The organism is Pseudomonas sp. URMO17WK12:I11, assembly GCF_007677725.1.
In the GTDB taxonomy this organism is placed as follows: domain Bacteria; phylum Pseudomonadota; class Gammaproteobacteria; order Pseudomonadales; family Pseudomonadaceae; genus Aquipseudomonas.
The window spans coordinates 57,672-115,342 of record NZ_VEDF01000013.1; the positions used below are offsets into that span (position 1 = coordinate 57,672).

The 57,671-nt window shown below is 62.4% G+C and carries 48 protein-coding genes and 1 pseudogene (2 of these 49 cut by a window edge); 24 read left to right on the forward strand and 25 right to left on the reverse strand.

The features are described from left to right. Together FS665_RS20465 and FS665_RS20470 are read right to left on the reverse strand one after the other, a co-directional pair. Positions 1–1,455, reverse strand: the 5' portion of a protein-coding gene (locus FS665_RS20465) for a sensor histidine kinase (RefSeq protein WP_145192725.1). 96 nt of this gene lie to the left of the window's left edge; 1,455 of the gene's 1,551 nt are visible here — the first part of the coding sequence; it begins with the start codon at positions 1,453–1,455; its stop codon lies beyond the left edge, outside the window. Between the two features lie 84 nt (positions 1,456–1,539). After that, positions 1,540–2,190, reverse strand: coding sequence for a dTMP kinase (locus FS665_RS20470; RefSeq protein ID WP_145192727.1), 651 nt, complete (start codon positions 2,188–2,190; stop codon positions 1,540–1,542). Positions 2,191–2,407: 217 nt separating this feature from the next. On the opposite strand from FS665_RS20470, the gene FS665_RS20475 reads away from it, so the two are divergent. After that, complete coding sequence (locus FS665_RS20475) at positions 2,408–4,942, forward strand: HWE histidine kinase domain-containing protein (RefSeq protein ID WP_145192729.1); 2,535 nt, start codon at positions 2,408–2,410, stop codon at positions 4,940–4,942. Positions 4,943–4,963: 21 nt separating this feature from the next. Here FS665_RS20475 and FS665_RS20480 read toward each other — a convergent pair whose 3' ends face one another. Next, a complete protein-coding gene (locus tag FS665_RS20480) occupies positions 4,964–6,457 on the reverse strand; it encodes an aldehyde dehydrogenase (protein WP_145192731.1) in 1,494 nt (497 codons plus the stop codon). 266 nt (positions 6,458–6,723) lie between these two features. Between FS665_RS20480 and FS665_RS20485 the strand changes: the two genes are divergently transcribed. Beyond that, the gene (locus FS665_RS20485; RefSeq protein WP_145192733.1) at positions 6,724–8,097 is read left to right on the forward strand and encodes an APC family permease; all 1,374 of its coding nucleotides are present in this window, start codon (positions 6,724–6,726) and stop codon (positions 8,095–8,097) included. Between the two features lie 72 nt (positions 8,098–8,169). Next, positions 8,170–9,357 carry an MFS transporter gene (locus FS665_RS20490; protein WP_178108382.1) on the forward strand — a complete coding sequence of 396 codons (1,188 nt, stop codon included), beginning with the start codon at positions 8,170–8,172 and terminating at the stop codon, positions 9,355–9,357. Between the two features lie 14 nt (positions 9,358–9,371). Here FS665_RS20490 and FS665_RS20495 read toward each other — a convergent pair whose 3' ends face one another. The 9 genes from FS665_RS20495 to FS665_RS20535 form a co-directional block, all read right to left on the reverse strand. Beyond that, a complete protein-coding gene (locus FS665_RS20495; RefSeq protein WP_145192735.1) occupies positions 9,372–9,674 on the reverse strand; it encodes a hypothetical protein in 303 nt (100 codons plus the stop codon). 108 nt (positions 9,675–9,782) lie between these two features. Beyond that, entirely contained in the window at positions 9,783–10,742 is a 960-nt protein-coding gene (locus FS665_RS20500; protein WP_145192737.1) for a D-glycerate dehydrogenase, read from the reverse strand. A gap of 9 nt (positions 10,743–10,751) precedes the next feature. Further along, positions 10,752–12,044: an MFS transporter gene (locus FS665_RS20505; RefSeq protein WP_145192739.1), complete on the reverse strand. Its 1,293-nt coding sequence runs from the start codon at positions 12,042–12,044 to the stop codon at positions 10,752–10,754. 63 nt (positions 12,045–12,107) lie between these two features. Then, complete coding sequence (locus FS665_RS20510) at positions 12,108–13,058, reverse strand: sugar kinase (protein WP_145192741.1); 951 nt, start codon at positions 13,056–13,058, stop codon at positions 12,108–12,110. Then, on the reverse strand, positions 13,051–13,842 hold the full coding sequence (locus tag FS665_RS20515; protein ID WP_145192743.1) for a sugar phosphate isomerase/epimerase: 792 nt from the start codon (positions 13,840–13,842) through the stop codon (positions 13,051–13,053). The genes FS665_RS20510 and FS665_RS20515 overlap by 8 nt, the downstream gene beginning before the upstream one ends. Positions 13,843–13,909: 67 nt before the next feature. Beyond that, on the reverse strand, positions 13,910–14,932 hold the full coding sequence (locus FS665_RS20520; RefSeq protein ID WP_145192745.1) for a LacI family DNA-binding transcriptional regulator: 1,023 nt from the start codon (positions 14,930–14,932) through the stop codon (positions 13,910–13,912). Between the two features lie 229 nt (positions 14,933–15,161). After that, the gene (locus FS665_RS20525) at positions 15,162–16,397 is read right to left on the reverse strand and encodes a cytochrome c (protein ID WP_145192747.1); all 1,236 of its coding nucleotides are present in this window, start codon (positions 16,395–16,397) and stop codon (positions 15,162–15,164) included. A gap of 12 nt (positions 16,398–16,409) precedes the next feature. Further along, positions 16,410–18,194, reverse strand: a complete 1,785-nt coding sequence (locus tag FS665_RS20530) for a GMC family oxidoreductase (RefSeq protein WP_145192749.1) — start codon at positions 18,192–18,194, stop codon at positions 16,410–16,412. Between the two features lie 2 nt (positions 18,195–18,196). After that, complete coding sequence (locus FS665_RS20535) at positions 18,197–18,943, reverse strand: gluconate 2-dehydrogenase subunit 3 family protein (RefSeq protein WP_145192751.1); 747 nt, start codon at positions 18,941–18,943, stop codon at positions 18,197–18,199. A 175-nt stretch (positions 18,944–19,118) separates the two neighbouring features. On the opposite strand from FS665_RS20535, the gene FS665_RS20540 reads away from it, so the two are divergent. Beyond that, positions 19,119–19,970 carry a LysR family transcriptional regulator gene (locus FS665_RS20540; protein WP_145192753.1) on the forward strand — a complete coding sequence of 284 codons (852 nt, stop codon included), beginning with the start codon at positions 19,119–19,121 and terminating at the stop codon, positions 19,968–19,970. A gap of 97 nt (positions 19,971–20,067) precedes the next feature. Next, on the forward strand, positions 20,068–21,060 hold the full coding sequence (locus tag FS665_RS20545) for an aldo/keto reductase (RefSeq protein ID WP_145192754.1): 993 nt from the start codon (positions 20,068–20,070) through the stop codon (positions 21,058–21,060). A gap of 168 nt (positions 21,061–21,228) precedes the next feature. Here FS665_RS20545 and FS665_RS20550 read toward each other — a convergent pair whose 3' ends face one another. The 13 genes and pseudogenes from FS665_RS20550 to FS665_RS20610 all read right to left on the reverse strand — a co-directional run bounded on the left by FS665_RS20550 (position 21,229) and on the right by FS665_RS20610 (position 33,849). Then, positions 21,229–22,293 carry a lipocalin-like domain-containing protein gene (locus tag FS665_RS20550; protein ID WP_145192756.1) on the reverse strand — a complete coding sequence of 355 codons (1,065 nt, stop codon included), beginning with the start codon at positions 22,291–22,293 and terminating at the stop codon, positions 21,229–21,231. Next, positions 22,283–24,730, reverse strand: coding sequence for an FtsX-like permease family protein (locus FS665_RS20555; RefSeq protein ID WP_145192757.1), 2,448 nt, complete (start codon positions 24,728–24,730; stop codon positions 22,283–22,285). The genes FS665_RS20550 and FS665_RS20555 overlap by 11 nt, the downstream gene beginning before the upstream one ends. Further along, positions 24,730–25,386 (reverse strand): ABC transporter ATP-binding protein, encoded by a 657-nt coding sequence (locus tag FS665_RS20560; RefSeq protein ID WP_145192759.1) that lies wholly within the window; start codon positions 25,384–25,386, stop codon positions 24,730–24,732. The genes FS665_RS20555 and FS665_RS20560 overlap by 1 nt, the downstream gene beginning before the upstream one ends. Positions 25,387–25,468: 82 nt before the next feature. After that, a complete protein-coding gene (locus FS665_RS20565; protein WP_145192761.1) occupies positions 25,469–26,257 on the reverse strand; it encodes an IclR family transcriptional regulator in 789 nt (262 codons plus the stop codon). An 80-nt stretch (positions 26,258–26,337) separates the two neighbouring features. Continuing rightward, entirely contained in the window at positions 26,338–27,795 is a 1,458-nt protein-coding gene (locus FS665_RS20570; RefSeq protein WP_145192763.1) for an amidase, read from the reverse strand. Beyond that, positions 27,792–29,102, reverse strand: coding sequence for a citrate-proton symporter (locus FS665_RS20575; protein WP_145192765.1), 1,311 nt, complete (start codon positions 29,100–29,102; stop codon positions 27,792–27,794). The genes FS665_RS20570 and FS665_RS20575 overlap by 4 nt, the downstream gene beginning before the upstream one ends. 70 nt (positions 29,103–29,172) lie before the next feature. After that, entirely contained in the window at positions 29,173–30,360 is a 1,188-nt protein-coding gene (locus FS665_RS20580; RefSeq protein ID WP_145192767.1) for a M20 aminoacylase family protein, read from the reverse strand. 293 nt (positions 30,361–30,653) lie between these two features. Continuing rightward, a pseudogene (locus FS665_RS23755) lies at positions 30,654–30,770 on the reverse strand (IS5/IS1182 family transposase); the annotation flags it as partial. A gap of 310 nt (positions 30,771–31,080) precedes the next feature. Continuing rightward, positions 31,081–31,407: an SMI1/KNR4 family protein gene (locus FS665_RS20590; RefSeq protein WP_256675116.1), complete on the reverse strand. Its 327-nt coding sequence runs from the start codon at positions 31,405–31,407 to the stop codon at positions 31,081–31,083. A 161-nt stretch (positions 31,408–31,568) separates the two neighbouring features. Further along, on the reverse strand, positions 31,569–31,916 hold the full coding sequence (locus tag FS665_RS20595; protein ID WP_145192769.1) for a hypothetical protein: 348 nt from the start codon (positions 31,914–31,916) through the stop codon (positions 31,569–31,571). 160 nt (positions 31,917–32,076) lie between these two features. Then, complete coding sequence (locus tag FS665_RS20600) at positions 32,077–32,646, reverse strand: hypothetical protein (RefSeq protein WP_256675117.1); 570 nt, start codon at positions 32,644–32,646, stop codon at positions 32,077–32,079. Positions 32,647–32,862: 216 nt separating this feature from the next. Further along, entirely contained in the window at positions 32,863–33,489 is a 627-nt protein-coding gene (locus FS665_RS20605; RefSeq protein ID WP_145192771.1) for a hypothetical protein, read from the reverse strand. A 180-nt stretch (positions 33,490–33,669) separates the two neighbouring features. Continuing rightward, positions 33,670–33,849, reverse strand: coding sequence for a hypothetical protein (locus FS665_RS20610; RefSeq protein ID WP_145192773.1), 180 nt, complete (start codon positions 33,847–33,849; stop codon positions 33,670–33,672). Positions 33,850–34,113: 264 nt separating this feature from the next. Between FS665_RS20610 and FS665_RS20615 the strand changes: the two genes are divergently transcribed. The 19 genes from FS665_RS20615 to FS665_RS23760 form a co-directional block, all read left to right on the forward strand. Continuing rightward, positions 34,114–34,368, forward strand: a complete 255-nt coding sequence (locus tag FS665_RS20615; protein WP_145192775.1) for a hypothetical protein — start codon at positions 34,114–34,116, stop codon at positions 34,366–34,368. A gap of 103 nt (positions 34,369–34,471) precedes the next feature. After that, positions 34,472–35,026: a hypothetical protein gene (locus FS665_RS20625; protein ID WP_145192776.1), complete on the forward strand. Its 555-nt coding sequence runs from the start codon at positions 34,472–34,474 to the stop codon at positions 35,024–35,026. 825 nt (positions 35,027–35,851) lie between these two features. Next, a complete protein-coding gene (locus tag FS665_RS20635; RefSeq protein ID WP_145192778.1) occupies positions 35,852–36,601 on the forward strand; it encodes a hypothetical protein in 750 nt (249 codons plus the stop codon). Positions 36,602–36,665: 64 nt separating this feature from the next. Next, positions 36,666–37,199, forward strand: a complete 534-nt coding sequence (tssB, locus tag FS665_RS20640; RefSeq protein ID WP_145192780.1) for a type VI secretion system contractile sheath small subunit — start codon at positions 36,666–36,668, stop codon at positions 37,197–37,199. Between the two features lie 14 nt (positions 37,200–37,213). After that, positions 37,214–38,716, forward strand: coding sequence for a type VI secretion system contractile sheath large subunit (gene tssC / locus FS665_RS20645; RefSeq protein WP_145192782.1), 1,503 nt, complete (start codon positions 37,214–37,216; stop codon positions 38,714–38,716). Positions 38,717–38,748: 32 nt separating this feature from the next. Next, complete coding sequence (gene tssE, locus FS665_RS20650) at positions 38,749–39,231, forward strand: type VI secretion system baseplate subunit TssE (RefSeq protein ID WP_145192784.1); 483 nt, start codon at positions 38,749–38,751, stop codon at positions 39,229–39,231. Next, positions 39,231–41,063 carry a type VI secretion system baseplate subunit TssF gene (tssF, locus tag FS665_RS20655; protein WP_178108383.1) on the forward strand — a complete coding sequence of 611 codons (1,833 nt, stop codon included), beginning with the start codon at positions 39,231–39,233 and terminating at the stop codon, positions 41,061–41,063. Before tssE ends, tssF begins: the two co-directional genes overlap by 1 nt. Beyond that, positions 41,027–42,097 (forward strand): type VI secretion system baseplate subunit TssG, encoded by a 1,071-nt coding sequence (gene tssG / locus FS665_RS20660; RefSeq protein WP_145192788.1) that lies wholly within the window; start codon positions 41,027–41,029, stop codon positions 42,095–42,097. The genes tssF and tssG overlap by 37 nt, the downstream gene beginning before the upstream one ends. Then, complete coding sequence (tssH, locus tag FS665_RS20665; protein ID WP_145192790.1) at positions 42,094–44,691, forward strand: type VI secretion system ATPase TssH; 2,598 nt, start codon at positions 42,094–42,096, stop codon at positions 44,689–44,691. Before tssG ends, tssH begins: the two co-directional genes overlap by 4 nt. Positions 44,692–44,774: 83 nt before the next feature. Beyond that, on the forward strand, positions 44,775–45,497 hold the full coding sequence (gene tssJ / locus FS665_RS20670) for a type VI secretion system lipoprotein TssJ (RefSeq protein WP_145192792.1): 723 nt from the start codon (positions 44,775–44,777) through the stop codon (positions 45,495–45,497). Then, a complete protein-coding gene (gene tssK, locus FS665_RS20675; protein WP_145192794.1) occupies positions 45,494–46,837 on the forward strand; it encodes a type VI secretion system baseplate subunit TssK in 1,344 nt (447 codons plus the stop codon). Before tssJ ends, tssK begins: the two co-directional genes overlap by 4 nt. After that, positions 46,834–47,547 carry a type IVB secretion system protein IcmH/DotU gene (gene icmH, locus FS665_RS20680; RefSeq protein WP_145192796.1) on the forward strand — a complete coding sequence of 238 codons (714 nt, stop codon included), beginning with the start codon at positions 46,834–46,836 and terminating at the stop codon, positions 47,545–47,547. Before tssK ends, icmH begins: the two co-directional genes overlap by 4 nt. A gap of 21 nt (positions 47,548–47,568) precedes the next feature. Continuing rightward, complete coding sequence (locus FS665_RS20685; RefSeq protein WP_145192798.1) at positions 47,569–51,480, forward strand: type VI secretion protein IcmF/TssM N-terminal domain-containing protein; 3,912 nt, start codon at positions 47,569–47,571, stop codon at positions 51,478–51,480. Positions 51,481–51,514: 34 nt separating this feature from the next. Continuing rightward, positions 51,515–52,435, forward strand: a complete 921-nt coding sequence (gene tagF / locus FS665_RS20690; RefSeq protein WP_145192800.1) for a type VI secretion system-associated protein TagF — start codon at positions 51,515–51,517, stop codon at positions 52,433–52,435. Continuing rightward, the gene (gene tssM, locus FS665_RS20695) at positions 52,435–54,927 is read left to right on the forward strand and encodes a type VI secretion system membrane subunit TssM (RefSeq protein WP_145192802.1); all 2,493 of its coding nucleotides are present in this window, start codon (positions 52,435–52,437) and stop codon (positions 54,925–54,927) included. Before tagF ends, tssM begins: the two co-directional genes overlap by 1 nt. 107 nt (positions 54,928–55,034) lie before the next feature. Beyond that, positions 55,035–55,553 carry a type VI secretion system tube protein Hcp gene (locus FS665_RS20700; RefSeq protein WP_028687575.1) on the forward strand — a complete coding sequence of 173 codons (519 nt, stop codon included), beginning with the start codon at positions 55,035–55,037 and terminating at the stop codon, positions 55,551–55,553. Positions 55,554–55,654: 101 nt separating this feature from the next. Then, the gene (gene tssA / locus FS665_RS20705; protein ID WP_145192804.1) at positions 55,655–56,749 is read left to right on the forward strand and encodes a type VI secretion system protein TssA; all 1,095 of its coding nucleotides are present in this window, start codon (positions 55,655–55,657) and stop codon (positions 56,747–56,749) included. Between the two features lie 35 nt (positions 56,750–56,784). Then, complete coding sequence (locus FS665_RS20710) at positions 56,785–57,039, forward strand: PAAR domain-containing protein (RefSeq protein ID WP_145192806.1); 255 nt, start codon at positions 56,785–56,787, stop codon at positions 57,037–57,039. A gap of 11 nt (positions 57,040–57,050) precedes the next feature. Beyond that, positions 57,051–57,671: the 5' portion of a hypothetical protein gene (locus FS665_RS23760; RefSeq protein ID WP_256675118.1), read on the forward strand. Its footprint extends 504 nt past the window's final position; 621 of the gene's 1,125 nt are visible here — the first part of the coding sequence; the start codon lies at positions 57,051–57,053; its stop codon lies beyond the right edge, outside the window.

The window sequence follows — 57,671 nt, forward strand, 5'->3', positions numbered from 1 at the left end:
CATGCCAAGCCCAGTCCCCGTCGGTTTGGGGTAGGTATCGGGGAAACCGTCGCCTTCATCCTCGACCGTCACCCGCACATGATCGCCGGCATGCAGCAGAGACACCTCGACGGTGCCCTTGCCATACTTCAAGGCATTGGTGATCAACTCGGAAATCACCAGACCCAACGGCGCCATGCGCTCGGGCGGCAGCACGAAGTCGTCGGCCTGCAACAGGATCTGCCGATCGGCCAGTGCCTTGCCCAGGTCGCCCAGCAAGGCGCTCAGGTAGGGCCTGGCCATCACGCCTTGGTTGCCATGGGCGTGATAGAGCCGCTCGTGCACGTTGGCGATGGTCACCACCCGCCCGGCGGCAGTTTCCAACTGGTGCTTGACGGCGCTGTCGGGGGTCAGGTTGGCCTGTAGCAACAGCAAGGTATTGACCAGGTGCAGACTGTTCTTGACCCGGTGATCGATTTCTTCAAGGTACAGGTCGCTGGCGTCCTGCCGGCTATTCTGCGCCTCGATCAGCGACAGCAGGCGCGCTTCGTAGGCATGGCGCTCGGTGATGTCGCGCGACACCGCGATCATCCGCGTCACCTGAGCCTCGCTGTCCAGAATCGGTGCCACCGTGACGTCCCACCACTTGGCTTCCTGCGGGGCGGTCGGCAGACACGCTTCGAACCTTGCCGTCTCTCCGGTCAGCACCTTGGTCAGGGCCTCGACCACCAATGGCTGGGCATCGGCCGGCCACAGGTTGACCCAGTACTGGCCTTGGATCTCGCTCAGCGCGGCCAGGTGCATGTGCGCCAGCCCTTGTTCGTTCATGAACTCGATGGCCCCGTCGGCCGACAGTATCTTCACGCAGTCCGGGCTTGCGTTGAGGAAGCTCTCCGAATAAGGATCCGGATGTGGTGCTTCCAGGCCTGCCGCGATGCGTTCGGCGGACAACGAGATGACATTGGAGATGCCTTCGAGAAACACCAGGTCGCTTTCGACGAAGTCCTCGCCATTGCTACTGTCGGCCTCCAGCACCCCGAACGGGCCGAGCGGGCCGCGAATCGGCACGTTGATGGCACGCTCGATGCCGTATTTCTTCAAAAGATCCGGGGTGCGGAAGCGCTCCTCCAGCCCAAGATGATTGGACAGCACCGGGCGGTAGGTCGCCAGGGCGTACCCGGCTGGGCTGGCGATATCGGCGCCGACGGTGGCGTGGCCGATATCGTCTTCATCCCAACCCACCCCGTGGGAAAGCACATAGTCTTCGCTGTCGGCGAGCGGCTGCAGCACCTTGGCGAAGCGCGTACTCATGCCGTCGGCCACCACCACGCAAGCCTGGGTGAGCAATCGGTCAAGGTCGTCGACTTTCAGCGACATGACGCCAAACTCGACCACCAGCTCGTGCTGGCGGTGAAGCCGGTCATGGGATTTTTTCAAGGCGGCCCGAATGGTTTCGTCCGGCGGTAGCTGTTGCATGACCACTCCATCCAGATACTCAAGGGTGAAAATGTAAGGTGTTCGGCCAAGCCGCCGTTTCGCTCTGCCTAGAAAACATAGACGCTAATTGGCGGCAGGTAGAGGCAGTTGCATGAACAGGCGCTGATCGGCGACGGCCGTGATCGCTGCCAGCAATTGCTCGGTGGCCTGCTGCAGCGAACCTTCGTTGCGACACAACAGCCAACCTTGGGCCACAGCGGCCTGCTCGAAGGCCTCGGTGGCAGCAATCTGTTCTTCAAGTCTGAAGGTAACCGTGCTGGCCAGCCCACGCGGCCGCGCAGTAGCCCGCGCCCAGGACAGGTCCGGCGCGGTGACGACACCGACGTGCAGATCGGGCACGCGCACGTGGGCGTCGAGGTTCAGCCGCAGGACCTCGTCGAAGGGCACGCCGCGCCTGAAGGCTGCATCGGAGGGGTACCAACGGTCGATCAGGATGATGCTGTGCAACGGCTGCTTGGGCAACACCTGCTCGCTGATCCAGGCGCGGCTGCGCGCCAGGCGCTCGCACACCTGCAGCTCCAGCGCTCGCGAGGGCTGTCGCGCCTGCTGGTTGACCAACGCCATGGTGTCAGCGCGAAAAGGGTCGCTCTTGCGTTCGCACAGGCGAATGACCTTGCGCTTATCGGCCCGCAGCGCCTGCGTCAGGGCCTCGAGCAGCGTAGTCTTGCCAGTGCCCTTGGGCCCATCCAGAGAAACAAACAGCGGGCGATTCATCAGGCAGTTCCGAAGCGGCGAGGATGCGGATCATGCACTGAAATGCGGTCCAGGTGTGCATTTCCCGACGAGAGTACATCTGTACTCTTGAGGTGCTACGGCGGACAAAGATTTATCGCACCACTACCCGATTACAGCAGTCGATGCTGTACTGTACGCAGCAGCAGGCAACCCTCGTCGCGGGTGGCCGACATTTCATTCTCTTGGCAAGGGCTCAATGACCTCGGAACCTCAGGTAAACCTGACCAACTGCGATCGCGAACCAATCCAGATCCCAGGCAGCATACAACCCCATGGCTGCCTGCTGGCCTGCGATGCATCGGCCAGTACCGTGCTGCGCCACTCGGCCAACCTCGCCCAGATGCTGGGCATCAGCGGCGCGATCAACGGCCGGAAACTTCACGCTATTCTTGGCGACGAGCTTGCGCATGAGGTGCGCAATTCGTTGGCGCGTACCCGTGAGGGCGGGCGCCCTGCGCAGACATTCGCCGCCATGCTGCCTTCGGGGCAGGCCGTGGATATCTGCGCCCACGTGTACAAGGGCAACGCGATCATCGAGTTCGAGCCTGCCGGGGGTAGCATTGCCGAACCCATCGAACTGGCACGCACGCTGATCGCCCAGTTGCGCGAAATCGACCAGACCGGCAAGCTTTTTCGCGACGCAGCACGGTTTCTGCGCGCGCTGCTTGGCTATGACCGCGTCATGATCTACCAATTGGGCGCCGACGGCGCCGGCAAGGTGGTGGCCGAAGCCAAGCGCAACGACCTGGAAAGTTTCCTTGGCCAGTATTTTCCTGCCTCCGATATTCCCCAGCAGGCCCGCGCGCTGTATTTGCGCAATCTGATCCGGGTGATTGCCGACAGCCAGTTCCAGACCGTCGCCATCGAGCCTCTGCTGGACCTATCAGGCGAACCGCTGGACCTGTCCTATGCGCATTTGCGCAGCGTTTCGCCGATCCACTGCGAGTACCTGAGCAACATGGGCGTCGGCGCCTCGATGTCGATCTCGGTGATCGTCAACGGTGCGCTGTGGGGGCTGATCGCTTGCCACCACTATTCTCCTCGCACCCTCAGTATGGGCCAACGCCTGGCGGCGGAGATGTTCGGTGAGTTCTTTTCATTGCATATCGAGACCCTGCGCACGCGGCACAACCTGGAAGCGGCGGTCAACGTACACCATGCGCTCGAGGCGCTGCTGCGCGACGCCAACCACACGACCGACCTGGAGACGGTATTCCACGCTCGCCTGGACGCGTTCAAGTCGCTGATCCCCTGCGACGGCATTGGCATGTCGTTCAATGGCCGTTGGTCATCGTCCGGACTGACGCCGCCTCGCACGGCGGTACCGGACCTGCTGCGCCTGGCCGAATCGGTCAGCGAAGGCAAGACCTGGGCGTCGCACTGGCTGTCCACGGTGCACCCTGCGGCCGTGACCTACGCCACCGACGTCTCCGGCATGCTGGTGATCCCCATGTCGCTGCAGCCGCGTGACTACTTGCTGCTGTTCCGCAAGGAAGTGGTCACCACCCTGGACTGGGCCGGCGACCCTAACAAGACGTACGCCAGCGGCGCCCATGGTGACCGCCTGACCCCGCGCAAGAGCTTTGCAATCTGGAAAGAAACCGTGCACCAGCAGTGCGTGCCCTGGGATGAACAGGACCGCCAGTTCGGCGAAGCGATCCGCTCAGCCATCGTCGAGGTGGCGCTGCACAACAGCGAACTGTTGGCCAACGAGCGCTCCAAGGCCGAAGTGCGCCAGCGTATCCTCAATGAAGAACTCAATCATCGGGTCAAGAATATCCTGTCGCTGATCGGCGCATTGGTGTCACATCCCACCACCGAACAACAAACCCTCAAAGATTACGTAAAGACCCTCAAGGGGCGTATCCATGCCCTGTCACTGGCCCACGATCAGGTCGTGCGCGGTGATGGCGGCGGTCGCCTGAGCGCCTTGCTCGACGCAGAACTCTCGCCCTACCGCACCTCGGCCGAGGCCATCGAAGTGAGCGGGCCGAACGTGATCCTCGATGCCCGCGCCTATTCGGTGATGGCCCTGGTGCTGCATGAATTGGCGACCAATGCGGCCAAATACGGCGCGCTTTCACGGGCTGGCGGCAAATTGAACGTGAGCTGGGTAGTCGATGCCGGCAGCGCCTGCGAGATCACCTGGCGCGAGAGCGGCGGCCCTGCGGTGCTGCCCCCGAGCCGCAGCGGCTTTGGCACCGTGCTGATCGATCGCAGCATACCCTTCGACCTGGGCGGCGTCAGCCACGTCGAATATCTACCAGAGGGCCTGGTGGGCAACTTCCGCATCCCCGCCAAGCACCTGTCGGTGGCCGAGTCCTTGGAATCTACAGCGGCGACCGATGCTGCCATGGCACCCGCCGCAGACTTCGCCGCCCGCGCCGACGTGTGCGTACTGATTCTGGAAGACCAATTGGTGATCGCCGTCGGCCTGGAGCAGATCCTCAACGACGCGCAGATCAACGATGTGATCACCGCAGGCAGCGAAGACGAAGCGCTCCGCTTGCTCAGCGGGCGCACGCCGGATGCGGCCATTCTCGATATCAACCTGGGCACCGGGACTTCGGTAAGCGTGGCCGACGAGCTGGTGCGCCGCAGCGTGCCGTTCTTGTTCGCGACCGGCTATGGAGATGGCGCGAGCATTCCCGAGCACCTCAAGCACATCCCCGTGGTGCGCAAGCCCTACGATGCCCACACCATCCTGGCCAGTCTGCAGCACTTGCTGTAGCACAGGCACAGCCGGCTGCGCTCAACCGCGCAGCTGGAACCAAGTGGTCTTCAACTGCGAGTACTTGTCGAACGCGTGCAGCGACAAGTCACGACCGAAGCCAGACTGCTTGCCGCCGCCGAACGGCACGCTGACATCCAGCGCATCGACCGTGTTGACCGACACCGTCCCGGCCTTGAGCGCTCGCGCCACGCGGTGTGCGCGGTTGAGGTCATCACTCCACACCGACGCCGCCAGGCCATACACGCTGTCATTGGCCAGCGCCACGGCCTGCGCTTCGCTGTCGAAGGCGCTGACCGCCAGCACTGGCCCGAAGACTTCTTCACGGGCCAGGTCCATGGCGTTGTCGACGCCAGCAAACACGGTCGGTTCGATGTAGTTGCTCGAGGCGCCGATGCGCAGGCGCTGACCACCACAGACGAGCTGCGCGCCCTGCGCCTGTGCCTGCTCGATCGCCCGCACAATGCGCGTGGTTTGCTCGGCATCGACGATGGCACCGGCACGGCTGGCCGGGTCCAGCGGGTGGCCCGGCATCCACAGGCGGGCTTTTTCGCGCAGGCGCTCGAGGAACGCGTCATGAATCGACCGCTCGACGTACAGCCGCGAGTTGGCCGAGCATACTTCGCCCTGGTTGAAGAAGATGCCGAACGCTGCCTTCTCAGCGGCCAGGTCAAGGTCCTGGCAATCGGCGAATACCAGGTTGGGGCTTTTGCCACCGCATTCGAGCCACACCTGCTTGAGGTTGGATTGCGCCGAATACTGCATGAAGTACTTACCGACCTGGGTGGAGCCGGTGAACACCAGGCAATCCACGTCCATGTGCAGCCCCAGCGCTCGACCGGCCGTTTCGCCGAGCCCCGGCAACACGTTGAGCACACCTTCGGGCAACCCGGCTTCAAGCGCCAGTTCGCCCAGGCGCAGTGCCGAAAACGGTGATTGCTCGGCAGGCTTGAGTACCACGCTGTTGCCGGCAGCCAGGGCCGGGGCCAGCTTCCAGGCGGCCATGTCGAGCGGGAAGTTCCACGGCACCACGGCCGCCACCACGCCCAACGCTTCGCGGGTGATGGTGGCCAGGGCATTGGCGGCGGTAGGCGCGACCTGATCGTACAGTTTGTCCAGCGCCTCGCCGTACCAGGCGAAGACCTGCGCCGAGCCTGGCACGTCGATGCTGTAGGCATCCATGACGGGCTTGCCCATGTTCAGCGAATCGAGCAGCGCCAGTTCTTCGCGGTGGGCCATGATCAGTTCGGCCAGGCGCAGCAGCACGTTCTTGCGCTCGAGCGGTGCCATGCGTGCCCACGGGCCCTGTTCGAAGGCGCGGCGCGCCGCGCCTACCGCCAGATCGACCTCGGCCGTATCACTGGCGGCGACGCGCGCCAGCACGTGGTTGCTGGCCGGGTCGATGGCATCGAACGTAGTGCCACTGACGGCGTTCACCTTGCGCCCGCCGATCAGCGCCTTGTCCGGCAAACTGAGGGCTGAGGCGCGTTGCTGCCAGTATCCGAGATCGTGCATAGACACTCCTGACGACCGTCTGAGCGGTCTGCTGGTTGGGTTTCGGGAGGTCATTCTTGGCGCAGCGCAAGTGACGGCGAAACCAGCTTTTTCCTGCCTCCTGCAGAGGAAAAAAATGCTCCCCCGAAAGGGTGATTTCGGCCCTTGCCGGGGTGTGGGAGCATGCAACGGCCCCACCTGAACCAAGCCTGCACCCGACTCCCCTTGCCAGTAGCGAGCCGCGCTCGCCTGCTGCGGCTTCCTGCATCCTCTTTCAGGAGTTAGCTATGCATACAACAACAACTACAGCTCAACCCCAGCACCCAGCCTCGTCCGCCCTCCCTCGCAGCACCTTCCGCCCGTCCATGAGCATGACCGCCCTGGTGCTGTTCGGCCTCGCCTACATGGTGCCGCTGGCGGTATTCACCACTTACGGGCTGGTCACCCAGATGACCAAGGGCCACCTGCCCCTGGCCTACGTCCTGACCCTCGCCGCCATGCTGCTCACCGCCTACAGCTACGGGCGCATGGTCCAGGCCCACCCGTACTCAGGCTCGGTCTACACCTACACACGCAAAGCCTTTGGCAGCCACTTTGGGTTCATGGCCGGGTGGACCCTGCTGCTCGACTACATCTTCTTGCCATTGCTCAGCTACCTGCTGATCGGCATCTACCTGGCCGAATACTTCCCGGCCGTGCCCGCCTGGGTCTGGGTCGCGGGCTCGATTGCCCTGGTGACCTTTCTCAACCTCATCGGCATCGAGTCGATCACTCGGGTCAACTGGATACTGGTGGTTGCCCAACTGGTGTTCATCGTGGTGTTCGTGGCCCTGTCGTTGCGCCACCTGGGTGGTCAGACAGCGCCGGTGTCGCTGTTGGCGCCGTTGCACCATGAGGGTTTCAGCGTGCCGTTGATCATGACCGGGGCGGCGGTGCTGTGCCTGTCGTTTCTGGGGTTCGATGCGGTATCGACCATGGCCGAAGAAACCCGCGACCCTACCCGGCGCATACCACGGGCGATCATGGCGGTGTCGTTGATCGGTGGCCTGCTGTTCTTGCTGGTGTCGTACTTCGCTCAGCTGGTGTTTCCTGACTGGGCGAGCTTTGCTGACCCCGACTCCGCCTCGGTCGATGTCATGCGCCGAGTCGGTGGCGAACTGCTGGTAACCGCCTTCACCGCTACCTACGTGGCGGGCTGCTTCGCCTCGGCAATGGTGTCGCAAGCCAGCGTGTCACGGGTGCTGTTCGCCATGGGCCGCGACGGCGCGCTGCCGAGGGTGTTCGGCCGCCTGGCAACGCGCAAGCGGGTGCCGGCCACGGCGATCCTGCTGGTCAGCCTGCTGTCGCTGATCGCCCTGTTCATCACCCTCGACACCGTTGCCAACATGATCAGCTTCGGCGCCTTGTTCGCTTTTTCCGCGGTGAACCTGGCGGTGGTCAAGCATTACCTGGTCGACCAGCAATTGCGCGGGCTGCGCAACCAGGTGCTGTATGGCGTGATTCCTGGGCTGGGCTTTCTCAGCACGATCTGGCTGTGGACCAGCCTGTCGAGCCTGTCATTCACCATTGGCCTGTGCTGGATGGCGGCCGGGTTCACCTGCCTGCTTGGCTTGACCAAGGCTTTCAAGGTGAAGTTGCCCGAACTGCAGATGGCTGAGTGATGCCCCAGGCTGGGCAATGGCAATGCTATGATCCCGCATTAAACGTTTCAGTATGTTTCATAAGGGACCGCAATGTCTGTTCAGCAAATACCGCCGCTCGCCGCGACCAAGGGCGATATCGCCCGAATGGAAGCGGCTATGGCACTCGGCAGCTTCGCCATCGGCACTGGCGAGTTCGCCATCATGGGCTTGATGCCCGATATCGCCAGCAACCTGCACCTGAGCGAGCCGCAAGTAGGCCATGCCATCAGCGCCTACGCCCTTGGTGTGGTGGTTGGCGCGCCAGCGCTGGCGATCCTCGGCGCCAAGCTGCTGCGCAAGCACATGCTGCTGTTGCTGATGGCCCTGTACGCCATCGGTAACCTGGCCACTGCGTTCGCCCCCTCGTTCGCCAGCATGGTCGCGTTCCGCTTCATCAGCGGCTTGCCCCACGGCGCCTACTTCGGGATCGCCGCGGTGGTAGCCTCGAGCATGGTACCGAGCAACCAGCGCGCCGGGGCGGTGGCGCGGGTGATGATGGGCCTGACCCTGGCGATGCTGCTGGGTAACCCTGTGGCGACCTTCCTTGGCCAGTTCTTCGGCTGGCGCTCGGCGTTCGTGCTGGTCGGCGCCATTGCCCTGTGCACCATCGCCTTGGTGTGGCGCTATGTACCGCAGCGGCGCGACGAGCCGCGCAGTGACCCCCGCAAGGAGTTGCAAGCCTTCGCCCTGCCGCAGGTGTGGATGGCGCTGGGCATCGCGGCAGTCGGCTTTGCCGGTATGTTCTGCGTGTTCAGCTACCTGGCCCCGACCATGCTGCAGGTGACTGGAGTGGCGCCTGAGTGGATTCCGTTCGGTCTGGCCGCGTTTGGCGCCGGGGGCATCATCGGCAACATCGCCGGTGGCAAGCTGTTCGACCGCTTGCAGTTCCGCGCAGTGGGCATCGTGCTGGTGTGGTCGGCCGCCGTGCTGTTGTTCTTCACCTTCGCCGCTCATGCGCTGTGGTCGGTGCTGCTGGGAATTGGCCTGGTCGGTACCATGATCGCCCTGGCCGCGCCGTTGCAGATTCGCCTGATGGACATCGCCCATGAGGCGCCAAGCCTGGCCGCTGCCTCCAACCATGCCGCGTTCAATCTGGCCAATGCCCTGGGCCCGTGGTTGGGGGGTATGGCCATCACGGCCGGCCTGGGTTGGACCAGCACCGGCTACATCGGCGCCGCCACGGCCGTTGCCGGGTTGCTGATCTTCTTGGTAGCGCGGCGCATGAAAGGCGGTCACTGACGCCGGTCGCGGACTCAGTGCGTGCCGTGCAACGCCTTGCCGATCATGTACAGGCCGGTGACGCTTTGCTGCGACAGGTAGCCTTCCTTGCTCCAGGCATGCAGCAGATAGGCAAAAAATGCAGTAGCCTGGGGCTTGTTGGCGACCATGTCCTCGATGCGCAGCAACAGGGTTTCCGACAGCACTTCCGGCTCGCATACCGCGCTCTGCGCTGACAGCGCCTGATCGATCAGGGTTATCAGCTCGCCGGCCCGCGGGCACAGCGCTTGCATCACGCAGGTCCGCAACTGCTGTTGCGGCGTAAACGTCAGCGGCATTTTCTTGGCACTCCCTACCACAAAGAATTAATCACTTTGGATGGGAGTATAGAAACGTCGAAAAAGTGGCACGGCCTGGAAAATAAATTTTCCAGGCCGTTCGTGGGGTCAATTGACCACGTTCGCCGGCCGTTGCCCGGCCAGGGCGCTCAGCAGGTTTTCCACGGCGCAGCGGGCCATGGCTTCACGGGTTTCGTGGGTGGCCGAGCCGATGTGCGGGGTTGCCACTACGTTTTCCAGCCGCAGCAATGGCGAGTCGGCCGGCAGCGGTTCTTGCACGAACACATCCAGGCCTGCGCCACGGATGCGTTTTTCCTGCAACGCAACCAGCAGCGCCGCCTCATCGACCACACGTCCCCGGGCGATGTTCACCAGAATGGCTTCAGGCTTCATCAAGGCTAGCTCGCGGGCACCGATCAGCTTCTCGGTGGCTGCACTGAGCGGCACTGTCAGGCACACATAGTCTGCCTCGGCCAACAAGGTATCGAGGTCGCAGTAGCGCGCCGAATAGCGAGCTTCCACCTCAGGTTTCGGCCGGTTGCTGTGGTACAGCACCTGCATGCCGAACCCGGCTGCTGCCCGTCGCGCCACGGCTTGGCCGATCCGGCCCATACCGACGATACCGATGCGCTTGCCGTGCACGTCGTTGCCAAAATGCGCCGGCCCGAGGCTGGCCTGCCAGTGCCCGTCGCGCACCCAATTGGCCAGCTCGACCACGCGCCGCGCCGTGGCCAGCAACAAGGCCAATCCTGTGTCAGCGGTGGTTTCGGTCAGCACGTCGGGGGTGTTGGTGAGCATGATGCCGCGCCGGGTCAGCGCTTCAATGTCGTAGTTGTCGACCCCAACGGACACGCTGGCGATCACTTGCAGCTGCGGCGCCAGGTCGAGCAATCCAGCGTCCAGGCGCAGACTGGCGCCGAGCAGCCCGTGGGCGCCGGGCAAGGCGTCGCGCAAGCGCGCCAGGCCGTCGGCGGCGCTGGTATCGACCCAGGTCACCTCGACCTGCTGCTCGAGTTGCGCCAACAGGGCTGGCGACAAGCGTTTGTATAAGACCACACGTTTTTTCATGACAGTTTCCTATTGGCTCATGGCCAGACGTGGCCCGCCGCGTTGCGCCCGGCCGGGAGTCTGAGAGGTTTTCAACACGGCCGTGAGCGCCACCGCCGCCAGCAGCGCTCCCGACATGAACAGGTACGAGGCGCCCGGCCCGCCGGTGGCGCCATTGAGGTAGCCGACCAGCCACGAGCCGCCGAACGAACCCAGCGCGCCCATGCTGTTGATCAATGCCATGGCCCCACCGGCCACGTTGCTTGGCAAGATTTCCGGGACGATGGCGAAGAATGGTCCGTAAGGAGCGTACATACAGGCCCCGGCGATCACCAACAGCGCATACGACAACCAGAAATGCTCGGTGCCCAACGCGTAGGAGCCATAGAACGCTACTGCGGCGATCAGCAATGGCGGCCACACGAAGCGCTTGCGCTTTTGCAAACGGTCCGAAGCCCAGGACACCCCGATCATGCCGATCACCGCCGCCATGTAAGGCACCGAGGCCAGCCAGCCGGCCTCGACGATGTCGACATTGGCCGCTTGCTTGAGAATCGAAGGCAGCCACAGCACGAAGCCATACACGCCAATGCTCCAGCAGAAGTACTGCAGCGACAGCACGATGACCTGCGGCGAGCGAAACGCTTCACGGTAGTTCTTTACCGGTTTTATGCCCTGCTGCTCTGCGGCCAGGGCCTGTTGCAGCTGGGTTTTGTCCTGCTCGCTCAACCACTGCACCTGCGCCGGGCGATCATCTACCAGGCGCCACCAGATGAACGCCCAGAGTACCGCCGGCAGGCCTTCGATGATGAACATCCAGCGCCAGTCGAAGTGCTTGATCAGGTAGCCGGACACCACCGACATCCACAGGATGGTCACCGGGTTGCCCAGCATCAGGAAGGTGTTGGCGCGCGAGCGCTCGGCTCGGGTGAACCAGTGGCACAGGTACACCAGCATGGCCGGCATGACCGCCGCCTCGACCACGCCGAGCAAAAAGCGAATGGCGATCAGCAGGTAGACGTTGCTGATCATGCCGGTCAGGGTCGCCAGGCCGCCCCAGAGGATCAGGCTGACGAAGATCAGTTTCTTCACGCTGCGTTTTTCGGCGTAGATCGCGCCGGGGACCTGAAAGAAGAAATAACCAAGGAAGAACAGCGCCCCCAGCAGCGAAGACAGCACGGGCGTGATCTTCAGGTCATCGGCCATGCCGGAGGCAGCGGCGAAGCCGTAGTTGGCGCGGTCCAGGTAGGCCAGGCTGTAGGTGATGAAGACGATCGGGATGATGTACCACCAGCGGCGTGGTGCGAGGCGAGTCGATTGCATGAAGGGTGCTCCTGAGCGTGTTGTTTTTGTCGCAACAGGGCCGGCATGCCGGCGATCAGAGTTTCAGGCACTTCTGCGCAGTTCGTGCGCTTGCAGTTCGCTGCGGCTGGGCAAGCCTTCCATGTCGCCGCGCGACTGCACCGCGCGGCTGCCGCACCAATTGCCTCGGGCCACCGCCTCGACCAGCGCGCGGCCTTCGAGCAGCGCACTGACCACGCCCACGGCAAAGGCATCGCCGGCGCCCACCGTGTCGACCACCTTGGCCACCGGTACGGCCGCGACCTGCCCTGCTTCGCGTTGGTTGCGGTAATAGGCACCGGTGTCGCCGAGCTTGATCACCACGTGCTCTACCCCCTGGTCGAGGTAGAAAGCGGCGATATCGGCAGGGGTGCGTTGCCCGGTGAGCAGCCGGCCCTCTTCCAGACCTGGTAGTACCCACTGCGCCTTGACGGCCAGGGCGTTGATCTCGCGGACCATGCTGGGCTGATCTGGCCACAGCGAAGGGCGCAGGTTGGGGTCGAACGACACCGTACGCTTGGCTGCGCGCATGCTGTCGATCAGCGCATGAGACAGCGCGCGGCAGCTGCTCGACAGCGCTGGCGGTATGCCCGTAGCGTGCAGGTGGCGGGCCTTGAGCAGTGTGGGTGACAGCAGCGCAGTGGACATGCGGCTGGCGGCCGAACCTGCGCGGAAGTACTCGACGGCAGGGTCGCTGCCATCGTCGCAGCGGCTTTTGAGCTGGAAACCGGTCGGACAGCCGGCGTCGATCTCGACACTGCCGCAGTCCAACCCTTCCCGGCGCAGGCTAGCGAGTACGAAGCGCCCTAGCGAGTCATCCCCGACCCGGCTCAGCCAGCGCACGGCAAAGCCCAGGCGTGCCAGACCAATGGCAACGTTGCTGTCAGCGCCCGCAATGCGCTTGCTGAAGGCGCCAACCTGGGCAAGGTCACCGGCTTGCTCGGCGACGAACATGGCCATGGTCTCGCCGAAGCACAACACGTCATGCTCACGCATGGCTCACCTCCTCGCCTGCGCCAAGTGTCAAGCCCAAGCTGCCAAGGGTTTGCACCTGGGCGCGGGTCACGGCCAGCAGGTCGTCGCTGACCAGCGGGTACTCCACTGCCCGAACCAGGCCTGGGGTGAATTCCTCGAATAACCCTTGCCAGGCCTGCAGATCATCGGCCTTGGGCACGACTGCGTGCAAACGACCGTCAGCGCCACGCTGGACCGCCTTGCAGTGCACGTAGCGCACCCAGCGGCCCAGTTGCCGCGCCGCCTGCAGCGCTGACTCGCCCTGCCATTGCCAATTGCCGATATCGAAGGTCATGCCCAGCGGCAATCCCCAACCCTCGGCATGCTGGAAGAAACGCAGCATGGGCTCGATCCGCCCGCCTTGCACAGTCTGGTCATTCTCGACCAGCAGCAGAGGCCCGCCCTCGCCGAGCATGGCCTGCAAGGCCGGCAGTTGGCAGCGTTCGTGGTAGTGACCGAGCGACACCTTCAGCGCCACCGCCCCTAGCGCCTTGGCCTGGGCAAGTTTGGTCGGCAATTGCGGGTCGGGCTGGCCATCGCGGGTCCACAGCTCAAGCGGTGAAGAGTACAAGGCTTCAAGGCCAGACCTGACGACGGCCTGGCGCAAGGCGGCAGCATCGACAGGTGCGTCGAATAACTCCTCGCGCAACTCGATGCGGCGGACACCGGCCGCCACAAGCAATGGGATGAAGCTGGCCTGGCCACGTTGGCGTACAAGGTCTGCGCCGTAGCTGGAAAGGCTGATGGAAACGGGGTTCGGGTGCATTGTTGTTGTCCTTATGAAACCGGTTTCATTTTTGTTGAAATGCATGGGCAGCGCTGCTGCCCGGTGATCAGGTTGGGCGTTGGGTAGAACCTCGGGTAATCAGCGATGCTTTGAACGCGATGCGCTTGGGCGCTTCGATGCTACCGCGCAGGCGCTCGAGCAGGCACTCGAAGGCCGCGACGCCGATGCGGTTGGTCGGTTGGGCCAGCGCGGTGATACCGCTGCCGACCAGGGGATACCAGTCCAGCTCGTCCAGCGCGATCAGCCCGACGTCGTCGAACAGCTTGCAGCCCGATTCGTGCAGCACGCGGGTAACGGCCAAGGTAGCGACGCCGTTGAAGGTGAAGATCGCTTGCGGGCCATGGCCGCGGCTGCCGAGGAAAGCGCCGAGCCGTGCTGGCAGGCTGGCATCGAGTTCCAGCAGTTGCTGGCGCATGCCGTTACGTTTGCTGATCGAGGCGCCGAAGGCTGCCACTCGTTCCTGGCGCGAGCTGGTGCCATCGAGCGGCTCGGTGACGGCGAGGATATCGCGATACCCTTGGGCCTGCAGATGGTCCAGGGCCTGCTCGACGGCATCGGCGTTGTCCAGCCCGACCAGGTCGACGTTCAGCTCAGGCAGCTGCCGGTCGACCAGCACCAGGGGAATGTCACGTTGCAGGTTGAGCAGCTCGCCTTGGTGACGGCCCAGGGTGTTCACGATCAGCCCTTCGACGTTGTAGGACTGCAGGGCGGTCAGGTGATGACGCTCCTGCTCATCGTCGCGGTTGGTGTTGCACACCACCAGGCTGTAGCCGTGCTGGCGGCAGGCCGTTTCCACGCCGTGCATCACGGCCACTGAGTAGGGATTGAGAATGTCGGCCACGAGCATGCCGATCAGCCGCGTCTGGCCGCGCTTGAGGCCGCGGGCCATCTGGTTGGGGCGGTAGCCTAGGCGCTCGATGACTTCTTCCAGGCGCTTGGCGGTAGCGTCGGCCAGGAGCTGGCGGTCGCCGCCGATGTATCGCGAAACCGTGGCCTTGGACACACCGGCCACTCGCGCCACCTCACTGATGGTCACCCGCCCGCGGGCAGGCGATGCTGAATCTGTCACGGCGAAGCCCCTTGTGGTTGTTGTAGGCGACATCGTATGAAACCGGTTTCAATACAGCAAAACCGATGGCGTCCGTCAACCCTCCGCTGGTCGGGAGGCATAGTCGAACGCCATAATTTACATCAGATAAACCTCGTAACCTATTGTTTAAACACGTCTTGTTGGGTGAAGCATTAACCTCTAGGCGAGCACTGGCAAAACCGGTGCTCTACCACGTGCTCCTCGGTCCTCAGCGCAAATCTTTCACGTCCTTGGCACTTACCTTGGCACCCTGGTTACCCCAGCTGGTGCGAATGAAGTTCACCACGTCAGCCACCTCCTGATCGCTCAACCGCCAGCCGAACGCCGGCATGGTGAATTTCGACGGTGTCGTGTGGGTTGCAGGCAGCGTCCCGCCTGCCAGTACGATGTGGATCAACGATGTCGCATCGGCTGTCTGCACCACCGGGTTGCCAGCCAGCGCCGGGAACACCCGGGTATAACCGTGGCCATCGGTGCGGTGACAGGCCGCGCAGTTGTCGATGTACACCGAGGCACCCGCCTTGCTGTCGTCGCCTTTCCACAAGGCATCGGCTACCTGCTGGTCATACGCATGCGGTTGGTCGTCGGGATTGCTTGGCGGCAGCGTCTTGAGGTAACGGGCGATGGCCGTCAGGTCGTCGTCGCTGAGGTGTTGCAGGCTGTGCTCGACCACATCGCTCATACCGCCGAACACCGCACTGCGGTCACTGCGGCCGGTCTTGAGGAACTGCACCAGTTGCTCTTCGCTCCAGCTGCCCAAGCCGTCCTTGTGATCGCCGCGCAGGCTCTTGGCGATCCAGCCTTCAAGCGGCGCGCTGCCGGCCAGAAACTGCTCGCCGTCGGCCGGGCTCAGGGCTTTTTCCTGCATGGTCAACGCTCGCGGCGTATGGCAAGCGCCACAGTGGCCCAGGCCTTCGACCAGATACGCGCCGCGGCTGACCACCGGGTCCGCACCACTTGGGGCCTGCCAGGCCTTGACCTCGGGGGCGAACAGCCCACGCCAGATCGACAGCGGCCAGCGCATGCTCAAGGGCCAGGGAATGTCGGTCGGCTTGTTGGCTTGCTCCACAGGTGCCACCCCGTGCATGAAATAGGCATACAGCGCCTGCATGTCGGCATCGCTTACCCGCGCATAGGACGGGTACGGCATGGCCGGATACAGCGTGCTGCCGTCCTTGGCGATGCCCCTGCGCACGGCATTGTCGAAGTCGGCGAAGCTGTAGTTGCCGATGCCGCTGGCATGCGGGGTGATGTTGGTGGAGTACACCGTGCCGATTGGGGTTTGCATCGGCAGACCGCCAGCGAACGGCTTGCCGTCCTTGGCGGTGTGGCAGGCAACGCAGTCGCCGGCACGGGCGAGGTATTGGCCTTGCTTGATCAGGGCGTCATCGGCATGGCTGGCGGCGCTGCCGAGCAGTAAAGAGGCGATCAACAGATTTTTCATGTGCATCGCTCCTCAAACCTGAACCAGCGGGCCAGGGTTTTTCAGGTACTGCTCGCGGATCGCCCGCGCCGACCAGTAGGTCAAGGCCGCCACCAGCCCGGTGGGGTTGTAGCCCAGGCCTTGGGGGAATGCCGAAGCGCCCGGCACGAACACGTTGTGCACGTCCCAGCTTTGCAGGTAGCGGTTAAGCGCGCTGGTGCGTGGATTGGTGCCCATGATTGCCCCGCCGTTCAGGTGGGTAGTCTGGTAGTTGGCGGTGTTGAAGTGTTCCTTGACCTTCTTGCCCAGCACGGCGATGGATGTCGGGTTCATCGCCTGGGCGATCTTGCTCAGTTTGTCGACCATGAACTGGTTCATCTTGATGTCGTTTTCCTGCCAGTCGAAGGTCATGCGCAGCAACGGCTGGCCGTACGCATCGCGGTAGGTGGGGTCCAGGTCGAGGTAGTTGCCGCGGTAGGACTGGTGGGCCCCGTGGGCGTCCATCGACACCTGGTGGGTGTAGTAGTCGGCGGTAGCCTTCTTCCAGGCGCTGCCCCACGCGGGCGTGCCTGGTGGCGTGCCGCCCCCGGCAATCGGCCGGGTTCCGGCCTGGTTGACCCACATCGGCGAGCCACCGACGAAGCCATGCGGGCCATGGTCGAAGTTGTCGGCGTTGAAATCGTCGATGGCCACGCCGTTGCCGCCGGCACCGATGAAGTTGTTGGTATAAGTGTTCTTGTCGAAGAAGGCCTTCACCGTGCCCATGTTCTGATAGGCGAAGTTACGCCCGACCACGCCTTCGTTTTTCACTGGGTCATAGGGCTTGCCGATGCCCGAAAGCAGCATCAGGCGCACGTTGTTGAACTGGAAGGCAGCGAGGATGACGATGTCCGCAGGCTGCTCCACTTCACGGCCCTGGGCATCGATGTAGGTGACCCCGGTGGCCTTGCGCTTGCTGTCATCGAGGTTGACCCGAAGCACATGCGCATTGGCGCGCAGCTCGAAGTTCGGCACCTGGCGCAACGCCGGCAGAATGTTCACGTTCGGCGAGGCCTTGGAGTACATGTAGCAGACGTAGCCACTGCAGAAGCCGCAGAAGTTGCACGGCCCCATCTGCGCCCCGTATGGGTTGGTGTACGGCCCTGAGGTGTTGGCAGACGGCAGGTTGTACGGCTTGTAGCCCAGGCTTGCAGCAGCCTTGGCGTACAGCTGCGCAGACACCACATTCTTCTGCGCCGGCAGCGGGAACGGGTTGGAGCGGTCGGGTGCGTAGGGGTTGCCGCCCTTCCCTTCGCCGACCAGCTTGCCTTGCACGGTCCAGGCCTGGCCGGAGGTACCGAAGACTTTTTCGGCGAAATCGAAGTACGGCTCCAGCTCTTCATAGCTGACGCCGAAGTCCTGGATGGTCATGTCTTGTGGAATGAAGCTTTTGCCGTAGCGTTCTTCGTAGTGGCTGCGCATGCGCAACTCGATCGGGTCCACACGAAAGTGCACGCCCGACCAGTGCAGGCCGGCGCCGCCCACGCCCTTGCCGGGCAAGAACGCGCCGAGCTGACGATTGGGCAGCGCTACGTCATTGATGCTGTGACGGATGGTCACGGTTTCTTTCGAGACGTCGACGAACAGCTTCTTGCGGATGCTGTAGGTCAGCTCGTCGATCACCTGCGGGTAGCTGCCATCAGGATAGGTGTCCTGCATCGGCCCGCGCTCCAGCGCCACCACGTTGAGGCCGGCCTCGGTAAGCTCCTTGGCCATGATCGCGCCGGTCCAGCCGAAGCCGACGATCACCGCGTCAACCTTCTTCAATGCATTGGCCATGCTTATGCCCTCTCCCCACGAATCGAAACGGCTGGGAACGGGTACGGCTCGTTGCGTTCGGCCCAGTCCATGAAATCGGCCCGAGCACCGGGGAAGCCCACTTGAGTCCAGCCGACCATGCCTTTGTTACCGCCGTGGATGGGGTCGCAGAAAAAACCTTCGCGGGTGTTTTGCAGCAACAGGCTGAAAAACAGCTTGGCCGGCACCTGCTCGAAGGCGATGTCGCCCGCCTCGATCGCCGATAGAACTTTATCCTGGGTAGCGCTGTCTTGGGCGGCGAAGGCTTTGCCGCTGCTGTCCTTGCACCAGGCATCGGCCGCGGCGATCCCCAGACGGTAGATCTGCTGCGGGTTGAGCTGCATCTGGTAGCCAAGCTCCGGGGCGGCATCGGCATTGAATGGGCCTTGCATGTACCACAGGGCGCCGGTGGCATAAGGCGTGTTCATCTGGCGGTCGATGAACTCGCCAGCACCGGCTTCCAGGGCGCCAGGGCCGAGATCATCGGCGGGAATCAAGCGTGCCACTGCCGCTTGCACGAACGCCCACTCTTCGGCGGTGAAGAACGTGGGCTGGTAGTCGCTGGGCGGCGGCGTGGCAGGTACCTTGCGCGGTGCGGCTGGGGCGTGCACCGGCTCTGCGAGCAGCTGGCTCGCGCCCAGCCCCGTGCTGGCCACGGTGACCACCGGTATCAAGGTCAGCGTCTTGCGCAGAAAGTCCCGCCTCGGGTGGTCGGGTGCATGGTCAGACATGTGGAATCCTCATCGGCTTTCAGGGCAGTTCCAGCTTCCCTCTGGTCAGGGATCAGCGGCTGCCGCTTTTGAAAGCCGCGTACTCTAGCCGGTTCCAAATGATGATGAAACCGGTTTCATCGCAGCGCTCAACAGCTTAGGGCTTATCATGTGCGCTGCATCTTTGAGGTCCGCCATGATCGATTGGGAAAACCTGCGGCATTTCGCTGCATTCATCAGCACTGGCTCGCTCTCGGCGGCAGCCAAGCAGCTGGGTGTCGACCATGCCACCGTGGCCCGGCGTATCGCCGCGCTGGAGGCCGCGTTACAGCTCAAATTGGTCGATCGCAGGGCCAGGGCCTATGCATTGACCGAACAGGGGCGGCGCGTGGGCGAATACGCCGAGCAGATGACGCAGTCGTCGTTCGCCTTGGAGCACTTCGCCACGGCCGGCCAGCAACGCGTGGAAGGTGAAGTGGTGCTGGCCGCACCGCCGGCGCTGCTGGGCAGCATCATTGCCCGACACCTGGGCAGTTTGGCCCAGCGTTATCCGCAGCTGCGCCTGCGCCTGGTCGGCAGCAAATCGCGCGCCTCGCTGGCCCGCCGTGAGGCTGACATCAGCATCACGCTCGCCAGGCCGACCGAGCCCACCTTGGTGGCCAGCCTGCTGGGTTACCTGGATTACCGCCTGTACGCTTCGCCTGGCTACCTGCGCAGCAGCAGCCCTGGTCGCTACATCGGCTACGACGCTTCACAGGCCCGCTCGCCGCAGCAACAGTGGCTTAACCGCCAACGCGGCGAGCAGCCGTTGGTGTTGCAAAGCAACGACCTGCGCATCCAGGCCCAGGCGGCGGCCGGTGGCGTGGGCATCGCTTGCTTGCCGGCATTCATGGCCCTGGAGCATGGGCTGGCGGACGCCGGTCGTGAAGACCAGGCCATGAGCATCGAGATCTGGTTGGCCGTGCACGAGGATGTACGCAACACGCCGCGCATCAAGGCAGTGACCGACTTTTTGCAAGAGCAGGTCAAGCCGTTACTGCGCTTGTGAATTTATGCAGACTCCATGTGCAGCTATCTGGAATTTTCGCAACTGAACGCGCGCAGTAAGCTCCCCTCCAACGCTTTACAACCCTTGGGAGCAGCATATGCAGTACGTCAAATTGGGCAACACGGGGCTGGACATTTCGCGGCTCTGCCTGGGTTGCATGACCTTTGGCGAGCCAGCTGCCGGCACCCATCCCTGGACCCTGAACGAGGCTGACAGCCGCCCGATCATCCGCCATGCCGTGGAACAGGGGATCAACTTCTTCGATACTGCCAACAGCTACTCGGCCGGCACGTCGGAGATCATTCTTGGCAAATTGCTCAAGGCGTTCACTCGGCGCGAAGACACCGTGATCGCCACCAAGGTGTTCTTCCCCGCCAACATGTGGGAAGGCAGCGACCGACCTAATGAAAAAGGCCTGTCGCGCAAGGCGATCATGGCCAACATCGATGCCAGCCTGACGCGGCTGGGCACTGATTACATCGACCTGTACCAGGTCCACCGCTGGGACCCGCTCACGCCGATCGAGGAAACCATGGAGGCATTGAACGACGTGGTGCGTGCCGGCAAGGCGCGTTACATCGGGGCCTCATCGATGTACGCCTGGCAATTCGCCAAGGCCCAGCACGTGGCAGCGAGCAACGGCTGGAGCCGCTTCGTGTCGATGCAGAACTACCTGAACCTGATCTACCGTGAAGAAGAGCGCGAGATGATCCCGCTGTGCCTCGATCAAGGCGTTGGCCTGATGCCCTGGAGCCCGATGGCCCGCGGCCGCCTGACCCGCCCCCACGGTCAGCAGACGCAGCGCACCCGCACCGATGTCTCGGGCCAGTCGTTCTACCTGAACACCGAGGCGCAGGATGGCCGCGTCATCGATGTAGTCGAACAGATCGCCGCCGAGCGCGGGGTGCCGATGGCCCAGGTGGCGCTGGCCTGGGTGCTGGGCAAGCGCGGCGTCTCGGCCCCGATTGTCGGTGCCTCGAAAGTCGCTCAGCTCGATGATGCCGTGGCGGCCTTGGCACTGCAGTTGAGCGCTGAAGAAGTCGCCCGCCTCGAGGCGCCCTACGTGCCGCACGCGGTGGTCGGTATGTAGGAGCCGATCGCGGAGCGCTTTTTTGTGGGGGCGGCCTTGCGTCGCGATAGCGGTGCGCAGCGCCCCCAGTAAGGTAGCTTCGCAGCTGGAATTGCCGGGGCCGCTTTGCGGCCCTTTCGCGACATGAGGCCGCTCCTACAAGTGCCCTCCTCAGGACTGAATCCCGCATCAGTAGCCAGTCATCTCCAGATATCCGCGCCCCTGCACACGCCCACCAACCTGTACCGGCCCCTCCCAATACGGAAACCGCGTGCCCATCCAGGCCTCGGATTGCAGTGCATCCACCTGCGCATCCACCTGCACCGCTGGCACCTGCACACGCCAGCGGGTTGGCACGCGCTTGCCATTGCCCTGGTCGGTCCAGGCCAGCGGCGTCAGCTGGATTTCGGCGGCTTGCAGCGGCCGCACGCGCCCGTCTGCCGCTACCCAGGTCCCGGCCCTGTAGGGCGCACCCTGCGTTTCGCGCACCTGAAACAGCATGAGCTTGGCGCCGCCGTCCAGGTGCAGCGAGAACCAGTCCCAGCCGCTCTGCCCTGCTGCCAGCGGTTGACTGCTCCACTCCCGGTCGAGCCAAGCCTGGCCGGTGACGGCGATCCGCCGCCCATTTCGTTCGATTTCACCCGTGACCTCATAGAACGGCTGGCTGTAGTAATACGAGGCTTGGCCCTTGCCGGATTTTTCGCTGTAACCCTGCTTGCCATGCAGCACCAACGGCTTGTCGCTGGCCAACGCCAGGTCGTAGCGAAAGCCCGCGCCGCTGGCCCGCATGCGCAGGTGGCGAATGTCGTCATCGCCTTGCAGTGACCAATCGTCGATCCACGCGCGCATTGGCCCAATCTGCGCGCCAGCCTGGCCGATGCCGCCACGCGCCAGGGTTTCGCTGACCTGATGGCCGTGCGGATCAGTCAACGCGGCGTGCCCCATCCACACGTTCGGGCTGTTCCAGTCAGCTGTCTCCGGACCGGGACGCAGCGCCGAGCGGAACAGCGTCCACTGCACGCCCCAGTCGCGCCCCTCGGCGTCACGCAGATTGGCCGTTACGTACCACCACTCGATGCGATAGCCGTCATGCGCCGCATGGTCGCGGGGGAACTGCAACGCGCGGCCAGGCACCACCTGTTCGAACGCTGCCGCATCGGCGCCCAACCCCGCATAGCTCGAAGGCGGCGGCGCAGGCGCGTCGCAACCGGCGAGCAGGAGCGTGGCCACTGCCACCCACCGCTTAACGTTCATGGCTGAACCGCCGCAACAAATCGCTGGGCTGGCGCCGCGCCAACTGCCACAGCGGCCAGGCGCTGGCCAGCAGGCTGGTCAACACCCCCAGCATCGCCAGCTGCAACAACTGGTCGGGGAACACGTGCCAGGGCAGCCGCCAACCAAAGGCTTGCACATTGACCACGGCCACCAGGCACCAGGCCAGCAGCAAGCCGAGGGGGATCGCGAGGATCACCGTAAAGCCACTCAACATCAGCGTCTGGCCCAAGCTCAACCAGGCCAGCCAGCGTCGCGGCACGCCAAGTGCCCATAATGGCGCCAACTGCCCTAGACGTTGCTGGCCCAAGGTCAACTGGCTGATGAATAACGCAATACCGGCAACGCCCAGTGTCAGGCTGTTCAACGCCCCTGTCACGGCAAAGGTACGGCTGAAAATCTGCGTCGACCAGCGCTTCAGGCTGGCCTGCTCGACTAATTGCGAAGCGTCCAGGCCGTGGCGCGCGCGCAGCGCTTGCTCCACCGCTGCGATGTGCCCCGGGTGGATCAACAGGCTCAAGCCAGCGAGGCTAGCGGTCGGTGCGTGCTGACGCAGCCAGCCAGCATCGACCAGCGCATGCCCTTTGGGGTTGCCGTAGTCGGCATAGATTCCCACCAGGCGCAACGCCTGCGGCGGCTGGCCCGGCAGCTGCACCGGCGCGCCCAGGGCCAAGCCCAGGCGCCTGACCAATTGCTCGCTGAGCATCACCCCGCGGCCCGCCGACACCTGCGTCCAGGCATCGGCAGTCTGCTCAAGCAGCGGCCAGTGTGCGCGGTAGAACGGATGGTCGATAACACCCTGCACCTGTACCGGCCATTGCTGCAGCCGCCACTCCACACGCCAGCTGGGCAGCACCGCGTTTACCTGCGGATCCTGCTCAGCCTGCTGTTGCACCTGCAGCGCCTGGTCTTGATCGCGCGGCGAAACATATAGGTCCGCCGCCAGCCGCTGATCCAGCCAACCGACAAAGGTACGGCGAAAGCCCTCGGTCATGCCGCCCACCCCGACACTGGCGGCCAACGCCAACAGCAATGCCATTAGCGCCAGGCTCAGCGCCGGTAGCTGCTGTCGGCAGTCAGCGACGAACCACTGCGCCAGCGGCCGCGTGGCGCCACGCGCAAGCCCCGCCAGCAGCAACGCCAGTGCGCCTGGCAACAGCAAGGCAGCGGCCAGCAACAGGGCGGCGAGCATGGCGAAGGCGCTGGACAGGTTGTCGCCCAGGTAGCCACAGGCCATGGCCAGTGCTGCCAAGGTCACTCCCGCCAGCGCCTGACGCTTGAGCCACGGCACTTGCGCCAGCCGCCAGGCCTGGGGTTGCGCCAGCGCCAGCAGCGGCAGACGTGCGGCGCGCAGCAAGCTGTCCAGCCCCGCTATCAGCGCGCCGAGCATGCTCACTGCAACCCCGGCAAACCACCAGTACCACGGCAGGTGCAGCTGCCCAGCGACCTCGGCGCCATAGAGCCCGCGCAGGCTCGAAGCAAAATCTGGCAGCAGCGCGGCCGCCAGCACGTACCCCGCCGCCACTCCAGCCAAGCCGCCCGCCAGGGCGAACAGCCCCAGCTCCAGCGCCAACGCGGCCAACAGCACGCGCAGGCTCACCCCGCAGGCGCGCAAGGTGCGCATCAACCCGCGGCGCTGCTCCAGCGCCAAGCCGATGGCCGCATGCGCAATGAACAGGCCGACTACAAACGCCAGCAAGCCCAGCGCTGTCAGGTTGAGGTGAAAGCTGTCGGTCAGGCGCTGCAAATCGGCGTCGTCCTGCGCAGGTTGCAACAAGAGCCGTTCGGCGAGCGCAGCCGGCAGGGGCTGATCGCTGGTGCCGAGCAGGCGCGTCAGCTGTCCGGGCGCATCGAGCAAGGCCTGAGCGATGCCGATATCGACCAGCATCACGCCTGGCGCCAGTTGCGCTTTGACCAACAGCGGTGGCAATGCCCGCCCCGCCGGCGTGCGCGGCGCAGCGCCGAGTTGCGCGAAGGTGTCCGGCGCGACCCAGGCCTGGCCGGGTGCGTTGATGAACGCCTGCACATCGACACTGGCCGGATCTGCCCCAGCAACCGCCATACCGGGCAGCAGGCTCAGGGGCTCGATGCCGATCACCCGGATGTGCGCTGTCGGCGCCTCGGCCAGGCGCAGCCGCCCCTCCAGCACCGGCGTCACCGCCCAGCCCAATTGGCGAAGTTGCACGTACAGCGCCTGATCGAAACGCTGCCCGTCACGCGCGACGATTTGCGCGTGCGCCGGCCCGCTCAGCACCGCGCGCGCTTGTGCATAGTCGCTTCGCGCCTGGGCGTTGAGCGCCTGCACGCCGGTCCACAGCGCCGTGGCCAGCCACAACCCGGTGAACACGCTGATGCATTGCAGCCGGTGACGGCGCCAATGGCTGGCGAGTGCCTGCAAGCTGATCAATAACTGCGCCATCAGCCTTGCACCCGACCTTGGTGCAGCACGCAGCGATGTTGCAGGCATGCTGCCAGCCGCGGGCTATGCGTCACCATCAGCACGCTGCTGCCAGCCTCGCCGACCAATTGCAAGAGCAACGCCAGTACCTCGTCGCTGGTGGCCTCGTCGAGGCTGCCGGTCGGCTCGTCGGCCAGCAGCAGCGAAGGTCGGCTGGCCAGCGCGCGGCCGATGGCGACTCGCTGTTGTTGGCCACCTGAGAGCTGTTCGGGGTAACGCTCCAGCAGCGCCGCCAAGCCCAGGCGTTCGGCCAGGTAGGCCAGCCATGTGGGATCATGGCGGCCCGCCAGGCGCGCCTGGAATGCCAGGTTGGCAGCCACATCCAGGCTGCTGATCAGGTTGTACTGCTGAAAGACCAGGCCGATGCCCTCACGCCTCCAGCGCGCCAGGGCAGCCTCGTCGTGACTGGGCAAAGGTTGCCCATCGATCAGGATGCGGCCGCTGTCGGCGCGGTCCAGGCCCGCGAGCAAATGCAGCAACGTGCTTTTGCCGCTGCCCGATTCACCCATCAAGGCCAGGCTGCTGCCACGCGCCAGGGTCAGGTCGACGCCGCGCAGGACCTGCAACGGGCCTTGGGCGGTGGGAAAGGTCTTGTGCAGTTGCTCGATGGCAAGCATGGGTTACCTGGCTGAAGGTGATCGCAAGGGCATGGCTTGGACCTCGCACCCGGGGCACGGATTCATTCGCGTTGCCGCAGCGTCACTGCACCGAAGCCTGATTGCCCAGCGCGTGCTGCACCTGCCCCACGGTGTTCGCCAGGCTGTTCAGGTGCAAACCCAGCACCTGTTCGACCGGAGCCTGGTCCAGCGGCCAGTGCAAGGCGATGCTGCCGGCCAGGCGGCCCTGCACCCGCACTGGCAGGGCAATCGCGCGGATCAGAAACGGCAAACGCACCGGGTACTCCCAATGCCCTTCCGTGCGCTGGCCGAAGCCCCGCTGCGCATCGGCCTGCAGCTCGCGCAGCCACTGCTCGCCGCCCGACGGATCTTGCCGCGCCAGGCGCAGTACCTCCTCCGAGGTCAACTCTTTGAGGCACGCGCGGCCCATCGCCGAGTGAATCAGGCTGGCATGCTGGCCGACGATCTGGCAGTTGCTTGGATAACGCTTGCGCAACACCTGTGGAATGGCGCTCTCCATGACTTCCAGGCGCTCGCCATCGAAGCACGAGAGATCCACCACCAGCCCCGTGCGCTCGCTGAGTTCCAGCAACAAGGGCGCGGCGCTCTCCACCAACTGGCGCTTGAAGCGCTGCTGGCGGTCGCCGAACAGGCGCCGGGCGCTTAGGCGATAGCGCCGGTCGCTGAGGCCGCGATAGACCCAGCCCTGCTCCTGGAGGGTGGCGAGCATGCGAGAGGCGGTGGCCTTGGGCAGGCCGGTGAGGTAGTGCAGTTGTTCGAGGCCAAGCGCCTGATGCTCGCCCAACAGCTCGACGATGGCCAGCGCGCGCTCCACCGAGCGCACGCCGCTGCTGTCTGTCGCTGTGCCCATGTGTCCGACCTCCCTGTCTGCCTGTGATGAGCTGCCTGTAATGAGCACAACCCCAGCAAGATACGGGCCGGCCACCCACGTCAGCCCTGTTGCAAACGCGGCGGCGGCCGCCGCGCCACCCAGCGGGTCAGCTGTTCGTGGGCGTAGGCCAGCTGCAACACCGCTTGGTCGGCTTGAGCCGGCCCGATGATCTGCAGGCCCATCGGCAGCCCGGCAGCGTTGAATCCCACCGGCACGCTCATGCTCGGCAAGCCGGCCAGGGTTGGGCCGATCACCACTTCCATCCAGCGGTGGTAGGTGTCCATCGCCTGCCCTGCGATCTCCTTCGGCCAAGCCTCGGCTGCGTCGAAAGGAAACACCTGGGCCGACGGCAGCAGCAAATAATCGTAACGCGCGAACAAGGCGCCGACCGCCTGATACCAGGCACTACGGTCCAGCGAAGCCTGGTGCAGGGCCGCTGCGCCCAGCAGCTCACCGCCCTGCACTTCCCACTGCGCCTGCGCGTTGAGCAGCGGCCTTTTGGCCGGGTCGGCGTAGGCTGCTGCCAGATTGCCGTGCACCAGGAAGTGGCGATGGATCAGCCAGCATTGCCACAAGCGCGCCGGGTCGAAGCCAAGCTGGCACGGCTCGACCGTGCAGCCCAGCTCGGCGAAATCGGCCAAGGCCGCCTCGCAGAGGGCCATCACGCCAGGTTCCATCGGCAGATAACCGTCGTAGTCGCCGAGCCAGCCGATTCGCGCGCCCTTGAGGTCTCGCTGCAAGTCTGCAGCGAAATCCTGCCCGCCATCATTGAGCGACAGCGGCGCCCGCGCATCGTACCCGGCCTGCACGCTCAGCAACCGAGCTACGTCCGTCACGCTGCGCCCCATCGGGCCCTCGGTAGCGAGCTGCTGCATGAACAGCTCAGGCGTCGGCCCATACGGCACGCGGCCCAGTGAAGGGCGCAGACCGAACACGTTATTGAACGCCGCAGGGTTGCGCAGCGAGCCCATCATGTCGCTGCCATCGGCCACCGGCAGCAGCCGCATGGCCAGCGCGGCGGCGGCCCCTCCGCTGCTGCCACCGGCGACACGGGTGCAGTCGTAGGCATTGGTGGTGGTGCCGAACAGGCTGTTGTAGGTCTGCGAGCCGAGGCCGAACTCCGGCACGTTGCTCTTGCCGATGATGATCGCCCCACTGGCGCGCATGCGCGCCACGCTGATGGCGTCGTGCGCCGGCACCTGCTCGGCGAACAATGGCGAACCCAGGGTGGTGCGCAGCCCCGCCGTGGCCGCCAGGTCCTTGATGGCCTGGGGCATGCCGTGCATCCAGCCGCGAGAGTGACCGCGCGCCAGCTCGCGGTCGCAACTGTCGGCTTCGGCGAGCAAGGCGTCGGCTGCGCGCAGCGAGACCAGCGCATTGACCGCCGGGTTGAAGCGCTCGATATGGCCCAGGTACGCCTGCATCACCTCACGGCACGCCACTTGCCGGCCATGAATGGCCTGCGAGAGCGCTTCGGCCTCGAGGGCGACAATGGGGTCGATCGCTAATGCGGTCATGGTTTCACTCCCAGTTTGTAGGCAACGGCCCCGCCGCTACGCGGGGCTTCTTTCAGGCAGTACGTGCCCAACAAGGTCAGCAGGCAGGCGAACAATACATAGAACGCCGGGGCCACCGGTGTGCCCAGCGCTTTGCTGAGCCAAGTGACGATCAGTGGCGCGAAGCCACCGAACACCATCACCGCCACGTTGTAGGCCACCGACACGCCGGTAGACCGTACCTCGACCGGGAACTGCTCGGCCAGCGCGGTCGGCGCTGGGCCGAAGAACCCACCGATAGCCGTGCACAAGAGCAATTGCATCACCAGCAAGCGCTCGATCGATGGCGCGGCGGCCACCCAGACATACAGCGGGTAGACCATGACGAAAAACGCCAAGGTGAACGCCATCAGCACCGGCCGCCGCCCGAGCCGGTCCGACAGCGCCCCGGCCAGCGGAATGACCACGGTCATCAGCCCCACCGCCAGCATCTGCACCAACAGCACCTGGTCCAACGGCAGGCCAAGGTTGTGGTGCGCGAAGGTTGGCATGTTCACCAGCACCACGTAGAACGACACCGTCGCCCCGCACGCCAGGCCCATCGACACCAGCAGGCTGCGCCGATGCTCACGCAGCACCTGCCATAGCCCTGGTGCCTGGCCCTTGGCCTGTTGGCGCGCCTGCAAGAACTCCTCGGGCTCCTCCATGTGCTTGCGAATCCACAGCCCTACCGGCCCAATCAACAACCCCAACGCGAACGGGATCCGCCAACCCCAGCTGTCCAGTGCGGCCGGCGTGCACAAATGCGTGACCAGGGCCACCATCGCAGCGCCGGAGAACACCGCCAGGCACTGCCCCACCAGCTGCCAGGAGCCATACAACCCCTTGCGGTGGGCAGGCGCGCTCTCCACCAGAAATGCAGTGGCGCTGGCGTACTCTCCGCCAGTGGCAAAGCCCTGGAGCATGCGCGCCACGACGATCAACAGCGGTGCGCCCATGCCGATGGCCAGGTAGTTGGGGGCGAAAGCGATCATCGCGATCGACACGGTCATCAGGCGAATGATCAGCTGCATGGCGGCCTTGCGGCCCTTTCGGTCTGCGTACACACCCAACAGCACGCCACCGACCGGGCGCATGAAAAAGCCGACGCCGAATGTCGCCAGTGCCATCAGTAGCGAGGCATAGCTATCGTCGGAGGGGAAGAACTGGCGCGCAATGATGCTCGCCAGAAAGCCATAGACGATGAAGTCGTACCATTCCAGGGCGTTGCCGATCACCGCCGCGACCACTTGCCGGGTACGCGAGGCGCCGTTATTGGACATCTGCATGCGGAGTACTCCCAGGGAGGGGAAGCTGCAAGTCGCGAGCTTCAAGCTGCAAGAGAAGGCAGTACGGATTTCAGGGCTGCTCGGTCGGTGGTCGGTTGAGCCAGCGCTCAGCAAGCGCGGCCCAGTAGGCTGCTCCGGTAAGCAGGATGTCGTCGTTGAAGTCGTAAGCGGGGTTGTGCACCATCGGGCCTTGTACGCCGTTGCCGATGAACAGGTAGGCACCCGGGCAGCGTTGCAGCATCCAGGCGAAATCTTCGCTGCCCATCAGCTTGCGGGTATTGCCATCGACCCTGTCGGCGCCGAGCAACTCGATTCCGACCTCGCGAGCGAAGGCATTCTGCGCTGCATGGTTGACCAGCACGGGGTAAGCCGGGCGATGCTCGATGTGTACGCTACAGCCCAGGCTTTGCGCCTGGCCCTCGATGATCGCCCGCACCCGGGTCAGCATCTGCTCGCGTACCTGCGCATCCAGCGCGCGCAAACTCAGCCGCAACAGTGCGCGTTGCGGGATCACATTGGCCGCCTCTCCGGCTTGCAGGGCGCCAACGGTAACCACCGCCGCTTCCTGTGTATCGATATTGCGCGCCACCACGGTCTGCAACGCCATCACCACGCTGGCCGCTGCCACTAACGGGTCGACCGTCAAGTGCGGCATGGACCCATGCCCACCCACGCCTTCGAGGGTGACGGTGAGCAAATCCTGCGAGGCCATCATCGCGCCGTCACGAAAGCCCAGATGCCCGGCCGGCAGGCCTGGCATATTGTGCATGCCGAACAGCGCCTCGCACGGGAAGCGCTCCAGCAGCCCATCGGCAAGCATCGCCTGCGCCCCGCCCTGACCCTCTTCGGCCGGCTGGAAGATCAACGTCAGGGTGCCATCGAACCGCCGCGTCGCCGCCAGATAGCGCGCCGCGCCCAGCAGCATGGTGGTATGCCCATCGTGACCACAGGCGTGCATGCAGCCCGGATGGCGGCTTGCGTAGGCCGCACCGCTGGCCTCCTCGATCGGCAACGCGTCCATGTCCGCACGCAAGCCCAGGGTGCGCGAACTGCTGCCATTGCGCAGCACCCCCACCACACCGGTCTTGCCGATGCCTGCGTGGACTTCATAGCCCCACTGCTGCAGCAGCGCAGCGACCAGCGCCGAGGTGCGGCTTTCTTCGAAACCCAATTCAGGGTGAGCGTGAATATCGTGACGGATGCTGTGCAGGTCGCTGGCGACATCGCCGAGCCAGGCCAGGATGTGTTGATGCTGCATGGGCAAATCTCCTCGCGCGGGTGGTCCCGTTCTTGTTGTTCGCTGTGAGAGCACGACGGTCACGGCAGGTCGTGTTGGCCACAGATAAACGCGGGGCGCGTGAGGGTGCAAACGAATGTGGTTCCGCGTGGTGGAACCTCGACAGGCAGGGGTGAACGCCTGTAAGAATTCGGCGCTAGTCGACGGAGGTTCAGCACATTGAATAAGTTTTAGGCGCTGTACGAAAAGAGATGGCGTTTACGTGGGCGGCCACGTTGGCTTGCTGGAATGCTGACTTCGTCCAGCAGTGGTTATGCGTAGCACCTGTCACTGGCTTGAACGCCAAGGAGAAGGAAGCGTAAAGGGGTCCCGTTGGCATCGCAGAGCATGTGGATTTTGGTTGTCAGGACACCCCGACTGCGACCTAGCGCTTGCTGCGATCCAGCAGCATCAGTGTGGTCCGGCTGTTGAAAGCACCGCTGTCAGAGTCCAGCGCTGAGTGCCCAGCACTGATCTGCTCCGGCGGGCGTATGAAACATTCGATTACAAGGGACTTTAAGATTACTCAAAAAATAGTATACGAAAACGTACACGAAGGGCAGAACGCCCAGCCATGGACAGAACAGAGCGAAAATCAAAGTGCTCTGACGGCCTGCCGCACACTATCAACAATAAACGCTTCGAAGCTTCGGTAAATTATACTTTTGTCCTTCGTGCGCTTAAATGATAGTTCGGCCTCCACTATAACCGATTCACCAGTGCCCCCACAATCGAAGTATCGATAGAGTAGATTGGGCCATAGCCAGATGCTTTCACTACAATCATAGAATCATCAGGGCCTCCATCACCCCGAGCGCTCTTTCTGGCAAAAGCCACACTCGGAACCGATACCGCATCCACCGCACTCTTGGTGATGCCATAGTAAGTATCACCTTCAAAAAATAGAGCGCCGTATTTACTTAAGAGCAGCTTATACGACTCAGGAAATTCGCCATCTAGCGCTCTTTCAAAGTCGCCTATCACATCGTCAGCAGCCCCCAGCGAATGCAGGGTCCTCACCACTTGCATTAATTTCGGATTCCAAAATATCTATATAAGCCATTCAAATTTCTCCAAAAATCATGAATGAAATTATCATCGATTCTCTCAAAATCCGGCCCGACCAGCTTTCTCTCTAAACAACCGAGCGTAAATTCGGATTAACAGACAATTTGTTTTAATTCCTTACACTAGAAAAGATCTTCGTCGATACCGCTTTCAATCACGAAATGCTCAATCCGAGCATAAACGGCGGGCATACCTCTGCGTTCGCTCTCCGGCTTAAGTAACCCTTCATCCATCAGAACAAATTTCGTTTTATCTATCTCTAGAATAGACCGCCTGCTTTCAAAAAAAAGACTATACGCTTTACCTGCTTTACGATCGCTGCGCAACTCAAGGCGCACAGGCAAACCAAAATCCTTGCAATTAGACTGCCCACACTCATCCATGAAATCAGTAGACGCTATACACTGTTCAAAAACTACATCTTCATAGAATTCCTCCAGATCAATTTTTTGCGTGACAGAAGCTTCCAAAAATGTCTTTGCTTGGATTTTTCAACACCTGGTTGAAGCCTGGCAAGGCAGGCGCCCACTCTATATCAGACAAAAGTGGAGCCACAGACTACAACTCATCAAAATCCGACCAAGGATCGTACCTGTAAGCTTCATCTATCGCCACGAACGAAATTCCCTTTTACTTGTCCGCAGCCGCTTTAAATCTCTCGCTACAAAAAATTTGAAGTGTTTCCTGACAACGAAAAATATCACTTTTGATTCCAGGTAATAAAACAAATAAATCTATCTTATCGATGGTAATTTGATCGGCGAATAACGGGCTAGCTATGACATCTCCGTTTTCCAAGTCCTTCGCAGCCACGTAGGTCGAAGACTTCTTGTCTAGAGCAGCCAGGCTTTCACCCGGCAAGAGAATAAAATACTCATCTTTCCTAATCTTATTCCCCTGTGAAATTTCAAGCGGTATGGCCCTGTATTTTGCACCTAACGAGTCACAAACATTTAGAAAATTCTGCGACACATAGGTCACGCCCACTTCAAAGAAATCGAAATCTAATCTATCAATGCAAGTGTTCGGATCCGAAAGCGCAAGGCTGTATTCATTTTTTATCTCTAATCTTTCAGGATGATTTTCATAGGGAGACCACTCGAATCTATCGTGATTGAAAAAACCAGTTAGATTATCTGGACACCCTTCCGCTGTAGGTTCATATTGTAGCGCATGAAATTTTCCTCTATCAAAGCTCATAATAATCCTCCAGAAATCAGACCGTGCCATCTGCAGCACCGACGACGGCCACCTCTATCCTAATGCGCAGCTATGCGCGATAGGCAAGAGGTATTAGTATCAAGCTAACGCCTCAGACGTCATTAAATCCCAATGCCAGCCCAGGCTCAACACCTTCAATATCTACCATCAATAACGGCTGAGCCGCCCCCTCACATTTCTGACGGCATGCCGTGATCACTGAGAAATTCGGGCCAACGCCCCGCCTACGACATGGAATCCTATCACATGAACTTGTACAGCCACCTGCTCACCTTCACCTTCTAGTGCTACCTTGGGAAGATCCAGACTCAAGCACTCTGGCCAATTCAGCAGAAATTCACCAGGGACAACGCTAGGTCTTTTAATATCTGATCTGAACTTATAGCTACCTTGGAACTGAGGGTTATTCAAACTGGGCACTACAGCGATATCTTTAGGACTGTCTAGACCATAAACGTAGTATTGCCAGGGGATCATACCCCAAACAAGTACTAACAATCCTTCCCCAAAGAGCTCATTTGCGATTTCTGTCTCACACAACGCATCTTTCAGATTCAACCTATTATGACCAAGCCTTAAACGCATGTAATCATCCATCTTGTCAAGATCAGCGATAAAAAATCCTAACTGCCCGTATCCTTCATAGATCGGATGCCCAACTTCGTTGTATGATGGAGTTGATAAGATTTCGCTTTCCAAACGTATATTAAAATTAAAGATCTCTGAATACTGCAGCAATGGCTTAACATGTTCTGGAATATGGCCTGATGCCTTAAGCGGAACATCCAGATGCACATCAACAACCAGCACATACCTACCCATTGGGATGTCTGTGGCTTCTAGGAAAATCCTTTCTGAGCCGAGGTCAAGTACTACGCCACCGGAAACTGAAACTTCTAAAGAGATTCTGCTCGTTGAAATCTGCCTACTAGCGACAGCGGCGCCATACGTCGTGCCATCGTTTCTTCTATCCAACTAATTAGTGTTTTTCTCTTCACCCTCTCAAACCCCTCCAAACTCAATACTTGAAAGCTGTATATCTGCATCAGCGACATGGAGAACTACTGCCTCTCTGCCGCTGAAACTCAGCAGTTGCAGCTCTTGTTCCGGGGGCAATGGGGAGGCGAAGATGAACAGACGTTGATGCTGGGTGAGCATCGACTCGATGGCGTCCGTAATCATAACAATGCATCCTGCATCAAGCTGGAAATCTCCTAATGAAAACGCGTTTGGTCTGGGCTGTCAGATGGCTTTGAGCCACTTATCTAACCCTAGTAAGCGAAATGCTCCTGCGCCAGGTGCATGGCCGCATGCGCTGCGGCGTCGGCTCATTCCAATTAATTACAACGGAATATGTCCCCTGGTTTGATTCGATCAAGCTGTGAGGTGTAGGCTCCCTGCGCCTAGGCATCAGGCAGTACGGCGCGAATATCAGGGAGAATCGCCATGAGCGTGAGTGAAAGCCAACTCAGCCAAGTGGACCGGCAGATGGACCAAAATCACCGTGAAATGGTGATCATGTCGATCGAAGACTTTCAGGCACAAACCCAGTTTGCCCAGCGTACACACCGCGCTACGCAGTCGCCGCATCTCTGTACGCGCACCCAAGGCGACTGGAAAAATATGCGCAGGAAAAAGTCAGCAATCTCGCCAGCGAGGTTGCTGACAATCTTTATAACGGGGCCAAGCGCTGGGCGCTGAAAAAGCTCAATCCTGGAGATCTCAATCTGCCTGGATGGCCCACTGTGCCCGAGCTCCCCTCCTTGCCCTCTCTCCCGACGTTCAACCTTCCAAAGTTTTGATCATGACTACTGAACCTGCTGAGTTCCACGAACGCTCCCCGCACCTGTTTCGCCTCATGGCGTTCGCGACTGGCCTGGCGACCTTGATCCTAGGTATCCTGTCAGCTTATTGGCTGGCGAGGGATATCCTGCCGTTATTCGGAAGGTTACTAAAGGATGCCCCAATCGTGGTGACACCCTATCTGGCCTTCATGCTCATCGCCATGTCCACAGTCACTCCAATCGTCGTTGTAACCTCACTGCATGCCTGCTGGCGTGCGCAGAAATTCGACCCGTCGCCCCAGTCCCGGATGTTCCGCTTCCAACGTAACTCCTACAAACTGACAGTCTGGTCGATGATCTTCATCTCACCGGCGCTGGCGGTACTTGTGACCCTTGGCCTCTGGGCGAAAGGCTATACGCCCTGCCAGAAACTCTTGATTTCAGGGTCAGCCTGGCGAGTGTATTGGGTCAATGATGCGCGATATTGCTTCAAACCTGATTTCTACAACAGCGATGAGCAGCCCTGTAAACACGTTGGCAACCGGACGTTGTGCACGGAAGGTGGACGCCAGTAACCGTTGCAAGTGAACCTGAGCGTCATGGATGAATAACCGATCTACACAAAGATCTCCCGCATTATCCCCTGGAAGACCAGATTACTGGCTGGCGACATGATCATCGCCCTGCTAGCGGTCGCAGCCTTCTCGGCTCATGCCTAGATCAATTACTTGTACCCGTTGTACGGCAGGCTGCTGCGTGGAGCGCCTGTGGTGGAAACGCCCTACCTGGCGTTCGGCCTGCTCATGGCTCCCCCGGCGGTGGCCATACTGCTGGTTGGCTGTGTGACAAGTGTCTTGACCGGAAAAAATTCGACCCACCCACCGGCTCCCCTCTGCATCGCTTCCAGACCCTGGTGTTCGGGGCTTCGCTGAAGACGCTGCTTTACGTCGCCCCTGCCGTGGCGATCCGCTGAGCCACCCTCGAACGCGTCATATTCCGTCGCATGGCCATCATTCAGACGTGGCCCGAATAGTGCCGCAGCCCTGCGGCGCAAAGCAAAAAATGAGACGAAGTTCACCTTTTGAAAAAAACTTTTCATGCGTTTTTGCGCGGCTCGTACAGCCCGCGTAAGCCTTGCCTTCCGGGGCTCAGGCCCCATTTCCTCAGCCCTTAAGCGCTCGCCAATATCACGGCGCCATCATTGCGCCGCATCACAAAACAGGGAAAAAATCGCGCCCCTCGTCGGAACTTCCTCCGCACTTTAGTGACTTAATCGGCATTGCTGGCAACTCGATATTCATTTGCCAGTACGCTAGTTGCCTCAGCGGAGAGGCGAGTTTTTTCAGGTCCACGCCATTGGCGTTTCAGGACGATCAAGCAGGCTCATGGACGATGTACCAATGACACAGACATTCGATGTCGAAGCACTGATCAAGCTGCGTAGCCAGACGCGGGCGATCTCCGATGCGCTCAAGGCGCAGGCGGCCGATTACCTCGCCACCGTGGCACCGCTGATCCGTCCGCAGAGCCTGTTTGGCGAATACCTGCAGGGCGCCCAGCGCAGCAGCGGGCGTGAAACCCAGAGCCATTTCCAGTCACTGATCGAGCTCTACGAGCGCATTGGCTCAGCCGCGCCGTTCCAGCTGGTCAGCGAGCTGGAAGTTCCCCTGAACCTGATCAGTACCACCCCTGAATTGTTTCCGTTGGAATACGACAAGGTCCTCGAGCAGAGTGGCCAGGTCATCCGCATCACCAGCCCGACGCGCTGGGTGGTCGGGTTCCATGCGTTCGAGCTGGCGCAGTTTCGCACCGTCATCAAAGACCCCAACCGCAGCAGCGCCGAGCTGTACCGCTTCGTGGTGCACTACCTGGTGCTGTTCTACTGCCTGAGCAAGTCGCCCGGCCTGGGCCGACTGTTCGAGGGGCTGCGCTTCGGGCTGAGTTTCGAGCGCCTGAAAGGTTTCGGCGACTTGCCATTCTGCGTCATCAGCTCGCCGGTGCGCTCGGAACTTCCCGATGATTCGGTCATCCGTAGCAGCACGCAGATTGCCGGCAACACCAGCTTCGAAGAGCTGGTCGGTCGCGACAACATTCTGGAAATGAACGACGAAATCCGTCAGCGCCTGCTGCTGACGATCGAAGGACTGTAACGCGCCAGCGCCCGGCACGGGCGGCGCAATGATTCGCAGCGAATTGCTCGCACTGGAGAACACGATGGCGAAGAAGGAAAGCACCCAGCACAAACTCGACCGCGTTCGCGCGCCTCGGGTCCATATCACCTACGACGTGGACATCGGCGATGCGCTCGAAAAAAAGGAGCTGCCCTTTGTCGTTGGTGTGTTGGGCGACTTCTCTGGCAACCCGCTGGAACCACTGCCCAAGCTCAAGGACCGCAAGTTCGTCTTCATCGACCGCGACAACTTCAACGGCGTGCTCAAGGGTATCAAGCCGCGCTTGACCTACCGCGTCGACAACACCTTGGCCAAGAACGGCACGCAGTTGGGTGTGGAACTGAACTTCAATAGCCTCGAAGACTTCGAGCCACAGAACGTGGTCAAGCAGGTCGAGCCGCTGCGCAAGCTGCTGGAAGTACGTAACAAGTTGGCCGACCTGCGCAACAAGATGGGCGGCAACGACAAGCTCGAAGAGCTGCTGATGGACGTGCTGCAGAACACCGAGAAGCTGAAAACCCTAGGCAAGGAATTCGGTCGCGAAGCCGCCGTACCTGCCGACGACGGCAAAGCGTGAGCAGGAGCCAGACGATGACCGACAAGCAAGCATTGCCCCAACAGGAATCCGACCTGGTCGAGGTTGAACACTTCGCGCCCCAGGCATCCCTGCTCGACAGCATCATTTCCGAAAGCCGCGTGGCCCGCTCGGAAACCGAGCGCAGCCGCACACGCGACCTAATCGGCGAACTGGTCGGCCAGGTGCTGGAGGGCGAATTGACGCCCAGTAAAGACCTGATTGCCGTGCTCGATGCCCGTATCGCCGAAATCGACGCGATGCTCTCAGAGCAGATGAACGAGATCATGCACGCCAGCGAGTTCCAGCAGCTGGAAGCCTCCTGGCGGGGCCTGAAGTACCAGGTCGACCAGACAGAGACCAGCACCACGCTGAAGATTCAGTTGCTCAACGCATCGAAGAAAGATTTGGTGCGCGACTTGAAATCCGCCTCGGAATTCGATCAGAGCGCGCTGTTCAAGAAAATCTATGAAGAAGAATACGGCACCTTCGGTGGTGCCCCTTTCGGCATGCTGGTCGGTGACTACGAGTTCACCCGCAGCCCCGAAGACATGTACCTGCTCGAAGAGATCTCGCACGTTGCCGCCGCGGCTCACGCACCGTTCATTTCTGCGGCATCGCCGGAGCTGTTCGGCTGGGACTCGTTCACCGACATGTCCGGCCCGCGCGACCTGGCCAAGATCTTCGACACCGTCGAATACGCCAAGTGGAAGTCGTTCCGCGCCTCAGAAGACTCGCGCTACGTCGGCCTGACTCTGCCGCACGTGCTGGGTCGTCTGCCATATGGCCCGGATACCGTGCCGGTGGACGAGTTCAACTTCGTCGAGAGCGTCGACGGCCGCGACCACAACAAGTACCTGTGGATGAACGCCGCCTACGCCCTCGGCACCCGCGTCACCGATGCCTTCTCCCGTTACGGCTGGTGCGTGGCGATCCGTGGTGTGGAGGGTGGCGGACTGGTCGAAGGTCTGCCGACTCACACCTTCAAGACCGATGACGGCGAAATCGCGCTCAAGTGTCCGACCGAAATCGCCATCACCGACCGCCGTGAGAAAGAGCTGTCCGACCTGGGCTTCATCCCCCTCGTGCACTGCAAAGGCACCGACTACGCCGCGTTCTTCGGCACCCAGTCGACTCAGAAGCAGAAGCAGTACAACACTGACATCGCCAATGCCAACGCCCGCCTGTCGGCGCAACTGCAGTACATCTTCGCCACCTCGCGGATCGCCCACTATATGAAGGCGATCATGCGCGACAAGATCGGCAGCTTCGCTTCGCGCAAGGACGTCGAATCGTTCCTCAACGAATGGCTGGCCGACTACGTACTGCTCGACGATACCGCGAGCCAGGAGGCCAAGGCCAAGTTCCCGCTGCGCGAAGCCAGCGTCGAAGTGGTCGAAGTGCCGGGCAAGCCCGGCGCCTACAAGGCCGTAGCCTTCCTGCGCCCGCACTATCAGCTCGACGAACTGACAGCCTCGCTGCGTCTGGTCGCCGAACTGCCGCAATCCACCCGCAGCTGATCGAACCCGAGCCAGGAAGGCGCCATTCACCCATGAGCCGTAACTATCAATTAGTGCCAACACTGTTGGATCGCTTGCTTGATGACACTCCTCATCAGGCAAGCGAGGCGGTCTCCAGGCGCCTGTGCTCCCTGGCCGATTACAAGGCCAGCCTGATTCGCGACCTGGAAGTGCTGGTCAACACCCGTCAGTGCATGGTCGCCGAACGTCTCGACGGCCGCGGGCAACTGGCTGGCACCATCCTCGAATATGGCATGCCCGACTTTACCAGCAAGGGGGTGCTCAACCCTGAGGACCGACGCCTGATCCAGGCCCAGCTCGAGCGTGCCATCAGCGTCGGTGACAAGCGCTTTCGTGCCGTACGCGTCCAACTGATGACCCAGCAGCTGGGCAACCGCATGCTGACCTTCCGAGTCGATGCCGTGCTGCACCTGCAGGACGCCACACGGCAGGTCTCGTTCGATGCCGTACTGCAGATCAATACCCAAGAATACAAAGTGCAGAACCTCAACTGATGCTCGACGATCTGCTGCCCTACTACGAAAAGGAACTCTCGCACCTGCGCTTTCTCGGGCAGGAATTTGCCCGTGAGTACCCGAAAATCGCCTCTCGCTTGTTGATCGAGGGGGACAATTGTGAAGATCCTCATACCGAACGCCTGATCGAAGCGTTTTCGTTTCTTTCTGCACGCGTCCACAAAAAGCTAGATGACGAGTTTCCGGAGATCGTCGAAGCCTTTCTGGAGGTGCTTTACCCGCATTACCTGCGTCCGACTCCGGCGTTATCGATCGCCGAGTTTTCCGCCGGTAATCGTTCGACCCTGACGGCACGCTACGACATCCCCCGCCATACCGAAGTCGCCTCGCGGAGTATCGAGGGCGTGGCCTGCAGATTCCGCACCTGCTATCCGGTGCAATTGTGGCCTGTGGCTGTGCAGGATGCCTCTTTCACCGAGCTCGAACGCTCGGTGTTCAATGGCCACAGTGCCGACCTCGTGGCGCATCTGAAAATCGGCTTGATCGCCACCACCGACCTGCATTTTGGCCAGTTGGACATCCATTCGCTGCGCTTCTTCCTCGACGGTGAAAGCACACTGATGCTGCAGCTGTACGAGTTGCTGTTCAACAACCTGGCCAAGGCCACCGTCAGCTTCATCGAAAACGGTCAGCGCCGGGAGATCGGCCTGCCGGCCGATGCCCTGCAAGCCGTCGGTTTCGAACAGGACGATGGCCTGGTGGATTACTCGGCTCGCTCGTTTGCCGGGTACCGCTTGCTGCATGATTACTTCACGTTCCCCGACAAGTTCATGTTCTTCGACATTGGCGGACTCAAGCGTAGCCTTGCAGATCGTGACATCAAGGCGATCGAGCTGAACTTCTACTTCTCCCACTTCGAGCTCGGCGAGCGCCTGGCCCGCCTTGCGCAGAACCTGGGTCGGCACAACTTCAAACTGGGCTGCACGCCGATCATCAACCTGTTCAAGCAGCAGGCCGAACCGATCAAGCTAACCCATACCCAGCACGAGTACCCGGTAACGCCAGACGTGCGCCTGCAGGGCAATGCCGAAGTAGTGTCGATCGATCGCGTGCAACGTGTGCGCAAGCTCGGCGGCCGCGACAATGTCAGCGAGTGCAACCCGTTCTTCGAGCCACGTGGCGAGCTCGGCCCCGACGCCTGCTACTGGATCGGCCGCCGCCAGCCGTCGCGACGCGACACCCAGAGCGGCACCGAGATGGTAATCCGCGTGGTGGACCGAGAACTGGACCTGCTCGACAGCAGCAGCGACACCCTCAGCATCGCCCTCACCTGCAGCAATCGCGACTTGCCGCAATTGCTCAGCTATGGCGGCAGCCAGAGTGACCTGAGCCTCGACCAGGACAGTGTGGTCGACACCATCCGCCTGCTGCGCAAGCCCACTGCCACCGCGCGCGTGCCGCTTGGCGCCGGCCTGATCTGGCGGCTGATCGCGCACCTGTCGCTGAACCACATGTCGCTGGTAACGCAGGGCAAGGAAGTGCTGCAGGAAATGCTCAGCCTCTACAACTATCGTCGTGGCCTGGCCGTGCGCAAACAGATCGGCGGCATCCTGTCGATCAAAAGCGAGCCCGTAGTTGCCCGCATCGGTCACCCACGGCCGAACTTCGTGCGCGGTGTGGGCATCACCCTGGAGCTCGACGAAAGCCAGTACATCGGCAGCGGTGTGTTCTTGTTCGGCAAGATCCTGGACCACTTCTTCGGCCAGTACTGCACAGTCAACAGCTTTACTCAACTGACCCTACGTACCCGCCAGCGGGAAAAGAGAATCGTTAAATGGCCACCCAGAACCGGCGATCAGCCACTGGTCTGATCGACCAGGCGCGTGCTCAGCCATACCGGTTCGAATTCTTCCAACTGGTGCGGTTGCTGCGCCTGCACTACAGCAGAGCGGGACGTATCGATCCAGAAACCCGGCCGCATGACGACCCGCTGCGCTTCCGTTCGCAACTGTCGCTGGCGTTCCCGGTCAGCGAAGTCAGCGAGCTGAAATTCGAGCGCGCTGAACGCACCAACGCAAACGATCAACCCTTGACGGAAGTCCAGGTCACATTCATGGGCCTAGTCGGCCCGTCCGGGGTGCTGCCACGGCCGTACACCGAGCTGCTGATCGATCGTCACATCCAGCACCGCGACGATGCCGCGCACGCGTTCATGGACCTGTTCTCTCACCGCGTGGTCGCGCAGTTCTACCAGGCTTGGCAGAAGTACAAGTTCCATATCGAGCATGAACGCAAAGGGAGCTCGGACTTCGAGCGCTACCTGCTGAGTATGGTGGGCTTTGGCGAACAGGCGCGTCGGCGCAAATTCACCAACAACGATTCAGGCCTGCGCCAGGAACTGTTCAGCTACTTTGCTGGATTGTTCAGCCAGCGCCCGCGCAACCCACAGAACCTACAGGCCATGCTCAGCTTCTACTTCGCCCTGCCTTTCACTCTACGGCCATTTGCTGGGCGATGGCTGAAGCTTGAACGCGAGCAATGCACGCGCCTGGGGCGGCAAAACGCCCAACTAGGGCACAGCAGCGTGATCGGTAACCGCGTGTGGGACTACCAATCGTGCGTGCGGATCGAAATTGGCCCGCTGGAGCTGGCCGACTACCGCCGCTTTCAGCCCGGCACCAAGGACTACCACAAGCTGGTCGAGCTGGTGCGCTTCTACCTCGGCCCCAGCCTGGACTTCGAACTGGCACCGAAGCTCAAGCCTGAGGCCGTGCCCGTCGCCCGCCTGGGCCGCGAAGACGGTGTAGCACTGGGCTGGCTGGGCTGGCTGAAACGCCCTGGCAGCCAGGTGCAGCCTGCGCGCTGCGGCATTTTTAGTATTCCTTTTGATGGGGTCTCGCTGTGAATCTTAAGTCACTGTTTGCCAAGCTCAACGACACCTGCCGCGGCGCCACCGAAAGCGCGGCCGCGCTGTGTCTGGCCGAGCGTCACTATGAAGTGGACATCGAGCACGTACTGTTGCAATTGCTCGAAGGCGATGACAACGACCTGCGGCCCGTGCTGCGCCACTACGGTGTGGTCGTCGAGCGCCTGCAGTCACAGCTGGCAGACGCCCTGCAGGGCTTCAAGACCGGCAATACCCGCACGCCGGCGCTATCGCCGCACATAACCCAGCTCATCGAGCGTGCCTGGGTGCTGGCTTCGATTGAATATGGCACCAGCCAGATTCGCAGCGGCTATCTGTTGTTGGCCCTGCTCGACGACGCCGACCTGCGTCGCCTGCTGCTGGCCAGCGCGGCAGAGCTCGATAAGATCAACGTCGATGACCTGCGCGCCAGCCTCCAGGCACTGACCAGCGCGAGCGGCGAGGCCCAGCAGGCCACGGCCTTACCCGCCGACACCAGCGCCCCTGCCCCGCTGCGCAGCCAGGGCAAGACGCCAGCATTGGACCAGTATACCGTCGACCTGACCCGAAATGCCCGCGAGGGCCGGATCGACCCGGTATTGGGGCGTGAGTTCGAGGTTCGGCAGATGGTCGACATTCTCACCCGCCGTCGGCAAAACAACCCGATCCTCACCGGTGAGGCCGGGGTCGGCAAGACCGCCGTGGTCGAAGGCCTGGCGCTGCGCATCGCCGAGGGCGACGTGCCGGCGCCACTCAAAGGCGTGGCCATCCACACCCTCGACCTCGGCCTGCTGCAAGCTGGCGCCGGCATCAAGGGCGAGTTCGAGAACCGCCTGAAATCGGTGATCGAGGAAACCAAGCGCAGCGTGCACCCGATCATCCTGTTCATCGACGAAGCACACACCTTGATCGGCTCAGGGGGCCAAGCCGGGCAGAACGATGCCGCCAATTTGCTCAAGCCGGCATTGGCCCGTGGCGAGTTGCGCACCATCGCCGCCACCACCTGGGCCGAGTACAAGAAATACTTTGAAAAAGATGCTGCTCTCGCCCGTCGCTTCCAGGTGGTCAAGGTCGAAGAACCTGAAGAAGACCAGGCCATCTACATGCTGCGCGGCCTGCTGGAAAAGATGCAGAGCCACCACCGGGTGGCAGTGATGGACGACGCACTGGTCCAGGCGGTGCGCCTGTCCAGCCGCTACATCACCGGCCGGCAGCTGCCGGACAAAGCCGTCAGCGTGCTCGACACGGCCTGCGCCCGAGTCGCCCTGGGCCAAACCTCGCAGCCGGGTCGCCTCGAAGACTGCCTGCGCCTAGTGGACAACCTGCGCACCGAAATCACCCTGCTGGAGGAGGAACAATCCAAGGGCAGCGATCACCAACGCCGCCTGGCGCAACTGCACGTTCAGATCGAACAGGCTGGCCAGCGCCAGCAAAGTCTGCAACAGCAATGGCAGCGCGAGCTTGAATTGGTCAAGCAGATCCACACCCTGAGCGCAGCTAGCGACAGCGATAATCGCGCGGCCTTGGCCGAACTCCGGGTGAAACTGTCCGATGTTCAAGGTGAAGAACCGCTGGTGCACGCTTTGGTCGATGGCGCCACCATCGGCGAAGTGATTTCCGGCTGGACCGGCATTCCGCTGGGGAAGATGCTGCGCGATGAGATCGACACCGTACAACGCCTGCCGGCGTTGATGGCCGAGCGCGTGTTGGGCCAAGACCACGCCCTGCATGAGATTGGTAAGCGTATCAAGATCTCCCGGGCACGCATGGAAGATCCGAACAAACCGATCGGTGTTTTTCTGCTCCTTGGCCCAAGCGGCGTGGGCAAGACCGAAACCGCGCTGGCCCTGGCCGATACCTTGTATGGCGGCGAGCGTAATGTCATCACCATCAATATGTCCGAGTACCAAGAGGCGCACACTGTTTCCAGCCTCAAGGGCTCGCCGCCCGGCTATGTCGGCTACGGGGAAGGTGGCGTTCTGACCGAAGCGGTACGGCGCAAACCCTACAGCGTGGTGCTGCTCGACGAAGTAGAGAAAGCTCACCCTGACGTGCTGGAATTGTTCTTCCAGGTGTTCGACAAAGGCGTCCTGGACGATGGCGAAGGGCGCGAGATCAACTTCCGCAACACCGTGATCATCCTCACATCCAACGTCGGCACCGAGCACATCATGCGCACCTGCCTGGGCGCCGACCAGGTACCGGCACCGGCGCAGCTGGTCGACGACCTGCGCGAGCAACTCAACGGCGTCTTCAAGCCGGCCTTCCTCGGCCGCCTGAGCATCGTCCCCTACTACCCGGTGCAGGACGCCATTCTCGAGCGCATCGTCGACCTCAAGCTGGAGCGCATCCGCCAGCGTTTCGAGCGCAACCACCAGGCCCAACTGCACTTCAGCCCGGCACTGGTGCCGGCGATTGCCGCGCGCTGCACCGAAGTCGACAGCGGCGCGCGCAACATCGACAACATCCTCTCTGGCAGCCTCATGCCGGAGCTGGCCGAACAGGTACTGGCACGCATGGCCGAAGATCAGCCGATCAACAGCCTGCGCATTGACCTGGATGAAACCGGCGGCTTCGCCTACAGCCTCGCGTGAGGGTGCGGCCGTTGAAGCAAGGACCATCAGCAGCGTCCCGGGCCAACCAGGCGTTGCCAGAACGAGTTTTCAGGAGCAGGACAATGGGCAGGTTACTGGGTGTACTGATCATGGCCTCGGCGCTAGGCGCCTGTGGCATCACTGACCGCGTCGGCAAACGCGTCGACGACACCTGGGCAGGCGACATGCTGTTCAGCAGCGACGAGAAAGTGGTCCTGACCATCGACGGCGGCAACCAGCTGAATCCGGACGTAGCCGGCACCCCGCTGTCGGTGGTGGCGCGTGTCTACCAGCTGACCAGCCTTGATCGGTTCGTCAGCAGCGATGCCGACACCCTGCTTGACCACCCTGAGCAAGCACTGGGTCAGACCGTGCTCGATACTCGCGAAACCGTGGTCCTGCCGGGGATCGGCAACGTCGAGCACTGGCCGCTGGCCAAGCAGGCACGCTATGTCGCCATTGCTGCGTTCTTCCGCGACGAAAGCGGCGGGCGTTGGAAGATGGCCTTCAATGCCGACGCCTTCCGCAAGGACGGAATCTTCTTCTCGTCCGAGGGCGGGCGAGTGCTGCTCGACCTCAACCAGATCACCGCCGAGCGCGGCCAGGACGTGCTCCAACTGCCCGCCCAGCAAGCCATCGCCACCCTGCAGCCGGCGCAGCCGCTGGAAACCGAGCCGACCGTCAGCCAGCAGCTGCAGGCCAAGGCGCTGGACGCTGCCCAGCAGGCCGCTGGTGATGCAGCCGAGCAATCGGCCAAGAAAGCCATGACCAACGTGTTCGATTCAGCACTGGAAGGTATCCAATGAGCAACAAGAGCCGCGTGATGTGGTCGGAAGGCATGTTCCTCCTCCCGCAGCACTTCCAGTATCAGGACGAGTTCCACCAGCATCAGCTGGCTCAGGCCACCCTGCGTTCGTCGCCCTTCCACTGGGGCGTGCAGGCCCTCGAAGTCGATGAAGTAGCGCTGGGCGGTGGTGTGCTGCAACTCAACCGCCTGCACATGGTGTTCCCCGACGGTTCAGTCTATGACGCTCCGCAGCATGACCCACTGCCGGCCGCGCGCGACATCAAGGATGTATTGCAGGGTTCGGGCATCAAGGTGTACGCCGCCCTCAAGCTGGCCGAACCGTACAGTGCCAACTATATGGAAGAAGGCGCCGAGCGCCAGGGCGCGCGCCGTTACCGCAAAGCCTTCGCGACCCTGCCCGACCTCAACGAAGGTGATCTGGAAAATGAAATCACCAGCCTGCGCCTGAACGTGGTGCTGCTGGTCGATGGTGATGCATTGGATGGCTACAGCTACTGCCCGCTACTGCACCTGCAGCGCAATAACGTCAATGCGTTCAGCATCGATAGCCAGTTCGTCCACCCGGCCTTGCACCTGGGCGCCCATGAAACCCTGCTGACCATCGCTCAGCGCCTGTTGGCGCTGCTGCAGAGCAAGAGCGAGACCTTGTCCGGGCGCCGCCGCGAACGCGCCGACCAGATCGCCGAGTTCGGCTCCAGCGATGTCAGCCTATTCTGGCTGCTGTACACGGTCAACCGTGCCTACCCGGGGCTGGCACACCTGCTCCAACACCCGCGCCTGCACCCCGAGCAGCTTTATCGCTTCCTCGCCGAGCTGGCCGGCAGCCTGCTGACCTTTTCGCTCAATGCACGCCTGGACGACATCCCGCCCTACGACCATCAAGACCCGGCCGCTTCGCTGCTCAAGCTCGACCGCCTGGTGCGCGAACTGCTCAACAGCGTGGTGCCGAACCAGTACATCCCGATCCCGCTTGACCAGACCCGTTCGTCCTACTACGTCGGCCGCCTCAACGACCCGCGCCTGGCCGACGCCGACTTCTACATCTCAGTGCACGCCGACATGCCCGGTGCTCAGGTGCTGGAGCTGGTACCACGGGCGTTCAAGGTCGGCTCGCCTGAAGACATTGAAGTAGTGGTCAACATGGCCATGCCGGGCGCCACGCTGAACCACTGCGTGCGTACGCCCAACGCGATCCCGGTGCGCCTGGACAACCAGTATTTCGCGATCGAACCCCATGGGCGGGTGTATGAACGCATGATGAGCGCCCACGCCATCGCCTTCTATGTCCCCAGTGCTTTCAAGAACCTCAAGCTCGAACTGATGGCGGTGCTCAAATGACTGTTGCCGTAATGCAAGGCGGCGCGACCGCCGTTGAACAACCCTCCACGCTCAAGGACATGGTCAAGGACTTCCTGACCATGGCGCTGATGATCCGCCGTGGCGACAAGGTGGTCGACGTACAGCGCCTGCGTGCAGGTATCGACGAATTCTTCCCGGCGCTGGAACGCAATGCCCGCCGCGCCAATTACAGTGTCGAGCAGGTCAAGGATGTGCAGTACGCATTATGTGCCTTCCTCGACGAAAGCGTTCTGAACGCCGGCCCCAGCGAAATCCGCAACCAGATCGAGATCAACCCGCTGCAGTTCCAGTACTTCGGGGTGCATCTGGCCGGCCAGGGTTTCTTCGACAAGCTCGAAGCCTTGCGCACCGATGTCAAGCGCAACCTCGACGTGCTAGAGGTGTACCACCTGTGCCTGGCCCTGGGTTTCGAAGGCAAATACAGCCTCGAGCAGAAAGACCAGCTGCGCTACATCGCCAACACCCTGGGCCAGGACATCGCCCGCCACCATGCCCCGCGCAAGGCCTTGGCACCGCAATGGGCGCTGCCGGACCAAGTGTCGCAGATGCTGCGCTATGAGGTGCCGCTTTGGTTGTACCTGGTGCTCATCGCGCTAGTCTGCGGGGCAGTCTACCTGACCCTTGACTGGTTGCTGGGCAAGGAAGTGGCCGCGTTGGCGGAGCAGGTCCGCCGGCTGTTCGGTGTTTAACTCAGGTACGGTCAGGAAGACATGAAAGCACTACTGCGCTGTTTGAAAAATTTCTGGTTTGCCTTGGCACTGGTCTGGGCCGTAGGCGTACTGGCCTGCTGGTTCGCCCTGCCACGCTGGCAGCTCTCGACCGAGCAGGTGTACGTGGCAATGACGCTGTTCAGCGCCATGTGCCTGTTGGCGGTCGTACTGCGTCAGTACCGTCGCATCCGCGCCGAGCAGAACATTGAGAGCCTGGTCCAACTTGAAGTAGATCGATCATTGGGCGCCGAAGGCGAGTTTCGCGACCAGCATGTACTGCGCGAGCGCCTGAAGCACGCGATCGCAATGTTGCGCTCGGCACGCTCGGCCGGTGGTGGCGGTGCCTCAGCACTGTCGGACCTGCCTTGGTACTTGGTGATTGGCATGTCAGCCTCGGGCAAGACCTCGCTCTTGACCCGCTCCGGGCTCTCCGCCTCGATCGCCGGAGCCCAGGCCAGTGGTTTCGACAGCGGCACACAGCATTGCGACTGGTACTTCAGCCCCGAAGCAGTGCTGATCGACACCGCCGGCCGCTATCTGCGCGATGACGCCTCGGCCAGCGAGTTCGCCTCATTCCTCAAGCTGCTGCGCAAGCAGCGCAGCAAGCCTGCGGTGAACGGCTTGGTGCTGGTGGTAAGCCTGCCGGAGATCATCTGCGCCACCGTGGCCGAACGCGAAGCCATGGCCGCACGCCTGGTCAGCCGCATCGATGAATACAGCGAATGCCTAGGGGTGAATCCACCGCTGTACCTGATGCTCAGCAAGACCGACCTGCTGCCAGGTTTCAACCAGGCCTTCGACGGCTTGGACAATGCCCAGCGCCAACAACCGCTGGGCATGACCTTCCCGCTCGCCGACGTGCGCAACAAAGGCCTGCGCAGCGTCGCCGAAACGAGCTTCGCCCAGCTGCTCGCCAGCGTGCGCGAGCAGGTCGATCGTCAGGTGATCGCCGGCGGCAACACCGCCAACGTCGAACTGCTGCAGTTCCCCAGCTACTTCGCCGAACTGTCGAGCGTGCTCGGTGGTTTCCTTGAGCAGTTCGAGCGTACCGCCGACGGCCGCACCCCGCCGATCGTTCGCGGTGTGTACTTCACCAGCGCGCTGCAGACCGACGAGCAGTTGCCACCGGTCTACGAAGAGGCCCTGGGCGCGCACTATGCCCTGCAAGCCAGCGAACGCCCGGCGCCGAACAAGACTGTCACCAAGATTGGCGACAAGAGCTTCTTCATTACGGAAACCTTCCGTCACGTGGTGTTCCCCGACCGCAACCTGAGCTTGTACTACTCGCGCCAGGGCCGTACCCGTGCCCTCACCCCCGCATTGGTCGGCGCCGCCGCGCTCGCCGGTGTCGCCCTGCTGGCCTGGGAAGGCGTGTCGTTCCAGAACAACCGCCAAGTATTGGCCACCCTAAGCGGCGAGCTGAGCGAACTGGAACAGGCTCCCGACCGAGCCGAGCGCCTGGCGTCCGGCCAGGCTATGGAACAGCTGCGCCACTACCTCGGCCAGTTCGAAGGCTACGACATCCAAGGTGTGCCACTGGCACTGGGAGCTGGCCTGTACAGTGGCGCCGAGCTACTCAGCCCACTGCGTCAGGCGTACGTGCAGCAACTGCGCACCCAGGCCCTGGAGCCGATCGGCAAGCAGCTGCAAGTGCAACTGCGTGCACTCAACCAGTTCGCCGAAACTGTCGACCGCACACCGCTGGCCGACGCCGGCAAGCGCCGCACACCTAAGGCCCAGCGTACGGATGCCGCACCAGGCGAAGACGTCAAGGTATTCAGGGCGCCGACCGCAGCAGCTCTGACCAGCAGTGTTCCGCGCAGTGGCGCGCAACTGGCCGGCCAGGTGCAGGCCGCTGCCAGCGATGCCGGCCAGGACGGCCGTCGCCGCGCCCTGGATGCACTGCGTGAGAAGGCCCGCTCGGTGTCCAGCGCCGACCCGTCCGAAGATACCGCCCTGACTGCCGGCCTGTCGCTGTCTGAAGACAGCCTCGGGCGCCTCAGCGAGCAGCAGGTGGCCTCGGTGATCGAAGCCTACAGCGCACTGAAGCTTTACCTGATCCTGACCCACCCGAATGAGCACCCGGACGCCGACTTCGTCGCCGCCGAGCTGCCACGCGCCTGGACCCTGGCCGCACGAGCGCAGGGCCGCGACGTCGATCCGGCGCTCGTGGAGGCCAACAGCGCCCTATACGTACGCTATATGCAGCAGGGTACGGCGCCGGCCCTGCGCCGCAACGAACAACTGGTGAGTGATGCCCGCCAAAGCTTGCGCTCCTTCATGATCGCCAGTTCCCTGGTCGACCGTGAGTACCTGCGCCTGCAACTGGAGTCGGGCCGTCAATATCCGAATCTGACCCTAACCGACATGGTCCCGGCCAACAGCCGTAGCCTGTTGTTCTCCGCCGAGGCCGTGCCGGCCTTCTACACCCGACAGGGCTGGGAAGAGTACGTCCAGCCAGAGTTGATCAAGCTGCTCTCAGGCGACCTGCGCAACGACAGCGACTGGGTGCTCGATGGCGAAGGCGGTAACGGCCTGGTGCAGAAAGCCAATTTCATGCGCGAGTTGCTCGCCCGCTACAAGGCCGACTACGCCGAAGCCTGGTTCAACCTGCTCGAGGGCGTTGGCGTGCGCCACTTCACCGACATGGCCAACGCCAACGAGCGCCTTGCGGTGCTGAGCGATGTACAGAACTCGCCGGTAAAGAGCCTGCTCGCCGCCGTCCACCACAACACCGACTGGGACCTGCCCAAGCAAGCATCAGCCTCCGCTGTCGGCGCGACCGAAGATAGCTTCTGGGGCAGCATCAAAGGCGCCTTCAGCAGCCAGGGCGCGGTGGCGGAAAACGCCGCTGCGCGACTGCCGCGGGTCGATGACGGCAGCCTGGCCAAGCGCTTCGAACCGGTTTCAAGACTGTTCGCCGCGCAGAATGCCGAAGGTGCTGACAGCACTGTGATGGACCGCTACCTGGCCGCACTGCGCAAGCTCAAGGTGCGCCTGAGCAACATCCAGCGCTCACAAGACGTTGGTAAGAACAGCAAGCTGCTGATCAGCGAAACCCTCGAGGGCCAGCCTTCGGAAGTCACCTTGGTGCGCAACTACGTCGAAACCAGCGTCGACACGTCGGCCGGCAAGTTGTCAGGCGCCCTGCTGCGGCTGTTCAACTCGCCGCTGCAGTACACCTGGGAAACCCTGCGCGACCCGGCCGGGCAACAGATCGCCAAAGCTTGGGCTCAGGATGTAGCTCGGCCGTGGCAGCAGGTCATGGCCCACCGCTACCCGATCGTCGCCGACAGCAACAACGAAGCCTCGGTCAAGGACCTGCAGCGTTTCGTCGACCCCGAAAACGGCCTGCTACCAGCCTTCAAACGCAACGAAATTGGCAACTTGGCCGGTGGTGAAGGCCTGGGCATGGGCACCGGCAACGGCGCCAACCCATTGGTGAACGCCAAGATGGTCGACAGCATCGACAAGGCCAGTTCAGTCGGCCAGGTGATCGCCAGCCTCTCGGATCGGGAAAACGGCTTCGAGATCATGCTCGAACCCTCGGCGCGCTACACCGACATCATCTTCACCCTCGACGGCCAGGAGCAGCACTACCGCAACGGCCGCACCAGCTGGAACCGCTTCGCCTGGCCGGGCAGCAGCAACGCCCCGGGAGCACGCTTGGACGTGGTCACCCTGGAAGGACAGCGTATCACCGTATTCGACTACCCCGGCCGCTGGGGCCTGCTGAAGATGAATGATAGTGCCCGGGTCAGCGACCTGGACACCGTGCAGCAGCGCTTCACCTGGCAGTCGGTGGCCGGCCCAGTGAGCCTGGTGGTGCGCAACTATGGCGGCGTGAAAATGACCGACCTGGCACAGGTCAAGGCGCTCAGCGCGCTCAACAACAGCGTACGGGTGAACTGATGCTAACCCGTACCACGAGAAAGGCTTCAGGCCTATGATCGGATGTTTCGGCAAAGTCCCAGCCAGCGCCGACTTCGTCAGCCTCAACGGCGCCCTGCCAGAGGTCTGCGAGTTCGATCTGTGGCTGCAAAACGGCCTTGGCCGGATGCAGGCGCAGGCAGACTGGCGCGAGCGTTTCGATGCCCTGCCGGTGTGTTTCTTCTGCTACCGCAGCCGCGCCGGCCAGTGGCTGCTTGGAGGCTTCATCAGTTCGCGCGATACCAGCGGTCGGCGCTACCCGTTCATGGTTTTCCAGAGCATCCGCACCGCCAGCGACGCTCGCTTCGTCAGCCCGCACATCCTCTGCGAGCTGTTCGCCGCTCAGATCAAGCCGTTGCTCATGCAGGCTGCCCAGGGCGCCGACATGAGCGAACTGTTCAACCGGGTAAAAGCCATGCGCGGCTGGACCTCCCAAGACCTCGACCTGTACCGCCGGGTGCACGAGAAATTTCTCCACGACTTCAACCTGCGCGACGTGGCCCGGCCGCTGCGCCACAGCTACCCGGAATTCGACACTCAGGCCGGCATGGCCAGTCTGTACCGCCTGCGCACTGCTCTGCAGCAGGCCCACACGGCGCCGATCTGCCTGCCGCTACCGGCCCAGAGCGGACTCAAACGCCCCATGGCCGACCTCTGGTGCACGCTGCTGTCGCGCCTGCGCGGCAGCGCCGGCATGCCCGACGTCAGCGTACTCGTGGATAACTTCATGCGCCCCGGGCTGCTGTGTTTCGCCTCTCGTGGTAACGACGAGATCTACCGGCTGCTGACCGGCGTTGCAAGCAGCAGCGAACGGCATGACCTGCTGGACCCTATGCCGTACGCATCGGCTGGCAGCCCCCTGGCGCTGCCAGCCGATGACCTGGCCCTGAACGATTTCATAGAGCGCTTCGCCAGCGCGCGGGACGAACAGTATTGATGAACAGGCTCAAGTATTACTTCTTCAAGTATCAGCCGTACGTGCTCGGCGTGGTGTTTTTCCTGGCCATCTTTCTGGTCTGGATCGTTGGCATGGGACTGGGCTTTGCCTCGCTCTCCAGCCTGCTGGCCGGCCTCTGCGTTTTCGTGCTGCTGTCTGCCCTGTACGTATTGCTGATGTACCGCGGGGTTTCGCAGCACCACGACCTGGAAGCCCTACTGCGCGAGGACGCTGACCAGGCGGTGCTCAATGCCACCCCGCAGGACCGGGAAGAAGTCAGCCTGCTGCGCGAACGCCTGCTGCAAAGCATCGAGCGCCTGCAAGGCAGCGGCAAAAGCAAGGTCAACAAGAATGCGCTGTACGCCCTTCCCTGGTACCTGGTGATTGGCCAGCCGGCGTCGGGCAAGAGCACCATGCTCTACCAGTCTGGTCTTACCTTTCCTTACGCTGAACGTGAAGGCGCGCGGGTCGCCGGCCTTGGCGGCACGCGCAACTGCGATTGGTTCTTCAGCTCCGAAGCGGTGCTGCTCGACACGGCTGGCCGCTACATGGACAACCAGGAAGAAGCCGGCAAATGGCGCGCCTTCCTCGGCCTGCTGCGTCAACACCGCCAGCGCCGTCCGCTGAACGGCTTGATCGTCGCGGTCAGCATCGAAGATATCCTGCACGCCGGCGCCGATGCCCGTGAACGCCTGGCAAAGCGCTTGCGCGAACGCATCCAGGAAGCCCATGAGCTGCTGGAACTGCGCCTGCCGATCTACCTGGTGTTCACCAAGTGCGACCTGCTGCCGGGCTTTACCCACTTCTACCGCCAGCTGGACGCACACTCGCGTGACGAAGTCATGGGCAAGACCTTCAGCCACCAGGGCTTCGAACAGTCCGACTGGAGCATGCGCTTTGCCACCGCCATGAATGAGCTTGTCGAGCACTGGCAGGCGCTCGCCGACCAGCAACTGTTGCAGCAGGACATCCAGCTGACCCGTCGCGACCCGGTCGCCTACAGCTTGCCGCTGGAATTGGCAGCCATCAAGCCGCTGCTCAACACCTTCGTTGCCGACCTGCTGCGGGCCAACCCGTACCAGAGTGCCGAGCTGCTGCGTGGTTTCTATTTCACCAGTGCCCTGGATGCCGACGAACCAGCCAACGGCCGGTATGCCAGTCAGGTACGCGAGCGCTTCGCCCTAGCCGCGCCGAGCAACGGGGCAGCGGCAATCAGCCAGGCCGAGCCACTGTTTATCGCCAGCCTGTTCCGCAAGGTGATCATTCCCGACCAGCACCTCGTGGCGCTCTACACCAGCAACCGCCGCGAACACCGTCGCAAAGCCGCTTGGGTCGGCGCGGCCAGCCTGGCCAGCCTGCTACTGTGCCTAGCCTGGGGCTGGTCGTACAGCAACAACAAGGCGGCGATCCAGGCCGTGGCGGCGAACCTCGACAGTGCCCGCCAGCAGGATGCTGCTGCCCGCCAGCAATACACCGCCTGGCACAGCCTCGATCAACTGCGTCAGGCCGCCGCCGAGCTGTACGCCCGTCACCATGGCGAAGGCGTGCCGCTGAGCATGCGCATGGGCCTGTACAGCGGTCATGAGATCGAACCGTTCGTGCGTCAAGCGTATTTCGCCCAGCTGGAAAAGATCATGCTCAAGCCCACCGCCGACAACCTGACCCGCTCGCTTTACCTGCTCAGCAGCATCAAGATCTACCAGCGCAACGCATCGCGCCTGGAGACCGTGAGTGGCATCGACAGCGTCGAGCCACGGGCTCTGCCGGTGGACAACCGCGCGCAGTCGGTGGCCACCTTCGGCCAGACCACTCTGGACACCTACCTGATGCTGTCCAAGGCCCAGCGCGAACAGGCCCAGCCAGCCGTGCTCAAGGCACGTATCCCGGACTACTGGTACCCGGCCATCAACAAGCAAGTGCCACGCCCGGCCGGGCAGGCGGCGCAAGCTTCCAGCGAGGGCGATGACTATCAGTTCGCCGGGCGCCAGATCGCCTTCTACAGCGACCAGATCCGCGAACCGGACGTGCCACGCATCCTTAACAATGCGTTTCTGGTTTCCAGCTCGCGCAACTACATCAACAGCCTGCTGAGCCGCTCGCTGCGTGCCATCGAGACCATCACGTTGGAGTCCGACACCCTGTTCGCCTTTGGCCGCGCCGATTTCCAGAGCCTGGAAGCCGCCGGCCAGCGTCAGCTGAGCAGCATCGCAAACAAACTGCTGAATACCCCCAACGTCGGCAAGATCGTGATCACCGGCCATGCCGACCAGATCGGCGACCGCCAGAGCAACCTGCAGGTTTCGCGGCAACGGGCGCAAACCATCAAGACCTACCTGGTGGGCAAGGGCCTGCCGGCAGAACTGGTCGATGCGGTGGGCGAAGGCAGCAATAAACCCTTGGTGCGCTGCAACATGCAAGCGCCGCGCGCCGAACTGATCCAGTGCCTTGAACCCAACAGGCGCGTCGAGATCGAGGTCCGGGCACTTGATTGATGCCCGGTCTCAACACGACGCCTGCGGCTGCTCCGCAGGCGTCAAACTCAGGGCAGGTCCAAGTACTGGATCAAGGAAGCCCTTTACACCTATGGAGAAAAGTAAAAATGGCATTTGACGCTTACCTCAAGATTGACGGCATCCCAGGCGAAGCTCTGGATGACAAACACAAGGACTGGATCGAAGTGCTGGGCTACCAGTACGGCGCTACCCAGGCGACCTCGGCCACCGCCAGCTCGTCCGGTGGCGCTTCTTCCGAACGTGTCAATCTGAGCGACTTCACCATCCGCAAGTACGTCGACAAAGCCTCCGCCAAGGCCTTCGAAGCGTGCTGCAAAGGCCAGCACATCAAGGAAGTGGTGCTGAACGTGAACCGTGCCGGTGGTGACAAGGTGACCTACTTGACCATCACCCTGGAAGAAGTCGTGATCTCCTCGGTCAACTTCCTCGGCAACCTGCCGCTGGACGGCGAAGCCAAAGCTGAAAGCGACCTGCCGATGGAAGAGATCAAGTTCAACTTCTCGCGCATCAAGACCACCTACACCCAGCAGAAGCGTTCCGATGGCGCGGGTGGCGGCAAGGTTACTGGCGGTTGGGACCGTTCGCTGAACAAGGTCTACTCCTGAGCCTGACCTGAGCTGGCGCCGACAACGGCCAGCTCGCCAGAGGGTCCCGTGCCTGCAAGGGCACGGTGACCTTCCTTTCACCTTTGCACACAGAGCCGTCCATGCACGACATTCTTGACGACCTTTCGCTGTCTGCCCTGCGTACCCCGATTGACGGTGGCGCTGGCGAGGACCTGAGTTTTTCCAGCCTGTTCGATCAGATCAAGGAAGCGCGTCGCGCCGATCCCGAATACCTGACCCAGGGCGACTGGCAGACTGACCTCAAGCAGGCCGACTGGGAGCAGGTGATCCAGCTGGCTGCCGCCGGCCTCACCGAGCACAGTAAGGACCTGATGCTGGTGGCCTGGCTGAGTGAAGGCCTGGCTCACAGGAAGCAGTTTCCGGGCATCCGTTTTTCCCTGGCGGTGGCGCAAGCCCTGCTGGAAGATTTCTGGGACACGCTCTACCCCTCCCTCGACGAGGGCGTAGACGAGCGTGCTACCCGCCTGGCGTGGTTGACCACCACGCTGACCGAGGTGGTCCGCACCCTGCCGATCACCCAGGGGCAAGGCTACAGCCTGCTCAAGTATGAAGAGTCGCGCCAGGTCGAGAACCTGGCCCGGCAAAACCCGTCGGCCATGCATCTGGCCCTGGAAGATGGCAAGATCAACGCCGAACTCTTCCAACGCTCGGTGGTGATGACCGATACCGAGCACCTGCACGTATTGCACGCGCAAATCAGCGAATGCCTGGGCGCCTGCCAGCAACTGCAGACCACGGCCGATAACGCGTTCGGCCATGACGCGCCGAGCTTTCTGCCCCTCAACGATGTGCTGGTGCACGCCCGACAGCTGGTGGAACGCCTACTCAAGGAGCGCGGTGTAGAGTTGGCACTAGCTCCAGGGGCGTCGGCCGAAGAAGCAGCACAGCCCGAACTGCCGGCAGCAGCCGGTGCGGCGCCGGCCGCTGCACAGCGTAGCCACAGTGCCCCGTTGCGAACCGTACCACTGAACCGTGAAGAAGCCTTCACTCTGCTCCAGGGCGTGGCGCAGTTCTTCAAGCAGACCGAGCCGCACAGCCCGGTGCCGTACCTGGTGGAACGTGCCATCAAGTGGGGCAACATGCCGCTGGAATCCTGGCTCAACGATGTGATCAAGGACAGCAGCGTGGTCGATGGCATTCGCGATGTGCTCGGCACCCTGCAACCACGTGACTGATTTGTGGTCCTAGCCGGCTGAAAAGGAGTTTCGACATGCGTCCGATCATTCTCTTGAACGACCCTACCGACCGTGGCGGAATGGTCGTGCAGGCCTCCTCTTCGACCTTGGTCAACGGCCGTGCCGTGGCCAGGCTCGGCGACAAGGTGATGTGCCTGCACGGTGCCTGCGTGATTGCCAGCGGCGATACCACCACCCTGGTCGACGGCATGCCGGTGGCCCGCCATGGCGACAAGACCGCCTGCGGCTCCAGCCTGATCGCCACCAACAGCGACACTGGAATACTGTAAGGACTACCAGCATGTTGAAACCCTCCGCCCAGGGCCATCGCTCATTGTGGGACGTGATCGGCGAGCGCCGCGAGCAAGCGCAGCGCTTGGCGCCGCCACCACGCCCGCGCGCCGAGTACGACACCACCCGCATTGGCCTCAGTGCTGCCTGGCTGTGGCTGCCCAACCTGACCCCGGCCGAGGCCAAGGCAGGCAAGGCACTGGGCAAGGTCAGCGCCGACTTCGAGCACGACCCGCGGCTGGTCACCCCGGCCGGTCATCGCCACACCGTGCGGCGCATTCGCGCAGGCAGCGCCCGTGCCGAGGTCAGGCCCCTGCCCAGGGCCCTGCAGTTGCTGCACGCCATGCTTGGTCAGTGGCACGACTTCGCCGGCAGCCTGGACTGGGACCAGACCCATGTGGTGGTGTTCGCCCCCACCGGCATAGATGCGGACCCGTGGCTGGACGCGCTGCTCGAAGCCTGGCCGTTCGACTACTTGCCAGGCCACGGTTTTAGCGCCCCCGAGCAGACGTTCGCCGCCTGGTTGCCGTGGGCCCAATGCAACGAGCTGGAAGCCGCCAACCTGCTGTGTATAGGCATCGACAGCTGGGCCACGGTAGACCGTGCCGGCAGCGTGAAGGGAGAGCGCATG

Coding starts and splice junctions, on each gene's coding strand:
- tagF (WP_145192800.1), top strand. CDS start 51,515: ATGATCGGATGTTTCGGCAAAGTCCCAGCCAGCGCCGACTTCGTCAGC.
- FS665_RS20600 (WP_256675117.1), bottom strand. CDS start 32,646: ATGAGCTTTGATAGAGGAAAATTTCATGCGCTACAATATGAACCTACA.
- FS665_RS20565 (WP_145192761.1), bottom strand. CDS start 26,257: ATGGGCACAGCGACAGACAGCAGCGGCGTGCGCTCGGTGGAGCGCGCG.
- FS665_RS20525 (WP_145192747.1), bottom strand. CDS start 16,397: ATGAAAAATCTGTTGATCGCCTCTTTACTGCTCGGCAGCGCCGCCAGC.
- tssA (WP_145192804.1), top strand. CDS start 55,655: ATGCACGACATTCTTGACGACCTTTCGCTGTCTGCCCTGCGTACCCCG.
- FS665_RS20575 (WP_145192765.1), bottom strand. CDS start 29,102: ATGCAGATGTCCAATAACGGCGCCTCGCGTACCCGGCAAGTGGTCGCG.
- tssK (WP_145192794.1), top strand. CDS start 45,494: ATGAGCAACAAGAGCCGCGTGATGTGGTCGGAAGGCATGTTCCTCCTC.
- tssB (WP_145192780.1), top strand. CDS start 36,666: ATGGCGAAGAAGGAAAGCACCCAGCACAAACTCGACCGCGTTCGCGCG.
- FS665_RS20480 (WP_145192731.1), bottom strand. CDS start 6,457: ATGCACGATCTCGGATACTGGCAGCAACGCGCCTCAGCCCTCAGTTTG.
- tssG (WP_145192788.1), top strand. CDS start 41,027: ATGGCCACCCAGAACCGGCGATCAGCCACTGGTCTGATCGACCAGGCG.
- FS665_RS20485 (WP_145192733.1), top strand. CDS start 6,724: ATGCATACAACAACAACTACAGCTCAACCCCAGCACCCAGCCTCGTCC.
- FS665_RS20495 (WP_145192735.1), bottom strand. CDS start 9,674: ATGCCGCTGACGTTTACGCCGCAACAGCAGTTGCGGACCTGCGTGATG.
- FS665_RS20560 (WP_145192759.1), bottom strand. CDS start 25,386: ATGCTTGCCATCGAGCAACTGCACAAGACCTTTCCCACCGCCCAAGGC.
- FS665_RS20535 (WP_145192751.1), bottom strand. CDS start 18,943: ATGTCTGACCATGCACCCGACCACCCGAGGCGGGACTTTCTGCGCAAG.
- FS665_RS20515 (WP_145192743.1), bottom strand. CDS start 13,842: ATGCACCCGAACCCCGTTTCCATCAGCCTTTCCAGCTACGGCGCAGAC.
- tssF (WP_178108383.1), top strand. CDS start 39,231: ATGCTCGACGATCTGCTGCCCTACTACGAAAAGGAACTCTCGCACCTG.
- FS665_RS20470 (WP_145192727.1), bottom strand. CDS start 2,190: ATGAATCGCCCGCTGTTTGTTTCTCTGGATGGGCCCAAGGGCACTGGC.
- tssC (WP_145192782.1), top strand. CDS start 37,214: ATGACCGACAAGCAAGCATTGCCCCAACAGGAATCCGACCTGGTCGAG.
- FS665_RS20510 (WP_145192741.1), bottom strand. CDS start 13,058: ATGCGTGAGCATGACGTGTTGTGCTTCGGCGAGACCATGGCCATGTTC.
- FS665_RS20710 (WP_145192806.1), top strand. CDS start 56,785: ATGCGTCCGATCATTCTCTTGAACGACCCTACCGACCGTGGCGGAATG.
- FS665_RS20540 (WP_145192753.1), top strand. CDS start 19,119: ATGATCGATTGGGAAAACCTGCGGCATTTCGCTGCATTCATCAGCACT.
- FS665_RS20555 (WP_145192757.1), bottom strand. CDS start 24,730: ATGGCGCAGTTATTGATCAGCTTGCAGGCACTCGCCAGCCATTGGCGC.
- FS665_RS20580 (WP_145192767.1), bottom strand. CDS start 30,360: ATGCAGCATCAACACATCCTGGCCTGGCTCGGCGATGTCGCCAGCGAC.
- FS665_RS20570 (WP_145192763.1), bottom strand. CDS start 27,795: ATGACCGCATTAGCGATCGACCCCATTGTCGCCCTCGAGGCCGAAGCG.
- tssJ (WP_145192792.1), top strand. CDS start 44,775: ATGGGCAGGTTACTGGGTGTACTGATCATGGCCTCGGCGCTAGGCGCC.
- FS665_RS20605 (WP_145192771.1), bottom strand. CDS start 33,489: ATGGGTAGGTATGTGCTGGTTGTTGATGTGCATCTGGATGTTCCGCTT.
- tssE (WP_145192784.1), top strand. CDS start 38,749: ATGAGCCGTAACTATCAATTAGTGCCAACACTGTTGGATCGCTTGCTT.
- FS665_RS20530 (WP_145192749.1), bottom strand. CDS start 18,194: ATGGCCAATGCATTGAAGAAGGTTGACGCGGTGATCGTCGGCTTCGGC.
- FS665_RS20545 (WP_145192754.1), top strand. CDS start 20,068: ATGCAGTACGTCAAATTGGGCAACACGGGGCTGGACATTTCGCGGCTC.
- FS665_RS20615 (WP_145192775.1), top strand. CDS start 34,114: ATGAGCGTGAGTGAAAGCCAACTCAGCCAAGTGGACCGGCAGATGGAC.
- FS665_RS20475 (WP_145192729.1), top strand. CDS start 2,408: ATGACCTCGGAACCTCAGGTAAACCTGACCAACTGCGATCGCGAACCA.
- FS665_RS20500 (WP_145192737.1), bottom strand. CDS start 10,742: ATGAAAAAACGTGTGGTCTTATACAAACGCTTGTCGCCAGCCCTGTTG.
- icmH (WP_145192796.1), top strand. CDS start 46,834: ATGACTGTTGCCGTAATGCAAGGCGGCGCGACCGCCGTTGAACAACCC.
- FS665_RS20635 (WP_145192778.1), top strand. CDS start 35,852: ATGACACAGACATTCGATGTCGAAGCACTGATCAAGCTGCGTAGCCAG.
- FS665_RS20490 (WP_178108382.1), top strand. CDS start 8,170: ATGTCTGTTCAGCAAATACCGCCGCTCGCCGCGACCAAGGGCGATATC.
- FS665_RS20625 (WP_145192776.1), top strand. CDS start 34,472: ATGACTACTGAACCTGCTGAGTTCCACGAACGCTCCCCGCACCTGTTT.
- FS665_RS20590 (WP_256675116.1), bottom strand. CDS start 31,407: ATGCAAGTGGTGAGGACCCTGCATTCGCTGGGGGCTGCTGACGATGTG.
- FS665_RS20505 (WP_145192739.1), bottom strand. CDS start 12,044: ATGCAATCGACTCGCCTCGCACCACGCCGCTGGTGGTACATCATCCCG.
- FS665_RS20550 (WP_145192756.1), bottom strand. CDS start 22,293: ATGAACGTTAAGCGGTGGGTGGCAGTGGCCACGCTCCTGCTCGCCGGT.
- FS665_RS20700 (WP_028687575.1), top strand. CDS start 55,035: ATGGCATTTGACGCTTACCTCAAGATTGACGGCATCCCAGGCGAAGCT.
- tssM (WP_145192802.1), top strand. CDS start 52,435: ATGAACAGGCTCAAGTATTACTTCTTCAAGTATCAGCCGTACGTGCTC.
- FS665_RS20685 (WP_145192798.1), top strand. CDS start 47,569: ATGAAAGCACTACTGCGCTGTTTGAAAAATTTCTGGTTTGCCTTGGCA.
- FS665_RS20610 (WP_145192773.1), bottom strand. CDS start 33,849: ATGATTACGGACGCCATCGAGTCGATGCTCACCCAGCATCAACGTCTG.